This is a genomic window from Pedobacter sp. NJ-S-72 (genome assembly GCF_053890575.1).
On record NZ_CM132681.1, the window covers coordinates 2,633,975 to 2,688,429 of the forward strand.

At 37.1% G+C, this 54,455-nt stretch carries 72 protein-coding genes, 1 tRNA gene and 6 pseudogenes (1 of these 79 cut by a window edge); 9 read left to right on the forward strand and 70 right to left on the reverse strand.

The window, feature by feature from the left end:
* On the reverse strand, positions 1-224 hold the start of the coding sequence (locus tag ACWYN3_RS17590) for a S1C family serine protease (protein WP_456222291.1). The gene continues 871 nt to the left of window position 1, outside the view; the window shows 224 of its 1,095 coding nt (coding positions 1-224); its start codon is at positions 222-224; its stop codon lies off the left edge, out of view.
* 7 nt (positions 225-231) lie between these two features.
* Positions 232-691, reverse strand: a pseudogene (locus ACWYN3_RS17595) (RNA polymerase sigma factor).
* A gap of 581 nt (positions 692-1,272) precedes the next feature.
* On the opposite strand from ACWYN3_RS17595, the pseudogene purB reads away from it, so the two are divergent.
* Both purB and ACWYN3_RS17605 read left to right on the forward strand, forming a co-directional pair.
* Positions 1,273-2,621, forward strand: a pseudogene (gene purB, locus ACWYN3_RS17600) (adenylosuccinate lyase).
* A gap of 116 nt (positions 2,622-2,737) precedes the next feature.
* Positions 2,738-3,289 (forward strand): NifU family protein, encoded by a 552-nt coding sequence (locus ACWYN3_RS17605; RefSeq protein WP_456222292.1) that lies wholly within the window; start codon positions 2,738-2,740, stop codon positions 3,287-3,289.
* Between the two features lie 167 nt (positions 3,290-3,456).
* Here the strand turns inward: ACWYN3_RS17605 and ACWYN3_RS17610 are convergent, their stop codons facing one another.
* The 4 genes and pseudogenes from ACWYN3_RS17610 to ACWYN3_RS17625 form a co-directional block, all read right to left on the reverse strand.
* Positions 3,457-4,155, reverse strand: a complete 699-nt coding sequence (locus ACWYN3_RS17610; protein ID WP_456222293.1) for an inositol monophosphatase family protein — start codon at positions 4,153-4,155, stop codon at positions 3,457-3,459.
* Positions 4,156-4,165: 10 nt separating this feature from the next.
* Positions 4,166-5,317 carry a prolipoprotein diacylglyceryl transferase gene (locus tag ACWYN3_RS17615; RefSeq protein WP_456222294.1) on the reverse strand — a complete coding sequence of 384 codons (1,152 nt, stop codon included), beginning with the start codon at positions 5,315-5,317 and terminating at the stop codon, positions 4,166-4,168.
* A 30-nt stretch (positions 5,318-5,347) separates the two neighbouring features.
* Positions 5,348-6,669 (reverse strand): annotated as a pseudogene (mtaB, locus tag ACWYN3_RS17620) (tRNA (N(6)-L-threonylcarbamoyladenosine(37)-C(2))-methylthiotransferase MtaB).
* 144 nt (positions 6,670-6,813) lie between these two features.
* The gene (locus ACWYN3_RS17625) at positions 6,814-7,386 is read right to left on the reverse strand and encodes a UbiX family flavin prenyltransferase (RefSeq protein WP_456222295.1); all 573 of its coding nucleotides are present in this window, start codon (positions 7,384-7,386) and stop codon (positions 6,814-6,816) included.
* Positions 7,387-7,847: 461 nt separating this feature from the next.
* On the opposite strand from ACWYN3_RS17625, the gene ACWYN3_RS17630 reads away from it, so the two are divergent.
* From ACWYN3_RS17630 to ACWYN3_RS17640, 3 genes are all read left to right on the forward strand, one after another.
* Positions 7,848-7,923 (forward strand) — tRNA-His (locus ACWYN3_RS17630).
* Positions 7,924-8,004: 81 nt separating this feature from the next.
* Positions 8,005-9,030, forward strand: a complete 1,026-nt coding sequence (locus tag ACWYN3_RS17635; RefSeq protein ID WP_456222296.1) for a hypothetical protein — start codon at positions 8,005-8,007, stop codon at positions 9,028-9,030.
* Between the two features lie 62 nt (positions 9,031-9,092).
* Entirely contained in the window at positions 9,093-9,254 is a 162-nt protein-coding gene (locus ACWYN3_RS17640) for a hypothetical protein (RefSeq protein WP_456222297.1), read from the forward strand.
* Positions 9,255-9,263: 9 nt separating this feature from the next.
* On the opposite strand, the gene ACWYN3_RS17645 is transcribed toward ACWYN3_RS17640, so the two are convergent.
* The 38 genes and pseudogenes from ACWYN3_RS17645 to ACWYN3_RS17830 all read right to left on the reverse strand — a co-directional run bounded on the left by ACWYN3_RS17645 (position 9,264) and on the right by ACWYN3_RS17830 (position 34,275).
* Positions 9,264-9,776: a DUF4468 domain-containing protein gene (locus tag ACWYN3_RS17645; protein WP_456222298.1), complete on the reverse strand. Its 513-nt coding sequence runs from the start codon at positions 9,774-9,776 to the stop codon at positions 9,264-9,266.
* Positions 9,777-9,833: 57 nt separating this feature from the next.
* Complete coding sequence (locus ACWYN3_RS17650) at positions 9,834-9,965, reverse strand: hypothetical protein (protein WP_456222299.1); 132 nt, start codon at positions 9,963-9,965, stop codon at positions 9,834-9,836.
* Between the two features lie 31 nt (positions 9,966-9,996).
* A complete protein-coding gene (locus ACWYN3_RS17655) occupies positions 9,997-10,512 on the reverse strand; it encodes a hypothetical protein (RefSeq protein WP_456222300.1) in 516 nt (171 codons plus the stop codon).
* Positions 10,502-10,969, reverse strand: coding sequence for a hypothetical protein (locus ACWYN3_RS17660; protein WP_456222301.1), 468 nt, complete (start codon positions 10,967-10,969; stop codon positions 10,502-10,504). The genes ACWYN3_RS17655 and ACWYN3_RS17660 overlap by 11 nt, the downstream gene beginning before the upstream one ends.
* Before the next feature lie 26 nt (positions 10,970-10,995).
* Positions 10,996-12,924, reverse strand: coding sequence for a hypothetical protein (locus ACWYN3_RS17665; RefSeq protein ID WP_456222302.1), 1,929 nt, complete (start codon positions 12,922-12,924; stop codon positions 10,996-10,998).
* Between the two features lie 52 nt (positions 12,925-12,976).
* Entirely contained in the window at positions 12,977-13,390 is a 414-nt protein-coding gene (locus tag ACWYN3_RS17670; protein WP_456222303.1) for a hypothetical protein, read from the reverse strand.
* An 82-nt stretch (positions 13,391-13,472) separates the two neighbouring features.
* Positions 13,473-14,993, reverse strand: a complete 1,521-nt coding sequence (locus ACWYN3_RS17675) for a hypothetical protein (protein ID WP_456222304.1) — start codon at positions 14,991-14,993, stop codon at positions 13,473-13,475.
* Positions 14,941-15,429 carry a hypothetical protein gene (locus tag ACWYN3_RS17680; protein ID WP_456222305.1) on the reverse strand — a complete coding sequence of 163 codons (489 nt, stop codon included), beginning with the start codon at positions 15,427-15,429 and terminating at the stop codon, positions 14,941-14,943. Before ACWYN3_RS17680 ends, ACWYN3_RS17675 begins: the two co-directional genes overlap by 53 nt.
* A gap of 43 nt (positions 15,430-15,472) precedes the next feature.
* Positions 15,473-17,530, reverse strand: a complete 2,058-nt coding sequence (locus tag ACWYN3_RS17685) for a hypothetical protein (protein ID WP_456222306.1) — start codon at positions 17,528-17,530, stop codon at positions 15,473-15,475.
* 25 nt (positions 17,531-17,555) lie between these two features.
* Complete coding sequence (locus ACWYN3_RS17690; protein ID WP_456222307.1) at positions 17,556-19,502, reverse strand: hypothetical protein; 1,947 nt, start codon at positions 19,500-19,502, stop codon at positions 17,556-17,558.
* A gap of 227 nt (positions 19,503-19,729) precedes the next feature.
* Positions 19,730-20,251 (reverse strand): hypothetical protein, encoded by a 522-nt coding sequence (locus ACWYN3_RS17695; protein WP_456222308.1) that lies wholly within the window; start codon positions 20,249-20,251, stop codon positions 19,730-19,732.
* Positions 20,248-21,039, reverse strand: a complete 792-nt coding sequence (locus ACWYN3_RS17700) for a hypothetical protein (RefSeq protein ID WP_456222309.1) — start codon at positions 21,037-21,039, stop codon at positions 20,248-20,250. The genes ACWYN3_RS17695 and ACWYN3_RS17700 overlap by 4 nt, the downstream gene beginning before the upstream one ends.
* Before the next feature lie 29 nt (positions 21,040-21,068).
* Positions 21,069-21,874: pseudogene (locus ACWYN3_RS17705) on the reverse strand (DNA adenine methylase).
* A gap of 137 nt (positions 21,875-22,011) precedes the next feature.
* Entirely contained in the window at positions 22,012-22,563 is a 552-nt protein-coding gene (locus tag ACWYN3_RS17710) for a hypothetical protein (protein WP_456222310.1), read from the reverse strand.
* Entirely contained in the window at positions 22,544-22,720 is a 177-nt protein-coding gene (locus ACWYN3_RS17715; RefSeq protein ID WP_456222311.1) for a hypothetical protein, read from the reverse strand. Before ACWYN3_RS17715 ends, ACWYN3_RS17710 begins: the two co-directional genes overlap by 20 nt.
* A 17-nt stretch (positions 22,721-22,737) precedes the next feature.
* Positions 22,738-23,316, reverse strand: a complete 579-nt coding sequence (locus ACWYN3_RS17720) for a glycoside hydrolase family 19 protein (protein WP_456222312.1) — start codon at positions 23,314-23,316, stop codon at positions 22,738-22,740.
* 2 nt (positions 23,317-23,318) lie between these two features.
* Positions 23,319-23,534, reverse strand: a complete 216-nt coding sequence (locus ACWYN3_RS17725; protein ID WP_456222313.1) for a hypothetical protein — start codon at positions 23,532-23,534, stop codon at positions 23,319-23,321.
* An 11-nt stretch (positions 23,535-23,545) separates the two neighbouring features.
* A complete protein-coding gene (locus ACWYN3_RS17730) occupies positions 23,546-24,115 on the reverse strand; it encodes a DUF6712 family protein (protein WP_456222314.1) in 570 nt (189 codons plus the stop codon).
* A 58-nt stretch (positions 24,116-24,173) separates the two neighbouring features.
* A complete protein-coding gene (locus ACWYN3_RS17735) occupies positions 24,174-24,509 on the reverse strand; it encodes a hypothetical protein (protein WP_456222315.1) in 336 nt (111 codons plus the stop codon).
* A complete protein-coding gene (locus ACWYN3_RS17740; RefSeq protein WP_456222316.1) occupies positions 24,490-25,005 on the reverse strand; it encodes a hypothetical protein in 516 nt (171 codons plus the stop codon). Before ACWYN3_RS17740 ends, ACWYN3_RS17735 begins: the two co-directional genes overlap by 20 nt.
* Before the next feature lie 2 nt (positions 25,006-25,007).
* Complete coding sequence (locus ACWYN3_RS17745) at positions 25,008-25,874, reverse strand: hypothetical protein (RefSeq protein WP_456222317.1); 867 nt, start codon at positions 25,872-25,874, stop codon at positions 25,008-25,010.
* The gene (locus ACWYN3_RS17750; RefSeq protein WP_456222318.1) at positions 25,852-26,094 is read right to left on the reverse strand and encodes a hypothetical protein; all 243 of its coding nucleotides are present in this window, start codon (positions 26,092-26,094) and stop codon (positions 25,852-25,854) included. Before ACWYN3_RS17750 ends, ACWYN3_RS17745 begins: the two co-directional genes overlap by 23 nt.
* Positions 26,095-26,373: 279 nt before the next feature.
* Positions 26,374-27,042, reverse strand: coding sequence for a hypothetical protein (locus ACWYN3_RS17755; RefSeq protein ID WP_456222319.1), 669 nt, complete (start codon positions 27,040-27,042; stop codon positions 26,374-26,376).
* A complete protein-coding gene (locus ACWYN3_RS17760) occupies positions 27,036-28,031 on the reverse strand; it encodes a hypothetical protein (protein ID WP_456222320.1) in 996 nt (331 codons plus the stop codon). The genes ACWYN3_RS17755 and ACWYN3_RS17760 overlap by 7 nt, the downstream gene beginning before the upstream one ends.
* A complete protein-coding gene (locus ACWYN3_RS17765; RefSeq protein ID WP_456222321.1) occupies positions 28,024-28,419 on the reverse strand; it encodes a hypothetical protein in 396 nt (131 codons plus the stop codon). The genes ACWYN3_RS17760 and ACWYN3_RS17765 overlap by 8 nt, the downstream gene beginning before the upstream one ends.
* A gap of 107 nt (positions 28,420-28,526) precedes the next feature.
* Positions 28,527-28,658: a hypothetical protein gene (locus tag ACWYN3_RS17770; RefSeq protein WP_456222322.1), complete on the reverse strand. Its 132-nt coding sequence runs from the start codon at positions 28,656-28,658 to the stop codon at positions 28,527-28,529.
* Entirely contained in the window at positions 28,648-29,286 is a 639-nt protein-coding gene (locus ACWYN3_RS17775) for a hypothetical protein (RefSeq protein WP_456222323.1), read from the reverse strand. Before ACWYN3_RS17775 ends, ACWYN3_RS17770 begins: the two co-directional genes overlap by 11 nt.
* Positions 29,287-29,524: 238 nt before the next feature.
* Entirely contained in the window at positions 29,525-29,674 is a 150-nt protein-coding gene (locus ACWYN3_RS17780) for a hypothetical protein (protein ID WP_456222324.1), read from the reverse strand.
* A 4-nt stretch (positions 29,675-29,678) separates the two neighbouring features.
* Positions 29,679-30,023 carry a hypothetical protein gene (locus ACWYN3_RS17785; RefSeq protein ID WP_456222325.1) on the reverse strand — a complete coding sequence of 115 codons (345 nt, stop codon included), beginning with the start codon at positions 30,021-30,023 and terminating at the stop codon, positions 29,679-29,681.
* A complete protein-coding gene (locus ACWYN3_RS17790; RefSeq protein ID WP_456222326.1) occupies positions 30,020-30,220 on the reverse strand; it encodes a hypothetical protein in 201 nt (66 codons plus the stop codon). The genes ACWYN3_RS17785 and ACWYN3_RS17790 overlap by 4 nt, the downstream gene beginning before the upstream one ends.
* A gap of 10 nt (positions 30,221-30,230) precedes the next feature.
* The gene (locus ACWYN3_RS17795; RefSeq protein ID WP_456222327.1) at positions 30,231-30,617 is read right to left on the reverse strand and encodes a hypothetical protein; all 387 of its coding nucleotides are present in this window, start codon (positions 30,615-30,617) and stop codon (positions 30,231-30,233) included.
* 3 nt (positions 30,618-30,620) lie between these two features.
* A complete protein-coding gene (locus tag ACWYN3_RS17800; protein WP_456222328.1) occupies positions 30,621-31,031 on the reverse strand; it encodes a hypothetical protein in 411 nt (136 codons plus the stop codon).
* A complete protein-coding gene (locus ACWYN3_RS17805) occupies positions 31,028-31,714 on the reverse strand; it encodes a hypothetical protein (protein WP_456222329.1) in 687 nt (228 codons plus the stop codon). The genes ACWYN3_RS17800 and ACWYN3_RS17805 overlap by 4 nt, the downstream gene beginning before the upstream one ends.
* A gap of 3 nt (positions 31,715-31,717) precedes the next feature.
* A complete protein-coding gene (locus ACWYN3_RS17810) occupies positions 31,718-32,035 on the reverse strand; it encodes a hypothetical protein (protein WP_456222330.1) in 318 nt (105 codons plus the stop codon).
* Positions 32,035-32,535: a S49 family peptidase gene (locus tag ACWYN3_RS17815; RefSeq protein WP_456222331.1), complete on the reverse strand. Its 501-nt coding sequence runs from the start codon at positions 32,533-32,535 to the stop codon at positions 32,035-32,037. The genes ACWYN3_RS17810 and ACWYN3_RS17815 overlap by 1 nt, the downstream gene beginning before the upstream one ends.
* Positions 32,502-32,846, reverse strand: a complete 345-nt coding sequence (locus tag ACWYN3_RS17820) for a hypothetical protein (RefSeq protein ID WP_456222332.1) — start codon at positions 32,844-32,846, stop codon at positions 32,502-32,504. Before ACWYN3_RS17820 ends, ACWYN3_RS17815 begins: the two co-directional genes overlap by 34 nt.
* A gap of 321 nt (positions 32,847-33,167) precedes the next feature.
* Complete coding sequence (locus ACWYN3_RS17825; protein WP_456222333.1) at positions 33,168-33,467, reverse strand: hypothetical protein; 300 nt, start codon at positions 33,465-33,467, stop codon at positions 33,168-33,170.
* A gap of 286 nt (positions 33,468-33,753) precedes the next feature.
* Complete coding sequence (locus ACWYN3_RS17830) at positions 33,754-34,275, reverse strand: hypothetical protein (RefSeq protein ID WP_456222334.1); 522 nt, start codon at positions 34,273-34,275, stop codon at positions 33,754-33,756.
* 565 nt (positions 34,276-34,840) lie between these two features.
* Here ACWYN3_RS17830 and ACWYN3_RS17835 point away from each other — a divergent pair.
* Complete coding sequence (locus ACWYN3_RS17835; RefSeq protein WP_456222335.1) at positions 34,841-35,074, forward strand: DUF6965 family protein; 234 nt, start codon at positions 34,841-34,843, stop codon at positions 35,072-35,074.
* A gap of 414 nt (positions 35,075-35,488) precedes the next feature.
* Here ACWYN3_RS17835 and ACWYN3_RS17840 read toward each other — a convergent pair whose 3' ends face one another.
* From ACWYN3_RS17840 to ACWYN3_RS17930, 19 genes are all read right to left on the reverse strand, one after another.
* Positions 35,489-36,052, reverse strand: a complete 564-nt coding sequence (locus ACWYN3_RS17840) for a hypothetical protein (protein ID WP_456222336.1) — start codon at positions 36,050-36,052, stop codon at positions 35,489-35,491.
* Positions 36,049-36,288 (reverse strand): hypothetical protein, encoded by a 240-nt coding sequence (locus ACWYN3_RS17845; RefSeq protein ID WP_456222337.1) that lies wholly within the window; start codon positions 36,286-36,288, stop codon positions 36,049-36,051. The genes ACWYN3_RS17840 and ACWYN3_RS17845 overlap by 4 nt, the downstream gene beginning before the upstream one ends.
* Positions 36,289-36,712: 424 nt before the next feature.
* Positions 36,713-37,000, reverse strand: coding sequence for a hypothetical protein (locus ACWYN3_RS17850; protein ID WP_456222338.1), 288 nt, complete (start codon positions 36,998-37,000; stop codon positions 36,713-36,715).
* Between the two features lie 268 nt (positions 37,001-37,268).
* Positions 37,269-37,487 (reverse strand): hypothetical protein, encoded by a 219-nt coding sequence (locus tag ACWYN3_RS17855; RefSeq protein WP_456222339.1) that lies wholly within the window; start codon positions 37,485-37,487, stop codon positions 37,269-37,271.
* Positions 37,484-37,870, reverse strand: a complete 387-nt coding sequence (locus ACWYN3_RS17860; RefSeq protein ID WP_456222340.1) for a hypothetical protein — start codon at positions 37,868-37,870, stop codon at positions 37,484-37,486. The genes ACWYN3_RS17855 and ACWYN3_RS17860 overlap by 4 nt, the downstream gene beginning before the upstream one ends.
* Before the next feature lie 15 nt (positions 37,871-37,885).
* Entirely contained in the window at positions 37,886-38,158 is a 273-nt protein-coding gene (locus tag ACWYN3_RS17865; protein ID WP_456222341.1) for a hypothetical protein, read from the reverse strand.
* Entirely contained in the window at positions 38,151-38,477 is a 327-nt protein-coding gene (locus ACWYN3_RS17870) for a hypothetical protein (RefSeq protein ID WP_456222342.1), read from the reverse strand. Before ACWYN3_RS17870 ends, ACWYN3_RS17865 begins: the two co-directional genes overlap by 8 nt.
* A 10-nt stretch (positions 38,478-38,487) precedes the next feature.
* Positions 38,488-38,871 (reverse strand): hypothetical protein, encoded by a 384-nt coding sequence (locus tag ACWYN3_RS17875; RefSeq protein WP_456222343.1) that lies wholly within the window; start codon positions 38,869-38,871, stop codon positions 38,488-38,490.
* Positions 38,872-39,257: 386 nt separating this feature from the next.
* Positions 39,258-39,479, reverse strand: a complete 222-nt coding sequence (locus ACWYN3_RS17880; protein WP_456222344.1) for a hypothetical protein — start codon at positions 39,477-39,479, stop codon at positions 39,258-39,260.
* The gene (locus tag ACWYN3_RS17885) at positions 39,472-39,768 is read right to left on the reverse strand and encodes a hypothetical protein (RefSeq protein ID WP_456222345.1); all 297 of its coding nucleotides are present in this window, start codon (positions 39,766-39,768) and stop codon (positions 39,472-39,474) included. Before ACWYN3_RS17885 ends, ACWYN3_RS17880 begins: the two co-directional genes overlap by 8 nt.
* Complete coding sequence (locus ACWYN3_RS17890) at positions 39,768-39,929, reverse strand: hypothetical protein (RefSeq protein WP_456222346.1); 162 nt, start codon at positions 39,927-39,929, stop codon at positions 39,768-39,770. The genes ACWYN3_RS17885 and ACWYN3_RS17890 overlap by 1 nt, the downstream gene beginning before the upstream one ends.
* Before the next feature lie 63 nt (positions 39,930-39,992).
* Complete coding sequence (locus ACWYN3_RS17895) at positions 39,993-40,172, reverse strand: hypothetical protein (protein ID WP_456222347.1); 180 nt, start codon at positions 40,170-40,172, stop codon at positions 39,993-39,995.
* Positions 40,173-40,175: 3 nt separating this feature from the next.
* Positions 40,176-40,391 (reverse strand): hypothetical protein, encoded by a 216-nt coding sequence (locus tag ACWYN3_RS17900; RefSeq protein ID WP_456222348.1) that lies wholly within the window; start codon positions 40,389-40,391, stop codon positions 40,176-40,178.
* A gap of 40 nt (positions 40,392-40,431) precedes the next feature.
* Complete coding sequence (locus tag ACWYN3_RS17905) at positions 40,432-41,769, reverse strand: hypothetical protein (protein WP_456222349.1); 1,338 nt, start codon at positions 41,767-41,769, stop codon at positions 40,432-40,434.
* Positions 41,732-42,481 (reverse strand): hypothetical protein, encoded by a 750-nt coding sequence (locus ACWYN3_RS17910; protein ID WP_456222350.1) that lies wholly within the window; start codon positions 42,479-42,481, stop codon positions 41,732-41,734. The genes ACWYN3_RS17905 and ACWYN3_RS17910 overlap by 38 nt, the downstream gene beginning before the upstream one ends.
* Before the next feature lie 32 nt (positions 42,482-42,513).
* Positions 42,514-43,389, reverse strand: a complete 876-nt coding sequence (locus ACWYN3_RS17915; protein ID WP_456222351.1) for a hypothetical protein — start codon at positions 43,387-43,389, stop codon at positions 42,514-42,516.
* A 382-nt stretch (positions 43,390-43,771) separates the two neighbouring features.
* Positions 43,772-44,077, reverse strand: a complete 306-nt coding sequence (locus ACWYN3_RS17920) for a hypothetical protein (protein ID WP_456222352.1) — start codon at positions 44,075-44,077, stop codon at positions 43,772-43,774.
* A gap of 128 nt (positions 44,078-44,205) precedes the next feature.
* Positions 44,206-44,547, reverse strand: coding sequence for a Thoeris anti-defense Tad2 family protein (locus tag ACWYN3_RS17925; RefSeq protein ID WP_456222353.1), 342 nt, complete (start codon positions 44,545-44,547; stop codon positions 44,206-44,208).
* 151 nt (positions 44,548-44,698) lie between these two features.
* A complete protein-coding gene (locus ACWYN3_RS17930) occupies positions 44,699-44,884 on the reverse strand; it encodes a hypothetical protein (protein WP_456222354.1) in 186 nt (61 codons plus the stop codon).
* A gap of 335 nt (positions 44,885-45,219) precedes the next feature.
* On the opposite strand from ACWYN3_RS17930, the gene ACWYN3_RS17935 reads away from it, so the two are divergent.
* Positions 45,220-45,624, forward strand: a complete 405-nt coding sequence (locus ACWYN3_RS17935) for a hypothetical protein (protein ID WP_456222355.1) — start codon at positions 45,220-45,222, stop codon at positions 45,622-45,624.
* Between the two features lie 420 nt (positions 45,625-46,044).
* Here ACWYN3_RS17935 and ACWYN3_RS17940 read toward each other — a convergent pair whose 3' ends face one another.
* Positions 46,045-46,296, reverse strand: a complete 252-nt coding sequence (locus ACWYN3_RS17940; protein ID WP_456222356.1) for a hypothetical protein — start codon at positions 46,294-46,296, stop codon at positions 46,045-46,047.
* A 1,010-nt stretch (positions 46,297-47,306) separates the two neighbouring features.
* Positions 47,307-47,522, reverse strand: a complete 216-nt coding sequence (locus ACWYN3_RS17945) for a hypothetical protein (RefSeq protein ID WP_456222357.1) — start codon at positions 47,520-47,522, stop codon at positions 47,307-47,309.
* Positions 47,523-48,598: 1,076 nt separating this feature from the next.
* On the opposite strand from ACWYN3_RS17945, the gene rnhA reads away from it, so the two are divergent.
* Positions 48,599-49,072 (forward strand): ribonuclease HI, encoded by a 474-nt coding sequence (gene rnhA / locus ACWYN3_RS17950; protein ID WP_456222358.1) that lies wholly within the window; start codon positions 48,599-48,601, stop codon positions 49,070-49,072.
* A gap of 78 nt (positions 49,073-49,150) precedes the next feature.
* Here rnhA and fbp read toward each other — a convergent pair.
* The 5 genes and pseudogenes from fbp to gloA2 all read right to left on the reverse strand — a co-directional run bounded on the left by fbp (position 49,151) and on the right by gloA2 (position 51,814).
* Positions 49,151-50,183: pseudogene (gene fbp, locus ACWYN3_RS17955) on the reverse strand (class 1 fructose-bisphosphatase).
* A gap of 23 nt (positions 50,184-50,206) precedes the next feature.
* Entirely contained in the window at positions 50,207-50,698 is a 492-nt protein-coding gene (locus tag ACWYN3_RS17960) for a metallophosphoesterase family protein (RefSeq protein ID WP_456222359.1), read from the reverse strand.
* A gap of 22 nt (positions 50,699-50,720) precedes the next feature.
* A complete protein-coding gene (locus tag ACWYN3_RS17965; protein ID WP_456222360.1) occupies positions 50,721-51,011 on the reverse strand; it encodes a hypothetical protein in 291 nt (96 codons plus the stop codon).
* Positions 51,012-51,076: 65 nt separating this feature from the next.
* Positions 51,077-51,427, reverse strand: a complete 351-nt coding sequence (locus tag ACWYN3_RS17970; RefSeq protein ID WP_456222361.1) for a methyltransferase — start codon at positions 51,425-51,427, stop codon at positions 51,077-51,079.
* Positions 51,428-51,814 (reverse strand): SMU1112c/YaeR family gloxylase I-like metalloprotein, encoded by a 387-nt coding sequence (gloA2, locus tag ACWYN3_RS17975; RefSeq protein WP_456222362.1) that lies wholly within the window; start codon positions 51,812-51,814, stop codon positions 51,428-51,430.
* 432 nt (positions 51,815-52,246) lie between these two features.
* Between gloA2 and ACWYN3_RS17980 the strand changes: the two are divergent.
* A pseudogene (locus tag ACWYN3_RS17980) lies at positions 52,247-54,431 on the forward strand (glutamine synthetase III family protein).
* Positions 54,432-54,455: the final 24 nt, after the last annotated feature.

Genomic DNA, 54,455 nt, shown 5'->3' on the forward strand with positions numbered 1-54,455 from the left:
GAAGCTACATCTATACCTGCATGAGCTTTATCCATTTGCTCTTTCAGAGAAAGGACTTTACCATATTGCTTTATTGCATCCATAAAAACTTTATGTGCAACTACTTTATGATCAATTACAGGATCATTGGCACGCAGTTTATCAAAAGCTTCTGCTTCTGCTGGTGTTAGTTTACCCTGAAGGTAATCTTCAATGATAGCATCTAATTCTATGTCGTTCCTCATACCGCAATTAAGATTGAAAAAATAATTTCTTTAATCTCTGCAGACATTTATATTTCTGAGTTTTGGCATTATCCGTATTGGTATAGCCAAATTTCTCACAGATATCCTGCATGGAGAGATTATTAATATAAAAATCCTGAATAATAGTTTTGCAAGGTTCCCCCAGGTTTTGGAGTGCTGATCCCATCTTCTCAAACTGAAGATCCTTCTCCTCATGGTATTCTACATCTACCTCAACTGACACTATATCTTCAAAATCAAAACATTATTAGTTTTTTTGCTTTTTGCTGTGCAAGCTTTTTTAACCAAATGCGTCTGCAAACTGAGTATATATATGTCTTTAGTTTACTGCTTAGCTCAAAATCTCCGCTCTTAATTTTATTATATAAAATAATAATTGCTTCCTGATAGACGTCTTTTGCATCGTCCTCATCACCGTTATTATTAATAATAAACTGCAAAACCATCGGAAAATACCCGATGTAGAGCTTATTAAGTGCATCTTCTGAGTTATTTAGTATCCCTAAAACTACCTCTCTATCTGTTGGAACTGAATCGCTTAACTTGTTACTCACCAATTAATACATTTATACGTGAATGGTAACCCAATATTAGACAAAAAAATTATTTTAAATCTTTTTTTTAAAATGGTGGGTTACCTTTTAATCTTTATGGTATTAATCTGTAAAATTAATTAATTATTTTAAACAGAATTCAAATGAAAAACTTATTCAAATTTGGCTTTTTAGCTTTAGCAATCTCTTTATCAGTAGTAGCAGCTTGTAACTCAGAAAAAAAAAGCTGGTGCAACTGACACTACAGTAACTGATTCTTCAGTAGTTACTACTGACGTTGATACTACAGTTAAAGATTCAACAGTTAAAGATACTGCAGTTAAAGTTACTACAACTGAAGTTAAACCAGCTGCTGAAGCTAAAAAATAAGCTAGATAAAATCTACAGAAAGGCTTTGGTTCTCCAAAGCCTTTTTTTGTGCCTATAGGTTTGAGTAAAATGCTACCTTTGCATTTGTAAAAATATTCCTATACATGAATTTATCTCCTCTACAAGCTATATCACCAGTTGATGGTCGTTATAGAAATACCACACAAAATTTAGCTAAATATTTCTCGGAATCGGCTTTAATCAAATATAGAGTATACGTTGAAATCGAATATTTCATCGCTTTATGTGAAACAGGTTTAACAGGTTTAAGCCATTTTGATAAAACAAATTACAGCAAACTCCGCAATATATTCGAGCAATTTAGTGATGCAGATGCTCAGGAAATAAAAGATACAGAGAAAATCACTAACCATGATGTTAAAGCTGTTGAATATTTTATCAAAAAACAATTCGATGATCTGGGCCTTGGAGACTTTAAAGAGTTTATTCACTTCGGGCTTACTTCTCAGGATATCAATAATACTGCAATCCCTTATACTTTTAAGCTTGCACTTGAAGAAGAATACTATCCAAATATCCAGTTACTGATTGTTAAACTTCAGGAATTAGCTACTGAATGGAAAGATATTCCTTTATTAGCTCATACTCACGGACAGCCGGCATCCCCTACTAAACTGGGTAAAGAATTTTTAGTTTTTGCTGAACGCCTGGAAATTCAGCTGAACAATCTGAAAAACATTCCACATAGTGCAAAATTTGGTGGTGCTACCGGAAATTTCAATGCACATCATATCGCTTACCCTGGAATTAACTGGGTAGATTTCTCTAACAACTTCGTCAATACAATTTTAACATTAAACCGCGCACAGCATACTACTCAGATTGAACATTATGATCAGTTTGCAGCTCAGTGCGATGCGCTAAAAAGGATTAATACAATTATTATTGACCTTGACAGAGATATCTGGGCATATATTTCTAAAAATTATTTCAAGCAAAAAATCAAAGAAGGCGAAGTTGGTTCTTCAGCCATGCCACATAAAGTTAACCCTATCGATTTTGAAAATGCAGAAGGTAATGCTGGTATAGCTAATGCATTGTTTGAATTTTTTGCTGCAAAACTTCCAATTTCACGTTTGCAAAGAGATTTAACAGATTCTACCGTATTAAGAAACGTAGGCGTACCAATGGCACATACTGTAATCTCTATTTCATCTACTTTAAAAGGGCTGAACAAGCTTTTATTAAACAATGAGGTGATAGCGGCTGATCTTGAAAATAACTGGGCAGTAGTTGCCGAAGCTATTCAGACTGTCTTAAGAAGAGAAGCTTATCCAAATCCTTATGAGGCTTTGAAAGATTTGACCCCCGTACCAATCAGAAAATTACTGCACATACTATGGCAGATTTTATTGATGGTCTTCAAATCAATGAAGATTTAAAACAAGAACTTAAACAAATTACTCCGTTTAATTACACAGGAGTATTTTAAGGAAGTTTAATATTCAAACAAGGTCATAATCTACAATAGTATATAATGACCTAAAACAGACATCGATATCTGTATTTGAATTACGAATTATTTATTTTTGTAAGAAAAAAGAGACAATGACTATTAACGTATATACAGAACAAACGCCTAATCCTGCCACCATGAAGTTTATGGTTAATAAACTTCTGATTAATGGCAGCGAGGATTTCGCTACAAAAGAAAGTGCTGAGCATTCTCCTTTTGCAAAAGAATTATTCAAGTTTAATTTTGTTAATGGTGTATTTTTCGCAAGCAACTTCGTAACCATTACAAAAACTGAAGACGCTGAATGGCCAGATATCGAACCAATATTAAAGGAGTTTGTTAAAGGTGCTGTAGAATCAGAATATAAAATTAAAGAAGCAACAGCTGAAGAAGCTCCTGCTTTTGAAGGATCTGATCTTGAAATAAAAATTCAACAGATATTACATGATTACGTTCGTCCTGCTGTAGAACAGGATGGTGGTGCGATTAGTTATAAATCATTTGAAGAAGGTGTGGTTACTGTTGAACTTCGTGGTTCATGCAGCGGCTGTCCTTCCTCTACAATCACTTTAAAATCTGGTATCCAGAATTTATTGCAGCGTATGGTTCCAGAAGTAAAAGAAGTAGTTTCAAACGCTTTATAAGTAAACCAACTCCGTATAAAAAAGGGGTCTGTGAATTCACAGACCCCTTTTTTATACTCTCTTATACTTAGCTTTCAAAATGTCTCTGAATAGCTTCCAGCATTTCCATATCTACCAAACCATTTGTAGCCAGAATTTGCCTGCGTTCGATAAAATCATCGCCACCGCTAAAGTTCATTACCTTTCCTCCCGCCTGCTGAACGAGATAAGCACCGCCAGCCAGCTACGTCATAAGAATTCAGGTTATATTCAAAAAATGCATCGAATCTGCCACAAGCCACATAAGCCAGATCTACCGCAGCTGATCCAATTCGTCTTAAACCATGTGTTTTCTGCATTAATTCTGCCAGCAACTTCATGTACTGAGCTTGTTTATCAAACTCATAATAAGGAAATCCGGTAGCCAGTAAAGAATCTGCGAGCGTATTTCTTTGTGAAACCCTTATAGGTTTATGATTCAGATAAGCAGGCGCGTCTTTATAAGTATGAAACATCTCCCCCCTGTTAATCTCATAAACGACTCCTAATACAGGTTTATCTTCCTCATATAAAGCAATGCTGATAGAATAAGTTGGCACCCCATGAATAAAGTTTGTCGTCCCATCCAGCGGATCAATAATCCAGTTATATGTCTTTCCTTTAGTATTTATCGTTTGCTCTTCGGTCGTAAAACCCGCATCTGGTATTAATTGATCAAGATTTTCGACTATAATCTCTTCTGCAGTTTTATCTACATAAGAAACCAGGTCATTTAATCCTTTGAATTCAATAGCATCAGCATCAAAACGCATCGATTCCTTCCGTATAAAATTGCCCGCTAACCGGGCAATTGCGATAACTTGTGAACTCAGTAATTCGTAATTCAAATTGTAAAATTTAGCTTGTGTGTGTTTTTTTATTCTTAATTGAGAACGCAACAAGTAACAGGCCGCCAATAAACAAGAGAGAAGAAATCAACTCTGCCTGAGTAAAAGAAATACCAGCAACATGATATTTTGAATTGACACGGATCAGTTCGACAAAAAACCGCTCCAGTCCATTCATCATTAAATAAATTCCGAACATCATTCCCGGAAGCTTAATCTGGTGGCGTATGCGCCAAAGAATAAGAAATAAGATAAAACATACAATTACTTCGTAAATAGGCGTAGGGTATACAGGCAAAGGTAACACGTTACAGAATTTCCCTACACACCCCGGAATAGGTACCCCCTCCATCGCTACATTATTCGGATAAGTATATGCCCATAACCAGTCAGGCAACCAGCTAAAAGGCTTAGGATTCATATTTACAATCCCCCAGTCCCCATCACCAGACAGATGACAGCCAATTCGGCCTACGCTATAAGCCAGCATCATACCAGGTCCGCCGACATCCAGCATATGTAATGGTTTGATTCCGTTTTTCTTTGCTATATATAATACTGCAGCACCACCACAGATCAGTCCACCATAAAAGGTAAGTCCGCTGAAAGATAGTAAACCACCAATAGGGTCTTTAATAAAACTATCCCAATGCTCAAGATTATCAAATATTTTTGCTCCCAGAAAACCCCATACAGCAGCCCATACGATCATATTTCCCATTAATTCATAAGGATGCTCGGTAACTTCTACTTTTTTAGGCTGGGTGAGTTTGAATTTGTTTTTTTCTTTATAGTCCCAGTAAGCAAATAACCCGGCGAAGAATAACCCGCCAAGAATATTTCCTTTCAACGACAATAACACCGTCTGCGCATCACTGACAAACAAACGATAGTTTAATAAAGCATAAACCAGTTTATAACCAATCAGAAATCCAAAGATGCAGTTATATAAAAGCTCTGTAGTCGTTGCTGGTTTACCGATTGTAATTATCCTTTTTACAGGATGTAATAAACCGAGTGCTTCCTTCCTTTTCAGCTCCTGAGTAAAGGCCCAGTAACCAGCAATAAAAGCCAGGGCGACAAATACTCCAAAAGTATTAAAAGGTAATGGAACCTGTATACCAAAAAGATATTCTATAAAATGGGAAACGGTAGGAAACATACGCGTATATTTTTTAACGCGAATATAAGATTAATGTGCTAAAACTTCTTGAATTTCCATAACTTCTACCTCACCATCAGCAGTTAATTCCATTAGTCTGACAGTTTTAATTTCATTGACCATTACAGGATCATATTTAGCCTTTACCTTAACGTAATTCTTGGTAAAACCATGCATGAAACCATTTTTTTTCTGATCATCTTCAAATAAAACCTCTCCAACAGAACCAATCTGTGACTGGTAAAATGCCCTGCGTTTTTTATCAGATAAGATATGAAGCATTTTACTTCTGTCTGCACGGGCACTACCAGCAACTACGCCAGCCATCTCCGCAGCTTCAGTCTGCTCACGTTCTGAATAAGTAAATACATGCAGATAAGAAATATCCAGTTCATTAAGGAACTGATAAGTATCTAAAAAGTCTTCCTTCGTTTCTCCCGGAAAACCTACAATTACATCTACTCCAATACAACAATCAGGGATAAGTGCTTTAATTGTCGCTACACGTTCTGTATACAAATCTCTGCGGTAACGTCTTTTCATCAGTCCCAGGATCTTATCAGAACCAGATTGCAGGGGAATATGGAAATGTGGTACAAATCTTTTTGAAGAAGCTACAAAACTGATAATCTCATTACTTAATAAGTTGGGCTCAATAGAAGAGATCCGGATTCTTTCAATTCCTTCAACTTCATCTAAAGCTTTCACTAAATCAAAAAACTTGTCTTCACGCTGTCCGCTGCGAATTCCAAAGTCACCAAGGTTCACTCCGGTAAGTACAATTTCCTTCACACCACTTTCAGCAATTTGTTTTGCACGGTTGACCACATTTTCAATGGTATCACTTCTGCTGCCACCTCGCGCAAGCGGGATCGTACAATAAGTACATGGATAATCACAACCATCCTGAACTTTCAGGAACGTACGTGTTCTGTCACCTATAGAATAGGCAGCTATAAAATTATGATTTACTTTTTCAATATCTTGCTGATGAATAACAGCTTTTGGTAATTTCGTCAGATCTGAGATATATTCTACGATACGGAATTTCTCAGCCGCACCCAATACCATATCTACACCTTCAATTTCGGCAATTTCAACTGGTTTTAACTGCGCATAGCAACCTACAATTGTAACATATGCATTTGGCGAATACTTAAGAGCCTCCTTCACTACCTTACGCATTTTTTATCCGCATGTTCTGTAACAGAACAGGTATTGATGACATATACATCCGCTCCGTCTGTAAAATCTACTACAGCATAACCTGCATCAGTAAAAAGACGTCCGATAGTTGAAGTTTCCGAAAAGTTTAACTTGCAACCGAGTGTATAAAATGCTACTTTCTTCATTGAAATTTATTGTTATGAGGCAGATAAACACGTATACAACATCATATAATGTTTAGTATATCAGCATTCATCCAGGGTGCAAAGATAACTTTTTAGATTAATGTTTTTATAACCCCAAACATTTGTGCATTGTCAAATTACAGACTATCCTTTGTTTTCATTCCAGCGAAAGCTATCCTGTTCTAATCCTGCAAGGTCTATAACCCTGCTCACGACAGTCTGCGCAACTTCCTCAATAGTTGTTGGGATGCTATAATAAGATGGGCTTGCAGGGCAGATAACCCCTCCTGCTTCAGTAACCGTTTTCATATTATTAATATGTATCAAACTAAAGGGTGTATCTCTGACTACGGCAATCAACTTTCTGCGCTCTTTTAAAATCACATCAGCAGCTCTTGAAATCAGATCATTGGATATGCCATGGGCGATCCTTCCTAAAGTCCCCATAGAACAAGGGATAATAATCATTGTATCGAATCTTGCAGACCCGGAAGCGAAGGGAGCGTTAAAATCCATCTTCTGATAAAAATCAAAAGGATAATTATCATAATCACTATTTCCTAATTCAAAACGCCAGACTTCTTTTGCATTATCAGACATCACGACTCCCACCGTTTCTATCTGATCAGCCAATTGCTGAAGATTGCTTAATAAAAGTTTAGCATATATTGAACCGCTGGCTCCGGTGATTGCGACAATGATTTTTTTCTTCTTCATAAAGTGGTTCAAAGATACGCAACCTATAGAAACAAAAAAGGGCCGAAAATAAATTTCCGGCCCTACATCTACCTATGAAAAACATACCCTCGAAAGGGTAAGCTCAAATGTAAATTCTTTTTCTAACAAAAAGAAAATTTTAACACTTTTTAAGTATTTATGATACAATGATGTCAAAGTGTTCCTCTTACACCATGTTAAGGCCATTTATCTTTTGTGAAGATAGGATAAAAGTCTTTGTTATTTTTAACATCCGATTCAAAAATCCCAATATCGAACACCTTCGTCCTGTCCAAAAAGTCATTTATCCTTCCTCCTGACCTCAAATCGAACATATATTTCAAAAAAATATTAAAAATTAAAATACTGTCTATGAATAGTTTAAAAAATAATTCAGATTTTAGTTCAGAAATATTTGTTAGCGTAATTAAAATTCGTACTTTTGTCAAACTGAAAAACACGGTGGTTTTAGCTCAGTTGGTTAGAGCATCGGTTTGTGGTACCGAGGGTCGTGGGTTCGAGCCCCATATTCCACCCAATCAGTCAAAGGGGCCTTTACAGGCCCCTTTCTTGTTAAAGGGACACATTAGGGACACAATAAAAAACGGATATTCACCTTTGAAACCATACTCAAAACCCGTAATACGCAAGTCCGATCCAAATAAATGGTACATTGACTGGAACCATAAAGTTCCATTAGAATTAAGACAAGAGTTCCCCAAATTGTTTCCAAGGTCAACAAAACGCATAAAAAAATATGGGGATATCAATCTATATGATGGAGAGATACGCGAAAAAAATGCAGAAGACCTTCGCGCCGATTGGGAGTTTTGTTTAAAACATTTCAATTATGATCCATTTGAAGAGATAATCTCAAAACTTAAAGAAGTAGAAAAACTAGAAGCAGAAGCCGATAAACTCGATTCGGTTCAAGAAGAACTTTTGGAAGAAGACAAAAGAAAATTACTACCTATAACCAGGGCCTTTGATTTCTTCCTAGAAAGTAGAGAGGCTCGTACTGGAAACGGCAATACTATGTCGACTTGGCGGGGCACTATAAAATGGTTAACCTCATATTTTACAGAAAAAGAAAGAATCAACGATCCCATCAATTCTGTCAGAAGAATTGAAATAGCTAATGCAGTTAACCAAGCTAAGAAAAACAGGGAGTGGGAAAATACTACATATAACAATGAGGTGTCAAATGCAATGACAGTTTTTAACTGGTTGGCCACTGAAGAATATATGCTTAAAAATCCCGCAAAGGCTACTATTGAAAAAATAAAAGCTAAGGTTTCAAAACATGAATGGTATCGAAGAGAAGAACTTAATTCATTAAGAGTATCATTATTAGAAAATAACTGTTTACCTGTATATAGGGCCATGCAGTTTACATACCATCTGTGCATCCGGAGTAAAATAGAATTAATGAAATTAAAAGTTTCAGATATAGACACCGAATTGATGAGGATACGTTTCAGTGCAGATCTTTCAAAAGACAATGAAGAGTGTTACCGGGACTATTCTCCAGAATTTGGGGCAATTTTAGAAGAGATGAATTGGAATTCTTTGCCTTCTAATTTTTACGTTTTTGGAAGACGAGGCGAGCCTTCAGAGAGTTTAAATGTCACAAAGACTTTTTAGCGAATATGTTCAGACCTGTTAGGGACAAGTTAGGCTTTACTGATAGACATTCGATTTATTCTATGAAGCACACTAGGGTTATCCATGAGATGATGAAAGGAACTGATCCCTATGCTATACAATACATGATCAGACATGATGAATTAGAATCAGTCATGACTTATATGAGAAAATTCGACCTTAAGTTAAAGAAGGTGTATGATATTGAGGACTTGACATTTTAAGCATCAGATTTAAAAATCCGATGCTTTTGTGTCATTTATAGCCATTTTGGTTTTTAATGATAGAATTAAGTTTTCAACTCGTACAAAAGAATTTTCCTTAATGTGTTTAATTCCTTTTTTCATCATACCAACTTTAAAAGGAGAAGGGTCACTTTCTAAAGCCCATGGTTTAAAACTGCCTCCCCCATTAAATACCAGATCGGTAATAGTGTACTTATACTTTCCATCCTTAACCAGGATAACAATATTAGAAGAAGATACTGGGCCTCCTTCAGAAACGTATACAATTAAAGACCCGACAAATTTACCTGCTACTTTATCTTTAACCTGGATAACATCATTGGCTGATTTGAAGGAAGTAGCAAACCATTCCAGTGTTCTATCAAATAGTTGACTCTTGGTACCAGGAGCTTCCACCACTCCAGTATATGTAATCTTTTTTGTTGCGCTATCAATTGGGACTTGTTGAGCTAACCCTATAAATGGAGCTATTAATAGTAAGGAGAGCATAATTTTTTTCATAAGTTTCTGTATTTATCACTAAGCTAAATAAAAAATCGTAACCGTGAAGAAATCCTGTTATGAATTAACTTCGTTTTTAATATTGACCAAGCGATCAGTAAACTGCTCCACCAAACGATAATTAAGATCAACTGGCCTTGATTTTTCTTCAATTGTAGCATCAATTAATTTCTGAAGTAAAGCTTCCATATTATCCGTTTTGGTTGAATCGCTTTCATAGTTAGCCGTTTAAATTTGCGGTTGAATTACTTACTGTACCAGGAGTATACAACGCCCCATTCTTTGCCATATGGATTGCTTTGCTTACTGATGAATTGTCTACTCTTGCGGGGTTGCCAAATGTGTTTTCAAATGCTAATTGTTTAATCATGGCAAGATTTTCTTCAGGGAGATCTTTACGCAAAATGAGTACTGGCTCGTCCCCTTCCATTTCAGCCACTACTTCACCAGTTTGATTATTCGTAATATTCATACCTCCTTGTTCATGACTAGGTCCTTTTGGTGTAATCATTGCGCCCTTTGATAATTGGGGAGGTTTCTGAGTAGCAATAACAGCAATTTGAGCTAATGTTGCAGTAACAATTGCAGGAATAGCAAAAGGTGATAAAATACCAGTTTGGGCCATGACCATAGTAACTGCTAAAGCACCATTCATTGCTGCCTGAACAATTTGTGCTTTTTGATTTGCCTTCCAGGCTTTGAGCTTTTCAGCAGCAACTTGCTTGTCATTTATCATTAATAGCTTTTTTCTGGGACTCACTTAAACTTTTATTGGCAAGTTCAGCTTCTCGTTGTTTATTTATTTCAGATATTTTGCCATCAGTTTCTGCTTGTCGACCATTGGCTAAAATGGTAAACGCTGCACTCGTAATATCAGAAGCAGCTCTAATAGCATAATCAGCAGCTTGTTTTCCATAATCGTCTTCTAAAGCTTTTTTGTCCTTTTGATACTGTGCGTTTATTAAAATTTTCTCATCAGCTGTTAGTTTTTCGTTAGATATTTCAGCATTATGTTTGGCTTCCAACAAATTAAGTTCCGCTTGTAGTTTACCACCGTAATCAACGGCAGTTACAACTTCGGTCTGCGCAGATGTAATAGTTTTTTTGTTAGCTGCATCAAGTTTAATCTGTGCTTCTTTTTCAGTTTGTCTTTTTATAAATTCAGATCTAAGTTTACCTGATGCGTCTAACATATCCATTTCTCGGATGATGCTATCTTCTAAAATTTAGCCTCTCCATTTTTACCCTCAGTCTTTAATTTTTGGACTTCAGTTATTTGTCTGTAAATTAAGTCCTGAGTTTCCTGATCTTCCTTATCAATAGCCTTTAGCTTTTCATCTGTTGCGAACCTCAGTGCAGCCAGATCATGCAGTTCTTTATCTTTGATACCATCAATAGTAACTTGAACAAATTCCTTTTGAATTTTCTCGAGTTTAGCCAAATCATCCTTTTTAAACTTATCAGATAATTCCAGGAGTTTCGCATTCTTTTCTTTCTCCAGTTGAATGATCTGTTCGTCAAAAACCTTTTTTTGTTGAGGAAACTTGATGGAATTTTGTTGTTGTTTAACAATCATTTCGCGGTAGTGCTCGTCAGTTGCAGAAATTTCCTTTCCATAAGCTTCCATTAAGGTTTCTGCCTGACGTGCTAAACTGGCAATTTTCGCGCTTTCAGCCTCGAGTAATATTTTATCTAATTCTTCTTTATCCTTTTTTCGTTTGGCTTCAGCTGCTGCATCGGCAGCTGCTTGCTGTTTTTTCTGCAACTTGCTTTCTCTATTAACTATATTCTGCATTGAAGTTGCATGTTCAGCATCAACTGTTTCAACCCTATTTCTGGCATCCGCAATTGCTTGTTTATCTTTCTTTGACATGGCATCCTGTTCACGAAGGACAAGAGCCAAATTGGTGTCGGCAAATTCTTTGTCTCTTTGGAAAATTTTATCCTTCAAACCTTTGGCCTTTTCGGCCAACCCAATACGAGCTTCTTCAGATAAAGTTTGTTGACGGATTTTCATCGTTAAAACATCAACTTCTTTCTGCTGCTTAATTTTTTCAGTTGACCAGGCACGTTCTGCTACTGTAAGTTTAAATCTGGCCTCGACAACTGCTGCACCTTCCATAGCTGCAGCTTTAAAATTAATTCCAGTTTTTTTAATTTCATCAGCAGCCTTCCCAGTACTAATAACAAGATCTTTGGCTAGTCCAATACCAGCCTTTATACCATTAACCTGATTGACGGCGGCGAACTCTTTCATCCCATCTTTGATATCGTTAAAAGCAGCTTTAAAATTTCCATTTTTCAAATCAGATATTACACTTAAAATTGTTCTTAAAGGAATTAAGAATGAGTTTAAGGCTGATGCTGCCAATTTGATTCCTCCCTGGTTAGGACCAGCAAAAGTATCAAACATGGCTTTACCAATCGGTGCAAGTAATTTCAATATTTGTTGAAACACATCAGAAAGCCCCCCTAATGCAATTTTTATTTTCTTTGATCCTTCATTAGTCTGAGTAAAATAAGTTATTAAGAAACCCAGTGCAACTATCAAGGCACCGACTCCGGTAGAAGCAAAAGCTAGTCTTAATATTTTTGTAGCAGCGGTTGCTGCTTCGGTAGCAACAGTACCCGCAATAACCGCAGTAGTTTTTGCAGTTTCAGCAGCAGCTTCTGTACCTGTACCAGCAGCTAAAGCCAGTTGTGCAGCTTCAGCTATTTTATTAGCTTCAGCAGATGCTAATTGTGCCTCTTTAGCTACATTCAGTGCTGTTGTATAGGATTTAAACGTACTGACGACACCCATTATTTTGGACTGTCCAGTACTAAAATATCCGAAAAAAGTTGAAAGCATACCACCAAAAGGCCCCAATTTCCCTGCAGCATCTCCAATTGCGCCTTTAAAATCTGCACCGAATTTTTTAGCTGTTTCACCTCCAGAGAACATTTCATTACGCAATGATTCCTGGGATTTCTTCAGCTTATCCAACATTGAGATCTTTTCAGCATAACCTTTTGGATCATCATCCTTCTTCATTTTACTAATTTCACTTCGAAGTGCGTTATACGCGCCAGTAACTTCTCTAAGAGAAGTTTTTGCCTGTTGGCCATTAATAACAAGATTAACGACCGCTTGTTCATTGCTTTTCATTGTTAAGCGCTTAAATTGATGTTTTCAGTTAGATTATTCTCCAGGATACCGATTAACTGATCCCCATATATTTTTTTTGATAGAAAGCCTTAAAATTTGCGACTTCTCTATAAAACGTCTTAGTATACCAAGGCTTCTTTTTTCTTCCTAAGCTGCCTACAGTTTTACCGGACGTATTACGATATTTATCAAATTTTCGATTTAAAACACGATCATTTAAACTCACACCTTTTCCCACTCCCATATCATCAAAACGGCCATATTTGAGAAATTTAAAGATGACTGCCTCAACATCTCCGTTGTTTTTCTTAATCTCTTTTATAAACGAATTCATTAATGCACCGGTTACTCCAATATTATATTGTTTTAATGCTTGATGCCATCTATCAATTACTATCAATGCAAAACGATCAATTTTCTGGCTGATATCAATGTTTAGATTTAATGCTGCAGCTGGTTGTTCCATACTTTATATCAGTTTATATAACCCATTGTTCTCCACAAGTCCATAATCATAGGTAACTTGAACATGTCCTCCACCAATCCAGCTATCGCGGTAATAATATAATGCAGCTTGTTGAATGGCAAATAAACTTACTACCTGAGGCATTGAAATAAATGGCCTCTGCCACACCATTGGTAGATTTCATAAGTCTGACACTTAGTCCAGCTACTTCCATTGGAAATTGCTGATCCTTATCATAATAGAAATACAGAACAATGTCAGCATGCCTATCTGTAACTGTTCCCCTCCGTGGCCATCCCATATGCTGTTCATTAAAATTTTCTTGATACATTCTCACCCATATAACTATTGGGTTAACAACTTCTCCAGACGTAAAATCATCACCGTTTCCCATTGGATTCTGACTTGCATTATAGATTGGAAAAACAGTTAAATCTGCTTTTACCAGCTGTTTTTCATCATCTGCCTGGAAAGTAATTTTACTAAATAGCGTTTCCAAATGAACTCCCTCATCAGTAGCAAAACGTATTTTTCTTATAGGAGAAAGTTGATTTAAGATTGAATTTGGTAAAAGAACTCTTAATCGAGTCTCCTCAGATTGCAAGTAGAAATTATACCACTTTTTATGGTGGTACCTGGTTAAAATCCCTTGGTCTCCACCTAACCATAAGGATGGACAAAGTCTTGTAATAGCATCTGGAGCTAGTCCATCACTTGTGGCAAATGGGTATTGATTTCCTTTACTATCAGACTGCATTCCTCTATAACTTAACAACTTCAACTTGAAATCATTACGCCCCCAATCCTGAGGATTATCAGCAGGTGAACCTTCTGAAATTGTGCTATAGGCGTTACCGATTTGGCGCATTTCTGGAATGCGCCAAACTCCATTCCTAGAGTCATCTTTGTTCCCTTCAATGGTCATAAAACAAGTGCCAATTGGAACTTCTATAGTTTTAGGCACCAATGCACCTCCTATAAAAAATGACTTAACATAGGGCTTAAATTTATAGAGATCATCCCCATCATCACTTCCCTGAGTTAATTCATAGCCAGTTTCTGTACTCTTTTTAGTAGTGTATTGCCCTTTCTGAACACAACCATCCAAAGGGACTCTTTGAGTTGATGTTATTATTACGGTATCTGATAAGGTAAAACTTGCAGTTTTTGTGTCACTATTAAAGTAATAGATTAGCCGAAATTCCTCTCTTAGAAACTTAAAAAAGTCATTAAGTTTTATTTTAGGGAGATGCCTAGCTGGAGCCAGTTTAAATCCTTCAGAAGTAAATACATCTTTAATATTGTAAACCCCATTGTTCGGAATTACCAGACTATTTATCCAGGGATCATCGAAGAAATCACCGATCGGTTCGTATCCCAAATAGTTACACACCTTTCTAATTACCCAGGTTAAATAAAGACAAGGTGAATACCATGTTTTCTTGCTTAAATCACCATCATTTGTTGAAAAGCGAAACCCAGTGCTCGTCCAAGGATTAACCACGCGTGGCTGTGTATAGGTATCACCATCCCCACCCAATACAGTTTCATTAGCATATGGAAAAAAAGTATAGGGAGCAGCAGTTGGGTTTAATGAACTCAAAATTGCCTGCTGAGTTCCTTGTAGATTTAAAACCAATATATAACCAATTGTGATCAACAAATGCACCATTATTTGTTTTTACAAAAATCTGAGGAAGTTCCGTTTCCTTTATTAACGTAGCAAACGCACCATTATCAATTTTCAAATTCCCCTTACGCTTTCCATCCAGAAGGTCATAACTTAACGTGCACCTTTTCCATGGAGAACTATTGATATGAGGAATAACCTCGATGTCAATCCGACTATTACGAGAAGCCAATTGTCCACTATAATTCAACAAACGGTCATTATTTGGCGTGTCAGCAAATTCAATACTATAAGAAAAAGACCCTAACAAATCATCACTGTTGTTAAATGCTGTACTGATCATTTCAATCATAGGGTTTTCCCCTTTCGCTAAGTCTAAAAAGTTAGAGCCATATTGGAGTGTAAACATTATTATATCTTTTTAATATTGAATAAGAGATTTATGCTCCTTATTATTTAATTATGTATTGAAAATTAAGACTCAGAAATGATCCTGATGTATTAGCTGCTGTGGGTGTAAAGACGTCCGTATAAGCAAATTCATATGGATAACTAGCATATACAGTCCCAGCCACGCCAGGTGGAGGCGTTATACTAGGAGTAGGACTACCTAATACAGCAACCCCCATGCAATCAGAAATGGTATTCATTCCAGGAGACGGTAATGGTAGTGATACTTTAAATGACGTCGGGGTTAGTGTTACCCACGTAACTATAGCCTGTATAGTAACAGTAACTATATTCCCTACTCTGGAGTACATGCCCTTACTCGAAACTATCGACATACCACCACCCGTTTTAATGCTTATATTAGGAAGGTAGGTCCCGGATGATATTCCTAAATTATCTAATGTGTTTGCAGGCGTCGCATATCCCCATCCACCAGTACCATTATTAACCATGAAATTAAAATTGCCGGCTTTAGGTAGCGAGTCATAATTTTGTCCAGACCACAAAGATGAGTTAGTTGCTGTGGATGCATTACCAGTTGTATTAGCCCCTATCGTTTTGCCTGATGCAAGGTCTAAAGTTAATGCGGCCACGCCATCCAAATCACGAAATGTAGTACTTCTATCAACTCCACCTAAAGACTCAGTTCTTAAAGCCATAGACCTTACAGTCCCGTCAGTTTGTATGGAATTTAGTATAATCGCACCGTTATTTATCGTACCATCCGTGTATGTACCGAATCTAACCTGCGCATTAGTTCCAGAAGGGTTATACTCTAAATTACTGAATTTCTTTAAACCGAAAATAGATTGAGGACTTGACAAGTCCATATAATTAGAAAATTTACCATCTATATATCCTTTATCAGCTAACCAACGAGGATTAGCAGAGTTTACAGAGGAGAAATCATAACGATAAGACAACCCTTTATCATTCAGATTGGCTATTTCAATATCATTTATACCGAAACGGATAGGCACAATTGTGGCTCCATGATCACTTTTAATTATAGCAATATTAGCCTGATCAAAACGAATAACACCCATTTGGCTATTATTTTTAGAATAGCCTAAAATAGTTCCACCTAAATTATACTGATTTCCATAGTAAGAAAAACCTAATGAGTTAGGTGTTCCTGTACCAAAATCAGCTCCTTCAAGATCCATATTTGCTTGATCTGTTATTGCAGCATCACCTCGCATGTCAATATTAGCCCCTGTACCACCACCATAGACATATAATTGTGCTTCTGTTGGGTACGACCCCGGAGCTATATTACCTATACCTACTCTTCCAGGAGTAGTTGTGCTTGGCATAAGTATAGTAAACCCTAATAGGTTATTTGTCGTATTCTTAAAGTCGAAATTTGTAGCACCTGCTCCAAGAAATCCTATTTCTGTAGTCATCGTTGACCCCGTATTCGCAAATCTCAATCCCTGACTAAGTCCTCCAAGAACTATACGCCTATTAGTATTATCCCACTGTAAATTTGAATTATCTACAAGTGTGTTACCAGCAGCTATATATGGTATTCTTCCTACAGTCAAAGTACCTGAATTTACTTTACCCGCTAAAGCTGTAAACGTCCCTCCAGAAGAAACTGCATTCGTGGAGCCACTCGTCGGAACCGGGTCTACAGTTACGCTAATAGGCGGTAATTGGGATAATGGTACTTTACCAGATACATCTAAACTAGCATATCCATTTACACCCCCTTTTTCTGAACGCAATTGATAAGGCAATAAGTTCTGGTCCCCAGTATTCGTACCAGATTGCAAAGCTAATTTAGATTTTTCAGTAGTGGTATAATCTTCTGATGACAACCCTTTCCCTGTGATTTTATCTACCTTAAGATTCAATAGGCTATCTATAGATACCTTATTACTAATTTTAAAATAGGCATTTGGCAAGTATTGTGATCCCTTATATTGATATACACCACCATCGGGAGCCTGATAAAATGTGTTACCGATTATTTTGGATCCAGCAGGAAGAAGCTGCTGAGCTTTGGCGCAAAAAGAAAATAGGATGCAGACAATTATTGAAATGTTTTTTTTCATTTGAATGTGTTTATACTATTATTATTTATCGTTTAATACTTAATATCCCCGTAAAATCTACCCCAATACCAATGTCTAATTGAACCTCCAACAAAATCACTTCGTCCGGATTACTCATATCACAAACTCTCATCGGTGAAATTTGTGGGCGATCAAGTAGGTTATTTCCAAATCTTTCCTTTACCAATAATATTGGACTATTTCCTAGCAGATCGACATAAGTTTTATTATATCCAGCTGGCATATCAGTTTGCCAATTCAGAATTTTAAATACTTGTTGTGTTGGATCATGTGTAAAAGGGACTGATAAACCAATAATCCCATCAGCCAGATCTTTTACAGATTCGTTAAAAACTGATATTTGAACATAACGCTCATCATGTAAATGATTTTTGTCCGCCTTAAGAGTTACCGCGATAGTAAGCGCATCAATTAATCCTTGCTGAGCAGCATGGTCCGCCTTCTCGATCACCAACTGCTGAGAGATTAAGGCATCAACTTCAGCCTTATTATAGGTTTGTATTTTTCTATAATAAAGGTGATCGTAATTAATAGGGTCGGGATTTGATATTATCGGAAGATATGAGCTCAGATCAACCGGTACATCCGGAGCAGCATCAGATAGATCTTCAGTCCAAAGTTGTTCTGAAAATCGGTATGCGACTTCATAAGTAAGGGCAAAAAGCCGATCATCATCTTTAAATTCTTTAATGCTCTTTGAACTAACTGAAATCGGGATAAAAGTTATCCCACGGATCATAAATTTATCCCAGCTTAGAAAGAAGTCCCGGAAGCGCTTAAGCTCTCTTTTAGGAATGAATCCAGTAAGTATAGTTTCCTTTTGATCCAGAGATGTATCATAAGTAAAGGTTTCCCCTTCTTCGAAATTGAAATCAATACTTCTGCTTACCTCAGAGGATGCGCTGCTCAAATCAAATTCACTGCTCCCATTACCATAAGTATAAAAGGTATCATAAGTTCCAAGACTGCTTAATGCTACTACTAAAAACCTATCCGCAAGTTGAAAACGATAATCCAGAATGTAAGTCCTGACTTCGGTGACAGGAATTCCCCCGGCAAGGATATTGACAGATACTTCATATTTAACAATAATTTTGTCAGGATATAATCCAGGAAGATTAAGCTGTGTCGGCCCCACTGGGTAGGTCACCTTATCATACTTAATAAGTCCTCCGACTGAAAATAAATCTTTAGCATCATCCGATCCGTCAGCAAAATATGTCTTTACATGTAAGACCATATTTACGCCAGGAGATGTAAGCCATACCATACTTAACCATTCAGGCTGGGTTAATCTTATTTTTTTTACACTATTCTCCTGTTTTAAAAATCTATGTTGTCCCCCAATCAGGAAGTTTGCAGGGACAGAATAATTCTCAATAAAAGATTTACCAATGCCACCCAATAAAGTCCATTTAAATGAAGTTTTATAAACTTTCCGGATGGTCTGTTTCCCTCCATATGCTTCAGCATATCGAAGATAGTACTGCCTGCAGCTTTTATAATTTACCTTAACCGCCGGAGATATATGATCAGGACGATCAAAATCGTTATGAATTCCAATTAAGGCATTTGTTAAATGAGAACTTAAATTAATTGAAGCTTCGCCTTGATCATCAACATCAAGATATAGATCGCCCAGGATCCGATCAAAACCAGAGCGGGTAACATTTGCCACCCATATCTCTAAAAATATTTTAAAATTCGCTTGTTTTAGCTTTTTAGCCCCTGATTGAATAAGCTGAAGAGTAACAACTGGGCTTATAATTGTCAAATCATAAATTGTATCATTAATCCTGGCTGTGAATAAAATCCTCGGATCACCTGGACCTAATCCCGTATCAATAGAAACAATGTAATCTCTCGATATTAGAAAATTATTGTTAAAATCTTCTACAATCTGATTTATCCAGCTGGTAGGATTAAATTGTCCAAACGAATGCAGTTGCAAACCACTATCATCAGGAACATCTTTTTGAAAATAAAGTTCTGGGTAATCTGACCATATTTTAAATCAAAAACTGTATTTGGAAATGCAAGCTGAGGATGTATATACCAGATGAAGGTTGATGGCTGACCCAGGGTACCGTATAAATTATCTGTTTTGAAGGTAAACCAGATCGGATTTCTGCTGAATGATAGCTCATCTGGCTGCGAAATTAATGTAATAGCCATATTTTATAAATAATCATTTGGGTTATACGCCAAGTTTATCGTTGCTTTAAAATCAAAATAAATGGATTTGCCGTACCAATTACCATCTACACCATCCATGTCATCGTATTTGCCACCACTATCGAAAACAATACCTGCTAACTTTAATGGTCCTGCAGTATCAGTAGCATAAATAAACTTATCCTGGATGTCCTTACGCATCAGGACAATAATTTTAATCAGTGTACTTTTCGCATGATCACGAGCAGCCTTTATTTCAGAGAAAATGTCACTGCTTTTAACCAGGACATGTAATCCATAATACGCATGTATATCACGCGGAGAATCCCAATCGCCAATAGTACCGGATCCGAATTCTGCAAGCAAACAAATGTGTTTTTCCATACTACGTACCGCATTGTCAAATTCATCCAGGTCAACCTTGGAATGTATTCGATAAAAAGCCTTACTGTCAGCCGTATGAGCTATGTCCTTTACTTTGGCCGCTACCTTTTCAAAGTAGTTTTCTAGAAAATTTTCTGTCATTTGAATTTTGCCTCCATTTCCTGAGCCATTTTTGCTTTGCCATCTAAATCAGCGAGCATGATCCATAAATTCATTTTGATTGTCTGTTCATAGGTACCGAACTTATCACCTGCCAGTTGCAGGAATATTGTAGCCCAGCTGGTAACACGTACAATACCTTGTTGCTGGTTATGCGTATCCTGAGCCTGTTTCCAAATATATTGGTGATTCTTAATGATAAGATTTCGGCAACCGGCATAATTGATAGCGACCGCTTGTTTAATAAGATTTTCAAATGTTTTAGTCTCTCTCAGGTAAGAACCTAAATTTTCAGCGTTGAACATTACTCTTTTGCCACTTAACCAATGCTTTTTTCGATATAAAACAGCAAAAAGGGTATTAAGATGCTCCTGATTTTGGTCGGTTAACCAACGTTCGTAGGCATTTTCAGTGACCATAAACTCGTTCCCAGTCAAGTTTGACAGCTTGTTTTCAGGCCCATAAAGTGTCTTACGCCCTACTTTTACGGATTTTAACAACCATTTTGATATGGTGTTTTTCTGGAAAATCCAAGCCGTTGTCTGATGAAGCTCCAGCATTTGGAATTCTTTGAGGAGTTTATACTGTTTGTATGGGATTTTAAACAGACACATGACCAATATGCTAATTGCCATATCAGAAATACCCAATATGCCAGTGATCCTGGCAAAGTGAAGCAGCATTTCTGCACTCAGCTCATCCCACCCTGATGGCCCTGAATATTTCTGGTTATTTAATACAATGTGCTGCATACCCAAAGGTGCATGCATGCAGCTGACATCGTATTAAAGGACAGTCTTTAATTGAAAGAAAAGTTCGCGGTTAGACATTCAATCTTTCTTTTGAGATAGCCACTTTTCTTATTTACAGTTACCTCTTTTTCAACACTCCACATACACCAGCCATGTTCTTTAGCATATCGCTGCAATAATGGAGAGGGATAAGAGCTTAATAAAAATTTACCTTTGATTTTAGATAGTGTTTGCAATAAATTTTCAAAATCAAGCTCCGAATAACCATCATAATGACCGCAATCGCTGTTGAAGTATGGAGGGTCACAATAAAAGAAGCTGCCCGTGGTATCCCTACTTTTGATCACATACAAAGCATCGGTAGCTTCCAGCTGTACGTTTTGAAGTCTTATCGCATATTCTTCAGTAAATCGATCCCTATTATTAATAACCTTTTTTGTCGTACAGTTTTTGCTCAGATCAAAACCAAAGGAACTATCCAACTGAGCACTGAAACTTTGGGAGCTTAACACCCACACTGCCCATGCTCTTTTAATCTCTGAAAACATATCAGGGTGATTGTAAATTACGGATGCTTTACGATGAAGATCCCGGCTATGTAAGGAAATCCGTATTTCCTTTTCAAGTCCCACAAACTCTTGCTGAACCATTTTGTAGAAATTGATTAGCTCTTTGTTGGTATCGTTTAAGACCTCCACAGAGGATTGACTCTTGGCAAAAAAAAAACAGCTGCTCCTCCCAGGAACGGTTCACAATATAGAATGTGATCCGGAATTACTGATATAATTTTTGCTGCTAACTTTTGTTTACCCCCGTAGTAGCTAATCGGTGTTTTTAAATTTATTTTCCCCATAATATTCTTAGTTTTGTAATCTCACAACGTAATTAATGCACGATAATCTAACCTGTTGGCTTACGCCTCCGGCAAGATGCTCGTGCATTACTTTTTTACGTTGTGAGAAACTAAGGAAGGGCTGGAGGCGTTAATTATTATTTTGTTTCTTCGTAATACCCCTGGCCAATTTTCTGCAGGTCGCTTAATTTGATTCCATCCTGAGTAAGATCATTAGATACTAATTGCCATATAGACTGAAGAGTAACACTCTTTGTGTTTTTATCCATTCCCTGGATTACTTTTATACCATCCTTCAAAATTTCGTCAGGTGTTTTCCCCAATTCATCAATAGCCAATTTTAGATTAACCATTATTTTGGGAAGCGCAATCCTCAAAAGTGCAATTGCCTTTTCATCTTTAATGGTTTTTGTCAAGGCGGTGAATACATCAATTTCTGGCCTGTCGACAAAGAGTTTTAAGAAAGTAACTACCTCAAGAGCGATATCCAGCAATTGCTTACTTGAAGGGAGAATGGATTTAATAAAATTGGTGATTTTTGAAACGATGTTTTGTAAGATTACTTTTAAACTCATTGTTTTTGAATTAAGATTGGAAAATTGTGTGAATTGTTTATTGATGGATTTCAGCAGTAAAATAACCAGGATGGCCATGACCAGGTTACCTGCATTATTTAGTACCTGGTACATTACTACTTTTGTCTTTTGTAAAATAACCCAGGGCTGCAATCAATGCTGCTAAACCAAGCTGTCCCCAGTCTATTTTTCCCTGGGTAATGATTGGCTGAATAGCTATAATTACGGCCAGTAGTGCCCCAATAACTGTTGTTTTAAGATCTTTTTCCATGTTTTTATATCGATTTGTTAACTGAGCGCTTTTAAAAATTTGTTATAGTAACCAGCTATAACCAGAGCCTGATCAGATCCATTGATTATTCTTCTGGCTCCAATTGGATCAGATACTTTGGTATTGAAATACATTTCAAGACACTTACCGGTAAAGTCTCCAAAGCTGCTGGCTCCCCTTGTCATTCCCTCAATCATAATCCTGGCAGCAATGTCTGGATCCAATGCAAGCTCAGGTCTATTTAGTAAATCAATGTTCAAAAGTCTTCCCATGAGCTGGTAATTTTCAAACCAGGTTAGCTGGACATACCCTCTGCCATAATATATTTTATCAGGAAAGGTGTATGGAATTCGCGAACGTTTTAATTTCTTTCCGTAATCATATCCTTTACCTTTTGCATTTTCATTAATTGGCAGCATTGTTTTACCTGTCTCATGAAAGACGGTAGCCAGCATGTAAGCGGTGAACCTTTGCTCACTCAACTTTTCCTTATTGATTTCATCCAGAATAAATATCATCCCCTTAACCTGGCTAATGGTTAATTTTCCACCGAACAAGCTCAATCGAACTGTATCAAAAAATTTCTTCGTATCCATTTCTATTTGATTAAGTACCTTGTTATTCTTTTATAAATTCTGGCAATCCAAACGACAACGGTAATTAAGGTTACAATAGTCCCGCCCCAAATCCCGACTGCAGCTACGAACTTCAAAATGTATTCGTCCATCATAAACCGCTGTAAACTGTAGAGCACTCCGCTGCCTAGTCCTGAGACAGCCCCCACTTTGGGGTTGTTAATTAGATATTTGATCATATTAAATATTTTTACATCAGATAAATCCCGCTATCCTCAGCATTGTAATTAACTGAAATAACAGAAGGAGGAATAAACCCAGGTAATGAACCTGCGTTCTTAATTAAAAAATCACGTAGGTCTACCAACCGGCGCTCACCCTTTTCCTGATGATCATCACAGAGGTATTGTGTCCTGGCTGCATCGGCAGGCTCCTGCTGATCATATTCCTTGGTATCAACAAATTTGTTTATAAATAAACCCCTGCTATTTAACTTCACTGGAAGCTCCTTGCACGCCTGAGCAATGGTTAGCGGAGCAATTGCTTTTTTGATTAGCGGTAAAGCTTTTTTTTCCGTCAGGCTCAAATCATCGTCAAAAAATTTCTCTTTGAATACCTCATAATACTCCTGTCCCATGACATGTGGAAGTACGCTATCTTGAACGGTCAGCATAATTTCCATTAGGCTCAGGAAGGTCATCCTTGAATTATTAATATTCCTCTGGAGAGAAAAATCTGCGGTTTTTATAAAACCCCGGAGCAGGTTTTGCCTTAAACCTGATTCTGCATAGGCAGGAAACAAACTTAAATTAGCTTCCATTAAACTAATCGCTTTATCCAGGTAGTTGAATCCGGTTTCTTCACAATGGTTACGCAGGTCACGTAATTTTTTTATCGCTGATTATTACTCCATCTGCTGACTTGGCAACAAATAAAGCCTTATCGGTCAAACGGAAAATAGCGGTCTGACTCCATCTTAAAACCGATAGGTAGGCTACTGACCTGATCAGTGTTTGCAGCACCTGTAAAGATTTCCCAGTCAGACCGGTTAAATTACCCTGAAAATAAAGCAGCGTATCTTCTCCAATTGTTTCGGTAATTATATCAGTTTCTACATCTTCAACGAAACTTTTAATGGAGGGCCAATTGAAATTTGAATCCAGTGCGCTAAAGTTTGCCTTTAACTCTTCTATGTTATTGATTAGGTGTGCCATCTGTATTTTTTGGTGCAGGGTTAGTGGTTTGATGATGAGATACATCCAGGGTATCAATCACGAATTCTTCTATCGCAAAGCGGAAGCCTGGCATGCGCTTGGTCCAGCCGTTGTACTCCGCGATAAAATTTAAAGGGCTGACAATCTTATCTTTTCGCGGTTTCAGGCGTTTATTTAGAATATTAAAATGGATCCTTGCGTCTGATCCAGATCCACCTCCCATATCTCCTGAGGAGATAGGTCCGATTAACGGAGCTGGAATTCCAAAAGATCGAATGTATTGCCCAGATGCTTCCTTAGAGTCTTCTATATACTTTCCATCCTGGAGCTTGTCATCTAATGAAGTAATCGAGATCCCAGGGATTTCTGTTTTGTTAATCGGATCCCATGAGAAAGTGGTGATAAATGACTTTCCTGCATTTTTTGACCCGGTAAGGAAATCGTTCATTTCCTTTCTAACCTCACTCTTAATCGCTTTGCGCTCTTCAGCAGTCAATTCTAACCAGGTCGTTGATTTCTCCTTTGCTTTTTCATATCCCAGAAAGCCTGAGGTATTTTAATGAGGTACTTAATGGTCATTTGCAATTGCATCAATGCCTTTTTCAGGATAGGTATCTCCGTACCGATATCAAACCATCCAGAACTGAATAGGGAATGCCATCCTGTAAGTTGATAGACTAGTTTACCAGGGGCGGGATAATTGATAGGATAAATAACTTTATACTCTTTTGACTTTCTCAGGTTATCAACCTTTAGTAAATCGGTAGGATTGATTGCAGAAACTTCAGTAGTCCACTCATCATCATAAGAACCAACTGGCCAGTTCGCGTTGATGTATACTTTATCATTGTAACCGGTTTTTGGGTTCTGGATTCCAAATCGGCAGAAGGCTGCTTCCTGATGGGTGATCTGTACTATTTTATCCCCCTTCTTATTCTTGATCATTTCCTCAAATCCATGATTGAACCAGACGAAATCAATAATTGACTGCAACAAGTAATCATTGATATTGTTATACTGCATCCAGGATTCAACCTCAGGATCATAACCACGTACCCAGGTATGTTTACCCGCTTCATCTTTCTGGTAAACCTCGTAATAAAGGCCACCACCATAAATAACCGTACACAGGAAATCAATTAAGGATAATAATTCCGGAGATCCATTAACCATGGCAATTACCCTTTGAGGGTAGTTATTGCCATTTCCCCAGTAGATGATTGGAATGCTACCAAACTGGCGAAGAAGCGGAACTGTAGGCTTAGCAGCTGGCGTTCCATCACTGGTCATCAAAAGGATTCCTGACTCAGTATAAAACTCTGCCTGGTCGGAAACCTGTACACTAGAGGCTAACCTGTTTTCCATTGATAGCTGTAATTAAAAGTGGGTGAATTCCTCTGATCTCATTGGTTAAAAAGCCTTTGATATTCCGGACGTTATTCCTGTTCTGGTAGACCTTTTTATCACCTCCTTTAGGATTACAGACCACAGCCTTTTCATAGGTTAAACGCTCCCCGCCACGCCTTCGCTCTTTTATCCCATGTGACTGCGGAGATAGAAAAAGGAATAGGATTTCCTTTTTCATCTACCTGGTACATTATCTTCAAAGCAGCATCAAGAGAAATGATATTATTCATACTACGAAAGTGGTTCCTGCTGGCATTGTAATAAAGGACAACCATAGGCAAAACAGCACTCCCGATTCATTTTCACTTAAGCACTTAATTATTAAATAATTAAGTGCTGCCTTTTTCAAAAAAAACATGTTTTTCTGCTAAAGTCACCCCGTGACACGCTGTCGGAAACGGCAACTCTTGAAGCTTTTTTTCATGATATCTGATAGGAGCCCCACCCTGGGAGGATATTAGGTCATGTAATCGGGCTCATAGTCCCCATGACCTAGACGCATCTGGAACACACCAATGTAAAGGGTGTCATGTGCATCGCTATGGTGGGTTGCCTCTTCTGGCTTGACGGACTCCTTCTGCTCGGGGCGCTTATCCTTTTGATGACCCTTGGTATTTTCGTGGGTACCGGCCTGCTCAATGGAGGTGACAAGGTTCGTGCAATTGGTCCTATTGATCCGAACGGGTTTAGTACCAGGATCATCTTCTGCATACACCCGGCCAAAGAGCTTGTACCTGGCATGGTGCCTTGATGCCTGCCCGATATAGTTATCATGCACACGCCATCCCAGGGCTGTAAGTTCTTGCTTAAGTTCTTCGGCATAACTGATCTCACGACTGGCATCCTCGTGGATTGCCGTATGATCATAGTGGTGCGTGACAACCTTGGTAGGATAACCCTCATAATACTCATCAAACTTCTTTGCCAGGTGTTTGATACGGAAAGGGTGTAACACCTCCAGTGAGTTCAGTACCTTAAACACGTGCTGGAATTCCTGGCCTATCTCCATACATACGATCTTAGCCCCCCAATCACAGGCGATGTCCAGGGGTTGCCGTATATTTAGGTCTGCGTCTTTCTTCCAGGGTGCCGGCATTTTCTTGATATCCTGGAAGAGATCTACCATATATAGTTGATATCATCATAGGTATGTATTGTAGCATTGAAGTTGCCATAAAAAGCGAAGTCAGCACCTGTCTCTCGTAGATTAAGGATGGAGCTATTGAACTGTTTGGGAGTTAATACCCGCTTCATCTGGCGAATAAACTTCTCTGTGACTACGTCAATGTTATCCAGAGTTGAGCCCTCAACAAAATATACGGCCTCACGTCTTAACTCAAACAGGATGTTATCTAATCTTTTAATCTCTTTACGAAATCGTTGATCAAGAGCAGCTGTCAACTGATCTTTGGCGAATAGCTCACGCATATCTTTAATGAGCCCGGTACGTTTAAAGTCGTAAGTTACGATCAGATCTACCTGCTGAGGATCCATCAATTTCTCATACTCAAATATCCATGCGCTTTCAGGATTAGTAGGCATATCTGTGCAAAACAGATAACCATGATGATAATGGAGCTTCGCAAAATCAGTGTCTTCGTTTCCACGATTAGTAGGAACTATCCGAGAATTAAACTGATCAATGTTGGTGAATTTAGACTCATCGTTAATAATGAAGTCATTGGACTGGGCATTACCTGAATCTTTACGATCTAAACCAATAAGCCGGAAAACATGTCCGTTACGCCAAAAAACCGAATACATAGGTTCTGATGCATTTTCGTATGGTTTGATGTGCTTAATACTCTTTGGGATTGATTTACCAATCCAGAAGTCAATCTCCTCATAGAAACCAAGCTTTTCAAGGGCCTTCACTAAAGAGGGGATTAAATCACCTTTAATTTTCATGTAAGTTGGTCCTACAAAAGCCGTAGAGCCCCTTGGCATGCCTTTAACATTTCGTATTGCTACTGGGGCAATAATGCCATGCGTCTTACCTCCACCACGCCCGATAATGGCTACTGTAATATTGGCGTTAACGATCCAGGCACGTTGTTGTGGATAATTGAAGTGAGTAATACGAGTTGCCGCTTCTTCATTAAACAGGTCAAACATATTCAGCGTCCTCCGCGTCGTCAGCTAATTTTTGAGCAATTTGTTTCTTTTTTCTCCAGCGTTCAATAACTTCATCAGGATTATCAACTCTTTTAAGTCCTATTGCTTCCGGATTATATTCGATGATGAACTGAAAAGCTTCTAATTTGTCGTATGGGATCTCTTCTATAACAGCATCAAAATGACCACGCAACTTAGCAGCCAATTCCATGAGCTTAGCATACGCTTTAAAATCATTGAACTTAGCTGCCTTCTCTGCGTTCTCCTCGATTTGGTCAATATAAACTGACCTGGAGTATTCCTTGTCATCATGTGAGGCTTTAAATAGATCTTTGGCGTTGCGGATATCACGTTCAGCTGTATCCCAGGAACAATCATATTTAGACATCACGACATTCCGTAACTTGCGATGATTGGTTATGATATCTAGTTCTCCTTCTCCATATCTCCTGGACCTAATCCAATCATCTATTTGTCTCCAACGTTCGACCTGAACTAATTCTGGATGGTAAGATCAGCCATACGGTTATTGATCATGGCAAAACGAACCCGGTCAACGGCCCCGATATTATTATCAGGATCATAAGCGGGTAACTTTCTTAAAGCAGCACGTTTATCACTGGCCATTATTTCTCAATTTTTTAAGATCCTCAATTTTTTTATCAAAATGGGAAACACGGCCCTGGTAATAGATTCGTTTAGCATCTGGCAAAGGCTTTTTTAACATTTTCTTTGCCTTTGAACGACTTGTCATCAGGTTCTTGATGTCCTGTTCAAGATTAAAAGGTTTGGGCATATTCTCCTGGAGTTCATCGAACCATACACCATTTAGTTTATAATAGTGCAGCTGATCCCAAAGATCCTGGCGTTTAAGATCTTTAACCATGATTGAATTAGCACATTCATATAGCCTTTCACCTTCAGGTAGTACACTGAGCTGACCATGCAGGTGACAGATCTCTTTCCATAATTGGACGATTATCGCATCAATACGCATCTTCTTCTCCAGATTGCGATCGGGTTTATAATGCGTTGGTATGGTTAAACTTTGGGCTGGAGAAATTACTGCAGGCTGATTTTCGACTTCATTTCTAGCCTTGAGTATCTCAGAATGTAATTTCGGGGTATTGTAAACATCAGGTCCTGAACTAAGGAGCTGAATAAGGAAATTTGAGCAGCGGTATTGCTGGAGCAACTTTACTCCTGTATGATAATCCTGGTCACCGTTTAACCAGATATTGAGTTCTTTTTGCATACCCTAAAATTGAAGAGTTGCCATATCGCATAAAAGGACAGCCAGCCTATTTTTAAGGTAAATATTAAAAATGTTCACTGGTTATTCAATTTTTTAAATCGAGTTCAATAAAAAAAGCCGCTCATTTCTGAAGCGGCTTTTAACCCTAACCCAAAACTAAATTAAACTGAACTATCTTCGACTGCAGGTTTCAATACTAAATAAGGAAACCCATTTGCATACAGTGCGTCAGCTTCTTTTATACTGATCTATCCAGGTGAACCTTATGACCTTTATAGTGATACACACCAGCACTATGATTGGTCAATAAATCATATTTTGTGGCAATAGCCTCAGGTAAATTGCGGTCATTAGTTACCGTGATATCTAAATTTCTGGTTCTGGCCATGATATTATACTCCTGGGGTAAAGTTCAGACCTGAAGTATAGATAACAGCCTGGCCATATGCTTCCACTTCGATTGTATATCCCCGGTAACCTTCATTATTACCGGTATCATATTTCACCTTTGATTTAGCAGGGAACCTCACTGAACCATATTGACGTACAATTCCGTCGCTCTCCTGGATAAAGAAAAGTGCATTTGCATTATTCAGTATCCTGGCCATACCATCAGCTTCAGCCTTTGAGCCTGGGAATGAAATGGTGAACTTCGATTTGAAGCCCATACTGTCATGCTCTCCAATAGCTTCATAACCCCCAGTACCCTTATTTTGCGTACCGTATAGTTGTTTCATACTCTTAGTCGCCTTAAAAAGACATGAGGAGTATCAATACTGGAAATATTAGTGATGGTTGCCCCGACTTCTCCCAAATCTTTAGGACGCTGGACAGTGGTAAAATCGCTAAGCAATGCAAAACCATGCATTGTCGCTAAACCAGATGGATTTTCAGCCCCATCTGTATGTAAAAGATCTACGATATCTACTAACATAACCTAAAATTTAAAGTTTACTAATAGCATTCTGTCCTTGGATTTTTAAGATTGACTTAGCAATCTCGGGACTATCTGCAATTTCTTCCCTGGAATAAGGATGTGCACCATGGTTAACCACGTATTTCACTTCATCTACAGTAACCATTAAAGCATCTGTTTTTGATTCCTTCACGTTCAGGGCTTCTTCAAGCTGATTTTTCAGCTCTTCAACAGTTTGGTTGAACTGATCAAAATTATCCTGCATTTCCTTGTCAGCTAGTATTTCTAACCCTTCAAAATCAACTTTAAAGGATTCTAAGCTGGTTTTTAGTGCTGGGTCATTCTCTGCAGCAGCAATCAGAGCAACCAGTGCAAGCCCTAGGCTTGCAAAGGTTAAAGTGTTAGTGTTTTCCATTTTTTATACCTGATCTGACACGCGCATTGCTTCTGGATCTTGAATTGCAGCCCCTATTGTTCCAGATAGAGCAGCATCTATTGTGTAGATATGCTCTTCAGTACCAATATTATTCAAGTCGCTAATCTCATCTGTTGCTAAAATCATATTGATTTTGGGAGTATTGATTAACCTACGAGAGCCATGTAACCATGTTGCTGGTAGGATTAGATTCTTTTTATTTGTACCCGCCAGATATGTTAATCCATTATCTGTCTCTGTAAATTTGCTCACCTTATCTTGAAAATCATCTGTCAAAAACTCAAAATCAGTATATGAACAATATGTGATTGATCCCTTTGACTTAATTGCATCAGTTTGAGCGCGAAATACCTTTTTGAATTGTGCAAATGCTCCCGTTGTAGAATTTATCACCCCGGTAGTAACTGGACTGGATCTAGTCCAGCAGCAGCAGCACCTATTACAATTTCATCGGAAATCAATTTTCCATAACCAACCATAATAGCTTCTGCATTTCTATCAATCCATAGTTCTGGATTAGTTAAAGGAGATTGACCAGGGGTAGTTAAAGATTTTGATTCATAATAATCGATTCCCCCATCAAATCCAACGAAGCTGACCTTAATTCCAGGAGAATATGCAGTTGACGGATTATAACTAGAAAAAGCGCCTGTTCCGACTCCAAAATATACCGACCGATTATTCATAGATTCGGCTAAATCATCCGTTACTGTATTCCACAAAAATCCTGCGAATGGAATTACTTTATTGTTCGGATTCTCACCTGATCCACGCATTGCGGCCATAAATGACTCACGATATTGAGAAGGAGTAATCTCCAGGTCGCGTTGCCAGGGAAAAGCTTCTATTACTCGAGGCTTATAACCGATATCTCCTTTTTTAGGTCTGAATACACCTGTCCCCTGTTTAGGACTGCCGGATATTACCAGCTTAGTCGCATTTGTTTTATTTTTAACACCGGTCCATAGTGTTAAATCTTTAGCAGCATCAAAACCATTATATAATCTAGTAAATAGCGATTGCTGGTAAGTACCTGCATAGGCTGCTAAGGCCGATAAATCTGGATTCTTTGCCATGTCTTAATTTTTATTTGTTTTTTTTCTGTACTCATCAAGTTCAGCATCGACAGACGTTGAAAAAGCGCTCATGTCATTATCCAAGGCTTCACCACCTTCAGGTTCTCCTTTAGAAGCAGGATTGGTAGGTAATGCACCAGGCAATGCTCCGTATGCTTCAGCGCGGGTGTGTTCTGTATCACGGGCAGTGATTAAAGCTGTTACAGCATCAGCTAAAGTTTCTTTTTTACCCTCACCTAAAGCGGTATTGGCTAAAGTTAAAACACTGCTTACTACATCAGCAGTAAGATTTGCTTCGGTTACATGATCTGTAGAGATCATCACCAGGTTTTTATTCCCTTCGATACCAATTCTGCATTAACAGCGGAAATCTGCTGTGCAGTAATGGTACCGGCTGATTGCTCCTTTAGTGCATTTAGCACCGGAAAGTCAGATCCGAAAATTCCCATATTATTTTGATTATTATTTAGTGACGTTGTTGAATTTTGATTTTGGTTTTGCGTAGCAAGTATGCTGGCACGTTTAACGACATCTTCAAAAGAAGATATCCCATCGATAAGACCGATAGTCAATGCCTGTTCAGCAAAAAACATATTTCCGGAGTTCCACTCCTGGGAGGTTAACTTTCCTTTTCTATTATTGCCTACACGGGAAATAAAAGTCTCACAAATGAACTTCAGGTTATCTTCTATGGCAGTAGTATCCCCATCTAAGGCATCACGGTATTCTTTATTCTTATCAGTGGATTGTGGTGCATAAACAACGATTTGGTTTATGCCATTATCTTTCATCGCTTTTCTGGCATCAATGATTGATGCCATAGCTCCATAGACCCTACACGGCAAGTAGGATGACTACAATAAATTTCTGAGGCTCCTGAAAGAATCCAGAACATGGCACTTGCTGCTATACCATCATCCACGAAGCCAAGTAATGGCTTTTTACTTTTAAAGTAGTCAACAGCATCAGCGAAGGTTTGCGTTCCTTCTACCTGTCCACCAGGACTATCAGAAACCATAATACAGGCAGCAATAGAAGGATCATCTGCATAGGCGCGTAGCCTGGCTGAATAATCTTTTGAACCATAACTACAGGCACCACCATAATGCATGATTGGCCCATTTACAGACATCACGGCAATTTTTCCAGTAAAAGAATCAATTGATACCGGGGCCGGCTCATCTTGCTGGTCCAGATCAGGATCAATAATAACATCATCATCTGGCTCATCATCAGCAAAGACATGCGTACCGTTTAAAATCGATTGTACCAGGGGAAAGTTTCCCTGGAGGTAGGCGCTGTCAATTCCCCAAAAACTCTACTACTATTGCAGCAGATACTATCTTAAAACCATTTTTGTTTTTTGCCACTTAGGATAAGTTTAATTTGTATTACTCTTGTCAGTAATCAGTGATACAAGTTTATAGCTAAAAAAAACGCACAAAAGGACACCCTAAGGCATTAAGAATAATGCCCTGGTCAACGTATCACCATAAAAAGTGAGTAGAGTCCCTGGTCTCCCGATAACAGTATCAGCGGTGTTGGATTTTGTTTTATACAGTAGCGGCTCTGTAGGGGTGCCTACTATTTTTCTGGTACCATTGGTCAGGGTGATCCGGAGCAAAAAACGTTTTCTACTTAAATCAAGGATCCCCTGTTCAATGTCGCTTTCATCGCCTGGAATAAATCCTTGCACCTGTTGGGTAAGACTTTCGCCCTGATCAGAGTTAACCAGATCCTGCTGATGTCCCATCGTATCCTCACTGCAATAAATAGATTGCCAGAGGTAACTGTCTTTTAAGGTGATGCCAGCTTCGGAAATCGTTCCGTACCTGGCACAAATGTTAAAATCCCATAAAATGGAATATATTCGATCAGCCTGAGGGAGCCAATATTTTCGTTTTTAAACCTTGGAATAGCCATAGTTCAAAATTGAGTATGGTTTGCGTTGTAATAAAGGACAGCTAAAATCCACCCTGAATGATAACCTCACGGGACACTTTCATCAAAAATATTTTAAAGCATTGAATAACAATTAGTTATGTCTTCTTTAATTTCCGATACACATTTTTGCGGATAGTTTCAAAGGGAAGATCATCCTCATTGATGTCAAATTTTAATAAATGATCATAAACAATCTCTTTTAGTTCAAAGAATTGAACAATGCTTGGATTAGGGATCTTCTTAAATTTCACCGATCCCCTGGACTGTATTTTCATATGAATATTGTCATACTTCTTCATTCCTTGCTTGGATTGGATATTTTGATAATAGGAAACAATACCATCAACCAGCTCTTCATAAATAAACTCATTGAAATCATTGATATTCTCCTGACTGAGGTACACACCTTTGCGGTGTGCATGAAAGATAGGGATCTCAATGGTGATTGCTGCCTGCATCTCTGTATAAGCCTCTGGGATACGTGGCTGTTTTTGAAGCAGGGCATAAAAATACTTGCCTATCCGGTCGGTTTTGCTAAACTTCCAGATGACACACTTATATTTTGAATGGATAAATTTTTTGACGAATGGCCTAACCGGAATAGTGAGCGTATACATGTTGCGCGTTAATTAATTTTTAAGCGCAGTTTAATTAAAGAAGGATATTAGGGGCTGATGTAAAAATAGTAATTTTCTTAGTAATTATGATCATTTCTTTAGCAAAACATAAGGGAAGGCCCGGGCTTTTTTTTCTCCCAAAAACTGGCCTTGATAAACTGGCCGAAATGTTTGAAACTTTGTAATTAGGTAATAATGTATTGAAAATCAGTTTTTTACATCTAACACAAACGTAAGGGAAAATCTTAACAAATTTTGGAAGAGTTTGAAACGGAAAAACTATTACAAATATTTTGTAATAACTTTTTTTTTTTTATTACTAAAAAGTAAATTAATTATGTAATAGTATAAGTTTCTGATTTACTTGATTTTACGGGGGTAAAATATGGTATTCCTAATTCTTGTTAAGGTATTACAAAAATTTCGATAAAATAATGACCGAGGGATTGAAAGGGAGAAGACCCCAGTTCTAGCTGATTGGCCCTCATGGATAAAGAAGTTATGTTTGGAGGATAAAGTAAAGGGATATCGCATTTAATTACTAAATATATTAGTAATTTTGTTTATGACAATTGCCGAATTTGAAATATTCTTCAACTCTAAAACACTACCAGAAAAGCTCATTTTAAGGTATGGTGTATGCACTAATGTAGCAGGTGCTGCTGACGGATTAATCAGTACAATTAGAGCGAGTACGAATCCAGAATTAATAAAAATCAATATGCTTCACCTGGGAGAATTAAAAAACGCTATTGATAATTTTAATCCAGGGGATTACATTACATCAATGATCCATTAAGCTATTGTATTAAGGATCGCCCGGAAATAAAGGATTGTCTGCACATACCGCATGAAGAATATGTTATGTTAAGGGAACAACTTAAAAACAGGCTTTTAAGTTTCTTTAACCAAGTAACCTATTGTGATGCTGGTATAGGTACAGCTTACGTCCGTTTTTTGGGCGTTATTTTTAGCATATGTAAAGATTGGCCATATGACGAATACAGAGCAATGAACGTCTTTTATGTACCTGAATGGTTAAGCTATTTGAGAGAAGGAAACTTAGATTATCATTTCGCGGAACGACTTAAGATAATTACCTATCAATATCAGCATACTATAAAAAAATAAAGCCCAGAGTTATTAATCTCTGAGCCTTCATTGGTGTGAATTGAAAAATATTTTCAGATTGAATCTGCACCGCCTAATACTTTCACATTTGGCTTTTAGCTCGTTTTATATATCCATCAACATATCCAGTAACGCAATGAATCATGCCCTGTAATATGTTCTCATCAGGAATAACTTCATTATGTTTGGAGACAATATTCTGGCTGAAAGCACGAATGATGTGACCAGTACTATCGCGTAAGCTATCGTCCTCTTTGTCGAAGTCAACTATTATTCCGGGGTACTTAGCAGATTCTTTAACAAGATTCTCATATAGGTTGCTAAAAGAAACTTCAGTACCCAAATTTGCTGTGTCAAACCCAAGCCCGGCATAAGCAGAGTATCTAAGTAAAGAAAATGCAGAACCAAGAGTTCCACCTAATAAGGGACCGGTGGATCCAAGTGCAAAAGAGGAATCTAAAAACTTTCTCCCAGATTTCTTTCTGGAATCATAATAATTTTTGCGCTCTCCAAAATGAGCTTTATTATAAGATCGGATGTTATAAATTAGATTATTGAAGTTACTAACGGCATGAGGAAAAAGGCTTTGTACACGCCCTAAATTCATCATATGCTCGTGCTTTGACTGTGGGTTAGAAACCATCAATTTACCAAAAGACTCAGTTTTTTTTTATCTGTTCTAATAATCTCCCCTTCACGTATACGCCCTTGGCCACCTTCTGCAGTAACGGTATCAATGAAACGGCATTGGTGTACCTGAACACTTATTGTCCGGCCTTCTTCGATAAATTTTATCCATATCCCATTGAATTGGAGTGAATTGGTATTTGCTCCGTTTGCTGACAACATGATGTTGTACGACTTGATATGCCATGTTTTCATAATTTAGTGCTTAATTTTATTAAAAGCAGAATTAATAGATAAAACACAATTAGGACTATTATTCCAGTTCTAGCATCTTTTATCTTTTTCTCTTTATAGTCACGACAAATTGAAACAAGAAATAAGGATGTAATCAGTAATACTGTTAAGCATATACCCAGAATTCTATCTTTGGTTAGGTAATAAGTAAAGAAGATTATGGCAAGACCGACGATAAATAATGGTCTCAATATCTTATCCGATTTGTATATTTTCCTCTTATTTTCTGACTGACTGAAGCATCTTTTCTCGTTTTTATTAGTTAAATGTAAGGAATTATAATAAATTTTAATCGAACTGCATTTTTTTAGCCTCGGAACCCTATATAACAAACTAAGCTGCAATCAAAATATACCAGGTTTACTAAAATTACATTAAACATGTTCTAATGTGGCCCCAACAAGGAAACGAAACTTTCATCTTCCACCTTTTTGGCCTTCGTGATAATAATTTTATCATATCTAGTAAAATCGTAATTACTTCGATTTTTGATTATCTCAGGAATAATATATACAACATGTCCTGAGCTTAACCATTTAATTGTACCAACGTTGTTGAATTTTACAATTCCTCCTCCATCCTTGCATTCTATATTGTAACCAAATTGATCCACTGAAATAAGCGAGAATGATTTCTTACCTAAACGCGCCCTACCAAGAACTTTTAATATCATACTTATGATTGTCCCGCCCTAAGAGACTGACACCAGAAATGCCCGCCTGTATCTCAGGGCGGGCAAAATCTGTTTTTGATCATGTTTGTTATAATAAAATTGAGGATTATAAAACCATATTTTTTACGGGTTTCCGTAAGTGGTAAAATATATTTTTTGATTACACGAGGGGCATGTTGGCCATGCCCTGGCATCGAACTCTTTACCACAACCAGTGCAGCTGTACCATACCTCATGGTTAAATATCTTATTTTTCATGATCTATTGTTTAGGTAGTTATAGTTCTATTATCTTCCTGGACAATTGTAAAATCCCCAAACTCAATTAAACCAGAACGCACATCATCTTCACCATCAATGGATTTTACTACTTCTGGAGAAATCAATGCTTCACCGTCTTCAGTAAATGTTATTATCTCCATCTCTTTACCTACAGCTTGTAAGTACCAGGCACGCGGATTTGTGCATTTATTAATTTTTATTTTCATTCCTTTTCTTTTAAATACCCTAATTCAGTTGCTTTTTTCTGAATGGCTTTCATATCCTCAGCAGGATACCCCCAATAAGGACAATAAAGTCCACCATATCCGTTATTGTGATTTGCATCATCATCACCTTTGATATAATCACAAAAGTCTCTCACAAGTGCTAGAAGTGTGCCCCCATGCTGCCAGTCTTTTGGCCTACCAGATACAGACAAACAGGATTCAATCGCCCCATACCATACCTTCTCATGCTTGTAGAAGATCTTTCCATTGCGAATAAACAATTCAGCGATATTGCCATCGTTATGAAAGAATCTACGGCTACGGGATGAAATTTCTTTTATGATCAGGTTAACGATGATCACTCTTTCTTCTTTAGTTTTCATTGTCTTGTTTCTCCTTTAATTATTATTAATTGGCAACCCACACACTTCAACTTTCATAGCCGGGTGCTTAATAAGCATCCGGATGAAGTCTTCAAACATTTCTCTCTTATAACCAGACACTTCGATAACGCAATAGTTCATACAGTTGCCTAAGTATTCATTGGTTCCTTGGAACAATTCCAATTCGATATCCATTAGTTCTTTAAATTGGCTTAATAGCTGATCACTTACTGTCATTACTATTTTTGCCGATTCACCATTTTTATGATGGAATGTAAACTTATTCATTTGTCACCTCCATCTCTTTAGTTTTGGTGTATCCCTGCCAATGCGTAACACTGTTCATTTTTTCTAGCCCTAGAAAGAAACAATTATGTTTAAATTCAGCGACATGCTCTCCGGTATGATTCGATACCATCACAAATGATCTATTTTCCGGAAGCATTTCTGATACCGGTATCCATCTTGGTTTGAACTGATCAGCATATATTTCTGAGATATTCAGTAAGGTGATGTCGGTTATAGATCTATTTTCTCTAAAATCCTTCCAGCTATCATACCCGGCAGACTTAGCTTCCTGCTCTTTGCATTCCTGTAGTGTTTTCATTGTTGTTTGTTTAAGATTTATGATTTAAACAATACTTATTGATCAGCATTGGATCTTTGTTGATTATGTGTTTTTTTTTAAACCTGATCATCTCATCCTCGGAGTGATATATATTGGTGAAAACATCAGCAGCAGTCTTTTCTGCTTTGGAGATATCTACTTCTGCAAATCTTGTAAGGTTAAATGTATCCTTATTAAATGCATCCTGTGGAAATTCGAAAGGGACTACTACTACTTTTTTCCCCTGATTAGACCACTCTATTTTTTTTATGTTATTGAAATACAATGTACCACTACCATCTACACACTTTATATTGTATCCAAATTTATCATCAGATATTAATATCAATGATTCAGACCCATCCTTATTTATTCCCAAGATTTTTAATTCCATTTTATGACTTTTTTCGTTGCAAAATTCATTGATGATGATCACTGTGTTTTACGCTTTCCCGTAATTAAAAGTTATGCTGCTAATTTTCACCTAGCTCATTATCCTTTATTTTTAAAAAAGTAGCATTGAATGGAGAGGTATCTCCCAAGCCAATAAATAAGCTGATATCACCTTTAGAATTTTTCTCTCACAGAATTTTAATTTTACCGGAATGCATCTTTTATAACTATGATTCAGAAATCTAATTACATCTAACATTAACAACTGTAAATTTTCCATCTCCGATTGATCAAAGGGAAATCTATCAAAGCTTTGTAGGTATTCATAAACCTCAGTTTCAAGTTTGTTTTTTGGGTTATTACACCCTTTATAGTGCTATAAATACATCATGATTGTACCTCCTCAATTTGATCTTTCCCATTACTGGTTAAAAATGTCATCAGTTTTTCTTCTGCATCTTTTTTTTTTGTCTTACCACTCATATTAACTTCCCAGAACTTCTTATTGCGGTCCATTGAGAAGTATGTCGATGCAGTAGCTCCAAATCTCTCCGAACCATTTACACATACCGTAGTAATGGTTATTGGTTTATAATAAATTTTACCCATTCGACACCTCCATTCCTAAAGCATTATTTATCGCAGCCTCAGCTTTAGCTATGACTTGTAGCCAAGCTTTGAATTCCTGTACTTTCATAAGTTCTACACATTCATTCAAGACCTCCAGCAGATCAGGAGCAGCTGCGATTAGGTGAGCCTCGTCAATACCCTGACTTATCTCACATATTTCTGTGTAAAATCCAGGATTGTAATCATGCTTTTCAACAATCCTGATAACGTCAGCTTGTTCGTCTTCTATCACCCTCCAAGGGCCAGGAGTACCTTTAAATTCTTCCATTAGGCTTGTTTTTGAAGTTTTACAATAAATTTTACACCGGCTTTAAAATCATCCTGAATTGACTTTTTAGCATCAGGATTTGACTTGAATTGTTCACCCAATACTTTTTTCGCATGGGCGCTTGCAGCATCATTGATCTGCTTTTGAGAAATTTTGTTCATTTTTGATTTTTGTTTACGTTATATAATTGCATCAGCCCTGGCCACTAACCAGGGCTTTTGTGTTTATTCAGAAATATCTTCTGCTGCCTTTTCGTCCTGGGCATCTTCCAGATCATCAACTTTAGACTGGCAACGGTAGGCTAGCATTTTATAAGTCTCCCACAACTGATCATCGTCCAGGTCACTAACCAGCTGGGTGACATAATCCATTATGGATTCTATTTTCTTTTCAAGATTTGACATAACTTAATTTAGTTTAGGTTTTACATATGGTTTTAATTTTCCCTCCAGGATCAAATTAGCTACCCGACTAAAAGCGTGTTCTTTAGCCTCATTGATCCCTGCTTCTATTAACCAAACCTTTTGGTTTAAAGGATCCTTCAGGAGTACCGCCAGTACCATCCAGATCCTTCCATCTTCATCATAGTACCAGGTGTATTCATTTAAGTATTTTTTTTCCATTTCGTTACGGTATTACACTTTTTACATGGTTTAAACCAGATTATAGGGGGGTGCTTTTTTCTTTACCAGGTACTTCTCCGTTTAATGGGTGTGCAGGATCTGATTGGATGTACATAAACTCAGAGGACTTCATTTTCCCTGTTAGAATCCAACCATCTTTTCTCAGTTCACGTTCTTCCACACGGTGTATGATCCGGCCATCCTTAGTGTTCCTTAATTCCAAAGGATTAAGTTCATAACCATGATAATGGCAGAATGCTTTTACGGCAGAGGTAAACTTCTGCGTTGTCCAGTTCAAGCTTTTATTTTTCTTATTGAATTCTTCAAATGCTTCTTCTTTGGCCAGTAGTCTGTCAATATTAGAGCTACCCTCACTGAAGTATACGGACGCCCATGCTTCAAAGTTGAGACCCATTGTAGTTTGAAGGTTACGTTTGGACACGTTATCCATTGGTGGGTGTATGACATCGTTTGTACTCAAATAAAACTCCAGGCATCTGGCCATCGTATTATAAAAGAGATTCCACTCACTTCGGTCGAATTCACTGAATAACGCTTTACCTAAATCACTCTTTGGCTCCCTGTGCTCCTTATATTCAGAGAATTCACCCTTCACATGGTAATAGTCACCACAAACGAGATACAAAACTCTTCTACGGGTTGAGGGGCTCTGATCTAAAAGGGTGAAATTGGTCGTAAAGGCAACTTTTGGCACTTCTTTGTAAGGAATTGTATAACCTTGTGCATTTTTAGGATTCACTGGCTGATCAGAAGTAATCAATGGATAGAAGAAGCGAAACTTCATATACTTATCCATATCATCCATATACACATATTGATGATGTTTTGTCAATCCTCCAAAAATGTGTGGGTTTTCGGTAACCTTTGGACTGGTACCAGGAATTGTGAAAGTGTTTTTCCATATCTTTTGCATGGCCACTTCCAAAATAATAGACTTTCCAGACCCACCATGAGACCCTCCATCATCATTGATCTTGTTATCCATTCCCACAACTGACATGTTTCTGGACGGATCCTTGTGCCGGTGAAGTAGATGACCGATCGCAAAGATCTTATTGATCAAGTGCTGAACCTGCTCTTGTTTTTCAGGTTTACTTAAATTTGGACCGGCAATATCCACGTGATGTTCCTTTCTATAAGCTTCAGCTTCAGCATCTTGCTGCTCGGAAACAGTCAGCAAAGAGTCTTCCAGTTCTGTTTTCCAATGAACCCGGCTTGTCTGGATCAGTAATTGAAAAAATAAGCACTTTTGATTATGAATATCAATATGGTATTCCCCCTGATCATCTTTAGTAATGGTAAAAGGTTTATCCAGGATCTTAATTGTATGATCCATCACATTTTTTTTCCCAAACATAATTTTTAAGTGCCCCAGCAGTATGGTGTTTTAGTCCGGTGCCAGAAACCTCCAGGCATCCATTGTTAAAAAAAAGTAGTTGTTTTTTATCATCGTGGTCTGTGAAATCAAGTTCTGTTTCCGGAAGATTCGATAACGAAGCCTCACTTAACCTGGTTGTACGATAAATTGTATTTCTCAATTCCTTTTGAAACTGTCTATTCTTCAGGAATTCGTGAATGAAGTTTTTTACCTTATTGGGTTTAGTCTCACGGACAATATTACCATCCAGCTGCACATAGATATATTCCTGTTTTTCCCCTTCTACGAGTAACCTAAAAAAACCATTTTTTGAAAGAAAGTTATAAGCCTGGACATCATCAAAAACATACTTAGATCCAACACGGCTCCTCTCGGCACCACGTCCTTCATAAATTGGCTCCATTTCCCAAAACCGGTATGGCCATGAATTTTTTAGCAGCTCTTTAAATGCGTAATAACTATAGTGGTTAAAATAATCTCTTAAATCCTTACAGGGATTATAACGCCTGTCCATTTTTCCTTTTAACTCCTCCGGTAAATCAACAGTCCTGATATCCAGGTATTGCATGGCAATCTCATGTGCAGATGCTTTGCCAGTATCATCAATATCCTGCAACTGATAAATATCGTCTGTGATTTTTGCAATAGCTGCATAATGCCAGGGTTGCAGCTTTGCGGTTTCAGAATTCATCCACCCAACCCAGTATCCAAGAACTGCAGCATTTAAAGCATCCGATCCTCCAGAACACAGGATAAATTCACTAAGCTTCGATAATTTTCTGATTCAGCTTTCTCTTCCTCATCCATTTGATCATAGTTCGCATCCCCATCAGTGGAATTTTTCAACCTTACTGCAAATTCCTTTTCTGCCTGAGCCAGACCATGAATGAAGTCCTTTGGCTTTTCAGCACCACCGATGTACATGAACCTGCGTCCCTTATCATGGTGAAATGGCTGGTATAGCTTTTTAAAATTACCCTCATCGATTAAGAACATAGGATATTTATCTGTAGCAGAATAAATCAGTGTCTCCCTATTTTTTATCCAGGTATAATGTTTTACCGAAAAAAAATTATACCGCTTACAGGTTGAAGCTATGCTGTTATAAGCTTCTTTCTTTTTTTCTTCCCCGCCAGACCAACCCAATTCCTTGAGTACATTTTTACTGAAAATACTTTCTATCTCAAAATCGGTGAATGATGTCTTTAGTTCAAAAGTCCCAAAGCCTTCATTTTCTTCGGGAGTAGCTGCTCTTTTACTGAATTCAGCTTTTAAGGTTACCTGGGCAATCTCGGCTCCAGTGATCCCGAAGTAAAGTGCCAGTTCATTCAATGCCTCTACCCAGCTAATACCGTTTTCATGTGAGTACCATTGGATTCCATTCCATGACGCACGTGTTCCTTTAATACCACCGAAATCTGTTAGGATCCAATTACCATCTTCTTTTTTAATCAGGTTTGCCGATGGTGTTTTATCATCACTCCTTAGTTTAAATTTCTTTGAAGTACCTACATATTCACTGATGTGTGGGTATAACAACGTTAAAATATTTAGTCCCCCATCGGTTGCTGTAAGTATGTCTTGTGCTTCTATACGCATTATTTATAGTTGTTGGCGTTATTTTTTTTTTTTATTTATTGATACGATATCTTAATCATAGACTCAGATTTTCTGGCATTTTTGTATGCCTGATCTGAAAACTTTCTTAGCACCAGAACTAAAGCAATGGCAATAATGAAGATGACCAACCCTTTTAGCAGAAAAATCCATAGTGGCATAGATGACCGGTCGGTCTTTTGTTTTGTTTTTTCCAATTCGTATCATAATTCTGAATTTAAACTCCTGACCTGAGCCAGGAGTTTTGGTGTGTTGTGTGAAGAACTCACTTCAATTGAATAGGGAGGAAGTACCCTTTTTTTCCCAGCAACGGTGACCGGGATAGCCTAACCTTCATAAACTGCTACCGTTGAATATTTTTGAATTAATCAGAGTTTTTATCCCAATTAGTGCAGAAATCAAGAATGGGAATGATAGCTTCAGTATAATATTTAAAGCATTTACTGCTCGCTACCGGAGCTACCTTTTCGAAATTGGAACGCTTGTTTTTAATGAAATCGCAGATATATGTTAATCCTCTGTTTTCCATCCCCGTCATCCAGTAAATAATCTGATTGATTTCCACTTCTAAACTCGGATTAGCATGCTTGCGCTGCTTTAACCAGGATATCAACTTCTCAGTGATATACATCCTGTTTCGGAAATACATCCTGCGTTTGGCCTCTTGCATACTCTGGACTGGACAATAAAATATGGCTTGTTACCAAAATCTTCATTCGGATCAGACAGCCTGACGAAAAATAGATTTTCATTTTGAGGTATAATATCTGCAATGATCATAAAACACATTTTCAATTGTTAAATAATAAACCAATCCTCAGCAAGCACATCCACTGGGGAAGGATACCAGCCATTCTCAATGTTATTATCGGCGTCTTTCATACACAGGTAAGCACTGAATTTGAACAGACAGAACTCCTCATATGGCACTGTTTCAGCTTTTTTAATGAACCAATTTTTTACGGAATCCGGAATTGAAAAAATATTAAGTAAAACCCCGTATGGGAGCTGATCCTCTGGACGCATAAAGACAAATTTGTCGCTACCATTCCAGTATTCCCTTGCAATAATTTTACCTTCTTTTGCAGCTTGATAAGCAACATCAAATGTTACTTTTTCAATAATTAATGTGCCTATCATAAATGAATACATTTAATTAGTGCATAAATGAGCACTGATAGAATAATTAAGACGAATAGTATAATTGATACCTTAGCCTTTATTTTTAGAGGTCTATACTTAGGGTTTGCTACTATCATTGGATTATTTTTTGTTGTTAAGAACTGAATTTTTATTTTTTATGATTAATCAACCTGAGTCGTACACTTTTTAATCTGTCAATCAAAATTTCTTCGGCCTTTTTCACGTCTTCAATTTTTTGATTTTTCATCATCAGCAGACGTCGTTCATATCTTTCCTCCTTTGCAGTACTTTTTACTACAGGTTCCGAAGAAGAAACATGGACAATACGCATCATCTGCTTAAGCTTCTTTTACTTTATTTAAAAGCTTTATACCCCTTGCCTCAATTCGACCGATAGCTGCCTTAATGATTTCATCTGGATAATCATCTTTCATTGTAGTCAGCTCACGATTGACTTTTGATCTTAATAATCCAACCTGCGTAGCAATTCCTTGAATTTCGCCATGCTCTAGATTACTGTATATCTCTGCTAATAATTGTGGTGTGATACTTTCATTACTTTAATAAATAGTTTATATTCGTTTTATTAATTCGTTGAACAAATATAAAGTTCTTTATATTTTTGTGCAAGCAAAATATAAGTTTTTTTTTTTATATCATAAATTACAAATGACTGATTTACAGAGGATTAAAATTGCAACACAAATGCTTATTTCTTTAGAGTTAGCTAAGAATAAAGAAGAAGTAGGCAAATTATTGGGATACAAGTCTGCATCGAGCTTTTCTCAGGTGCTTAATGGGAAAGTTCCGATCCCCGGAAAATTTATAAAAAACATTAAAGCTCAACATGCAGACATAGCAAAACTCTGGGATGAGGATGAGCCTTTAAATACTTCAATTCCATTAGAAGAAATCGTATCCGATTCAGAATTAGTAAAGAATTTAAAAGAAACAATAGCCGAATTAAAAGACGACAAAAAAAGCCTTCAGGTTGATAAGACAATATTGCAGGAAACAATCAGCAATCTTTTAATGGAAAAGAGAGGCTTCAGAGAGACTATGACGCACTATTAGGTAACGATGACAATAGCAAAGGTAAATCTAAAGCCCGTACCGCTTAAAAGTGCTTCTAAACAAGAAATATAGCGCATTAAACCAAATAAAATTAAATAAATTAATCACTATGAAAATAAAGTCGGACTAAATTGCTATTAATAATAATTTAAAGCGTAGATAGATAACGTTTTAAGTTAAGAGAGTGTTCATTTCGAGGGACACAATAGGGACACATTTAACAAACTATGCATATGGTAAACACATTAATTACTGAGATAATGGCTGTTTTAACAGAAAGAAATGAGGAAAATATGGGTAAGTTTCAACCCCATATTCCACCCCATTGTTTAAAAGCAGTAAAACATCGAAAGCAGCCCTACAAGGCTGCTTTCTTTAGTTAAAATCAAAATGCAGAACAAGTAGAACTCCATCAACTCATTATAGATTTTTTAGTAACTCCACATTCGAGAATTCTATGGAATAATGGGGACACAAACTGATTCCGAACACTATCGGCACAAAAAGTCTTATCGTTAATGCTTGTCCTGTCAGAGTTGGAATTACCAACTTAAAATCGATAAGAGTGAAATTTTCATTGATGTTAATACCCAAAAGCCCACCTTCAATTTGAGCCATACTCATTGTATCCAGTTGTTCAACACCCAGATTACATAATTCTAATTTTTTCATCCTATTAATTATTAAAGTGAATTCCCTACTCATTAAAGGCTTTTCGGGTTACGCCTTTCAATCGGTTAACTAATTTACGAGCACACACACACACATAAATCATTCATATTGTTCATATTAACTCAAAAAAGAACACCTGCAATTTGAACAATACACAGCCTCTTTTCCTGAACGCCAACACCAACTAAATCAACCGGAAGAAAACAGAGAACCGCAATAAAACATTCATTCCATAAAGAATCTGGAAGAACTCACTACAGTTGTAAAAGCAAAAGTTAACTTTGCAGTCCTCGCATTAACGGAGATAGGCTACAAATTAATTAACTTACGAAAGAAGCAGCTTACTTTCTTTATTTAAAAGAATTACTAGCTGTTACTAACGACAATCACCATCAGTAATTTTCACTATTGATAATGAATTGGGATTAATAAAAAGACCATAATTGAATTTAAAAAGCCGGCAAGAAAACCACACAGACTGATACTACACGCTTTAAAAAAAACATAAACCGGGTTCAGACGCAGAAGGATAGGCTCCAGAAAGACTATGATACCCTATTAGGCAAACCTGATGAGAGTAGTAGAATTCTAGAGCTCGGTCAACCTAAAAGTGCCTATAAACAATAATTACAGAGAAATTGACAAAACAAACATAAGTTAATAATTAAAAAAAAAAACTTATAATTAGCTTATCAAAACGATCTAAAATACTGGCTATTATCACGTTTAAAATTTTTGCTCATCCAATTTGAGGGACACAATAGGGACACATCAACATATTTCAAAATATAAAACAGACTTAAATTGCATTAACCATGGCAGCGAGAAAGAGGTTTACAGAAGTAAATATGGGCATACCTCAACCCCATATTCCACCCCATTGTTTAAAAGCAGTAAAACATCGAAAGCAGCCCTACAAGGCTGCTTTCTTTAGTTAAAATCAAAATGCAGAACAAGTAGAACTCCATCAACTCATTATAGATTTTTTAGTAACTCCACATTCGAGAATTCTATGGAAATAATGGGGACAAACTGATTCCGAACACTATCGGCACAAAAAGTCTTATCGTTAATGCTTGTCCTGTCAGAGTTGGAATTACCAACTTAAAATCGATAAGAGTGAAATTTTCATTGATGTTAATACCCAAAAGCCCACCTTCAATTTGAGCCATACTCATTGTATCCAGTTGTTCAACACCCAGATTACATAATTCTAATTTTTTCATCCTATTAATTATTAAAGTGAATTCCCTACTCATTAAAGGCTTTTCGGGTTACGCCTTTCAATCGGTTAACTACTAATTTACGAGCACACACACACACATAAATCATTCATATTGTTCATATTAACTCAAAAAAGAACACCTGCAATTTGAACAATACACAGCCTCTTTTCCTGAACGCCAACACCAACTAAATCAACCGGAAGAAAACAGAGAACCGCAATAAAACATTCATTCCATAAAGAATCTGGAAGAACTCACTACAGTTGTAAAAGCAAAAGTTAACTTTGCAGTCCTCGCATTAACGGAGATAGGCTACAAATTAATTAACTTACGAAAGAAGCAGCTTACTTTCTTTATTTAAAAGAATTACTAGCTGTTACTAACGACAATCACCATCAGTAATTTTCACTATTGATAATGAATTGGGATTAATAAAAAGACCATAATTGAATTTAAAAAGCCGGCAAGAAAACCACACAGACTGATACTACACGCTTTAAAAAAAACATAAACCGGGTTCAGACGCAGAAGGATAGGCTCCAGAAAGACTATGATACCCTATTAGGCAAACCTGATGAGAGTAGTAGAATTCTAGAGCTCGGTCAACCTAAAAGTGCCTATAAACAATAATTACAGAGAAATTGACAAAACAAACATAAGTTAATAATTAAAAAAAACTTATAATTAGCTTATCAAAACGATCTAAAATACTGGCTATTATCACGTTTAAAATTTTTGCTCATCCAATTTGAGGGACACAATAGGGACACATCAACATATTTCAAAATATAAAGCAGACTTAAATTGCATTAACCATGGCAGCGAGAAAGAGGTTTACAGAAGTAAATATGGGCATACCTCAACCCCATATTCCACCCCATTATAAAATCAGTAAAAGCAGTCTTTCGAGACTGCTTTTTTTGTTTACATACAATTTAGATTTAACACAAAACTACGCTTCTAATACACGAACAGTGCACCCTTTGCCCCATTTCCATTTTGTTTCGTAATTTAGCCTTCCTTACTATAACCACATTTATAGTAAAATAAAAATAATATTAAATTTAAAACAGCTAATGATTGAGATTTACACTGACGGCGCAGCGAGCGGTAACCCAGGTCCAGGAGGTTACGGAGTAATATTAAGATCAGGTAGTCATTACAAAGAATTAAGCGGAGGTTTCCGTATGACCACCAACAACAGGATGGAACTTCTTGCTGTTATTGAAGGCCTGCAAACCATCAAAAAACCAGGAGCACAGGTTACCATTTACTCAGATTCCAAATACGTAGTAGATTCGGTAGAAAAGAAATGGGTATTTGGCTGGGTCAAAAAAGGATTCAAAGATAAAAAAAACAAAGACCTGTGGATTCGCTACTTAGCCGTACACAAATTACATGACATCAAATTCATCTGGATCAAAGGACACAATGATCATCCTGAAAACGAAAGATGTGATGTACTCGCTGTAGCTGCCTCCAAAGACAGAGCCGCACAACAGATCGATGTCGAATTTGAAGCAGAAAAAAACAGAGCTACCTTATTATAAAAATAACAAAGCATTATAAAACAACAAAGCGGGATAAACTAAGTTCATCCCGCTTTTATATGATATATGAATTAAAATCTAAGCAATTTTAGTTTCAGCTTCCGGCACAGCATAAGTCACCATCATCTCTTCTGCCATCTTTACCATCTTTTCTGAACCGATAAAAATAGAAGATCTTTGATGCAACTCAACCGGCTCGATTTCTAAAATACGTCTGAAACCATCAGAAGCCGTACCACCAGCCTGCTCTACAATAAATGCCATTGGATTACATTCATATAATAACCTCAATTTTCCATTTGGAGAACTAGCCGTAGTCGGATAGATATAAATACCACCTTTAATCAGGTTACGGTGAATATCAGCAACCATAGAACCAATATACCTTGAAGTATAAGGTCTGTTAGAAGCCTCATCATGCACCTGCGCATATTTAATATATTTCTTTACACCTTCAGGGAAATGAACATAATTCCCTTCATTGATCGAGTAAATACTACCATCCTTAGGAACCTTCATTTGGATGAGATAAACAAAACTCACCAATAGACGGATCTAAAGTAAAACCATTTACTCCTTTACCAGTAGTATAAACCAACATAGTCGAAGAACCATAAATCACATAACCGGCCGCTACCTGCTCAGTACCTTTTTGAAGTACATCTGCCAGCGTAGCCATACCTTCCACAGATTTTCTGCGATAAATAGAAAAGATAGTTCCTACAGCCACATTAACATCAATGTTTGAAGAGCCATCTAAAGGATCAATACATACTATGTATTTTGCATTTTTAGATACCGGAGAATCAATAGGGACAAAGTCATCTTCTTCCTCTGTAGCAACGATACAGCACTCCCCACCACTTGTTAAAGCAGATATGAATTGTGTATTCGCAAAAACATCCAGTTTTTTCTGCCCCTCTCCCTGAATGTTTACAGTTCCGGCATCTCCCAGGATATCTACTAATCCTGCTTTATTTACCTCCCGGTTAACAATTTTTGCGGCGATTCCAATATCTCTCAATAATAATCTTGAAAGCTCTCCTTTTGCGTAAGAGAAATCAGCCTGTTTCTCAATAATAAACTGTCCTAATGTTTTTATACCCGACATATATACTTAGTGTACTTTATACGTTACCTATTACCTATTTCTATGGCCTCTAAGGTATGGATTTTTTCTTCCGAAATACAAAAACGAATTAAAGTTTTAACTTTATGCCAGCCAGATTTACCTGCTGCACCCGGGTTTATATGCAAACAACCGATTTTGGGGTCAAACATCACTTTTAGAATATGTGAGTGACCAGTAATAAATAACTTCGGGGGGTTAGTGTAAATTTCACCCTTTATATTTGAAGCATATTTCCCTGGATATCCACCAATATGCGTCATCCATATATCAACATTTTCACAGTTAAAACGCAGATGCTCTGGGAACTCCGTTCTAATCTCTTTATCATCAATATTTCCGTACACTCCTTTGAGTGGTTTGAACGCTTTTAATTTTTCCGCAACATCAGGTCCAAAATCACCTGCATGCCAAACCTCATCACAGTCGTCAAAATGCTTAAACACAGCATCATCCAAATAACCATGTGTATCTGAAATTAATCCAATCTTCTTCATTTAGACTTCGTTTAAATTTTATTTAAAATGCCAGTAAAAAATCGCTAAGCAGATATTTATACTGATCCGTGTATAAATTCTGGCCCTCATATATATATAGATGTTCCTGCAAAGGTGGCTGATCATCAAAACCTAAACAAATAATCTGCCTGAAAGGAGCTTTAGTATGATCGGAATAAACATGAATAATCTTTGATGGAAAAAGCTTTTGAAGTACCGCATTAACAACAACCTGCTCAGCTTGTTTTACCGGAAGAATAAGCCAGAGCAAGCCATCTTTAGTCAACATACTGGCAGTCTTTTTCAATAACATATCAAAAAAATCTTCATCAGCATGCCTGGCAATCTCTTTTCTTTTTTCCGGATTCTTTAAATCATTTACAAAATAAGGAGGATTGGAAAAATCATCATCTCATATTTCAAATCTGAATTAAAGTCTTCAAAAGACGAGTGATCCACCATAGTCCTATCGGAAAACGGAGAATTCAAACAATTCTTTGAAGCTGATCTTGCAGCAGACTCGTCAATTTCTACAGCATTTACATTAGCCATATTGAAACGCTGTGCCAGCATCAGAGCTATCACCCCTGTTCCGGTGCCAATATCCAGAATATTTACAGGCGATGGATGATTTACGATGGCACCTAAAATAACACCATCAGTATTTATTTTCATCGCACAACCATTCTGATCTACCTCAAACTGTTTAAACTTAAATATACTCCCCATCTAGTACTGATATATTTCCAGAGGTAAACCATCAGGATCAGAGAAAAAGGTAAATTGCTTTCCAGTATATTCATCAATTCTCAAATCTTCCGTTTTTACCCCCTTCGCATTCAGCTCTGCAGCTACAGCAGCAACATCATCAACCTCAAAAGCCAAATGTCTTAAACCAGCAGCAGCTTCCGGCCTGGATGGCCTTTCAGGAGGATTTTCAAAAGAAAATAATTCGATCTGGTAATGGCCGTTTACCGACAAATCCAGCTTATAAGACTCCCGTTCGGCTCTATACACCTCCTGAACAACCTCTAACCCTAATATATTAACATAGAAATTTTTACTTACTATATAATCTGTGCAAATAATCGCAACATGGTGAATTCTTTTTAACATAGGGTGTTTTGTATTTTAATGCCGCTCAAAGGTAAAAAAAAACAATAACCATTTTTATATCACGCTCATTTATGATAAAACCGTTTAAAATTCAGCTGATAATTTATGAACAACCCATTTTATCAGTAAAACTATAGGCAGATTTTAGGTTTTAATAAGATATTTAACCTAATTTCATGATAATGTTCACCTATATGATGATAAAAATGATTAAATTCCAAAAATAAGATTCAATAATTAAACAAAAAGCATAAACAAAAAAAATGGCCTTAAACCTTTAAAAGAGGGATTAAAGTGATAAAAGCTCCATAAAGAGAATAAAAACAACCAGAAAAACACCAATTAACATATTGATATTTGATTTTTTACACACAATTATTCAATAATAATAATTATAAAAATTATATTTTTGATCAAATTTTAAAGAAACTAATGAAAAGCTTAAGGACAAACGCATTAAAAGAAGCACAAACCAGAGTTTCACCAGAAGTTAAGGCTCCATCAGCCAAAATTTCTGAGTTTTTTGGCTCAAACGTGTTCGATAAAAAGAAAATGAAAGATTTCTTATCAAAAGAAGTCTACGAAAAACTAATCTCAGCTATTGATCAGGGTGAATTAATTAATCAGGATGATGCCAATCAGATCGCTACAGCGATGAAACATTGGGCAATGTCTAAAGGAGTTACTCACTATACCCACTGGTTTCAACCATTAACAGGCTCTACAGCTGAAAAACATGACTCTTTTTTCGAACCTACGATTGATGGTCCGGTAGAAAAATTTGCAGGGAGTGCATTAGTAACAACAAGAACCAGATGCGTCAAGTTTCCCTAATGGTGGTATCAGAAATACTTTTGAAGCCAGAGGTTATACCGCATGGGATCCTTCTTCTCCGGCTTTCATTATGGAAAGTAAAGCAGGGAAAACATTATGTATTCCAACTGTATTTGTAGCTTATACTGGTGAAGCATTAGATTATAAAGCTCCTTTATTAAAAGCATTAAACGCATTAGACAAAGCAGCAGTTGACGTTTGTCAGTATTTCGATAAAGGAATTGACAAAGTAACAGCCTCTTTAGGTATCGAGCAGGAATATTTCCTGGTTGACCTGGCCTTATTTAATGCACGTCCTGATTTAGCTTTAACCGGCCGTACTTTATTCGGTCATATGTCTGCTAAAGGACAACAATTAGATGATCATTATTTCGGATCAATCCCTGAGCGTGTATTCACTTTCATGGTAGATTTCGAGAATGAAGCCTTTAAATTAGGTATCCCTTTAAAAACACGTCACAACGAGGTTGCACCATTACAATTTGAATGTGCGCCACTATACGAAGAAATTAACCTTGCGATCGATCACAATCAATTATTGATGGATCTGATGGAAAAAGTTGCACGCCGTCATAATTTCAAAGTGTTATTACATGAGAAACCATATGCAGGTATCAACGGTTCAGGTAAACATAATAACTGGTCTTTAATTACAAATACTGGTAAAAACTTATTAGCTCCAGGGAAAACACCTAAAAACAACCTGATGTTCCTTGCTTTCTTTGTAAATACAATTAAAGCAGTACACGAACATGCAGATTTATTAAGAGCAAGTATTGCTTCAGTAAGTAATGATCACCGTTTAGGCGCTAACGAAGCACCACCGGCAATCATTTCTATCTTCCTGGGTCAGCAGTTAAACGAAGTGTTAGATGAAATCGAGCACTCCCGCATCAGCAAAAAAATCAAAGAAGATAATGCATTGTGGTTAGGTATTCCTAAAATCCCACAAATTCTATTAGATAATACTGACCGTAACCGTACTTCACCTTTCGCCTTTACAGGTAATAAATTTGAATTACGTGCTGTAGGTTCTTCAGCAAACTCATCAGCACCGATGACTGTGCTGAATTCAATCATGGCAGATCAACTGGTTAAGTTTAAAGTTGAAGTTGATAAACTGATCAAAAAAGGAGAGAAAAAAGACATCGCTCTTTTAACAATTATCAAAAAATATATCAAAGAATCAAAAGATATCCGTTTCGAAGGAAATGGTTATAGCCAGGAGTGGGAAGATGAAGCAGCAAGACGTGGTTTAGCTAACATTAAAACTACACCATTAGCTTTAGACGCTTATATTTCTGAAAAATCAACTGAATTATTTGAGAGAGCTAATATCTTTACTAAACGTGAATTACATGCTCGTCATGATATCCTTTTAGAAAGCTATTACAAAAAACTACAGATTGAAGCCAGGGTTATGGGTGAAGTAGCGGATACACTGATTATTCCTGCTTGTATCGCTTATCAAAACACTTTACTGGAGAACGCAAAAAGTATCAAAGAACTAGGTTTACCTAAAGAAGCATTAGTTACTCCATTAAATATTATCAACAAGTTATCTGATCACTTATCTATCGTAAAAACTTCAATTGATGCAATGTTAGAAGCACGTAAAGTAGCTAATACCATTGAAGATTCAAGAGATAAAGCTATCGCTTATGATGAGAAAGTTAAATCTTATTTTGATACTATCCGTTATAATGTTGACAAATTAGAGCAGATTGTAGATGACAGCGTTTGGCCATTACCAAAATTCAGAGAATTGTTATTTTTAAAATAGAATTCCATTAATTTATTGAAATAA

What these genes read in the sequence shown, in the direction of transcription:
- ACWYN3_RS17605 (WP_456222292.1), top strand. Translation starts at nt 2,738, where the DNA reads ATGACTATTAACGTATATACAGAACAAACGCCTAATCCTGCCACCATG.
- ACWYN3_RS17615 (WP_456222294.1), bottom strand. Translation starts at nt 5,317, where the DNA reads ATGTTTCCTACCGTTTCCCATTTTATAGAATATCTTTTTGGTATACAG.
- ACWYN3_RS17625 (WP_456222295.1), bottom strand. Translation starts at nt 7,386, where the DNA reads ATGAAGAAGAAAAAAATCATTGTCGCAATCACCGGAGCCAGCGGTTCA.
- ACWYN3_RS17640 (WP_456222297.1), top strand. Translation starts at nt 9,093, where the DNA reads ATGAAGCACACTAGGGTTATCCATGAGATGATGAAAGGAACTGATCCC.
- ACWYN3_RS17645 (WP_456222298.1), bottom strand. Translation starts at nt 9,776, where the DNA reads ATGAAAAAAATTATGCTCTCCTTACTATTAATAGCTCCATTTATAGGG.
- ACWYN3_RS17650 (WP_456222299.1), bottom strand. Translation starts at nt 9,965, where the DNA reads ATGGAAGCTTTACTTCAGAAATTAATTGATGCTACAATTGAAGAAAAA.
- ACWYN3_RS17655 (WP_456222300.1), bottom strand. Translation starts at nt 10,512, where the DNA reads ATGATAAATGACAAGCAAGTTGCTGCTGAAAAGCTCAAAGCCTGGAAG.
- ACWYN3_RS17660 (WP_456222301.1), bottom strand. Translation starts at nt 10,969, where the DNA reads ATGTTAGACGCATCAGGTAAACTTAGATCTGAATTTATAAAAAGACAA.
- ACWYN3_RS17665 (WP_456222302.1), bottom strand. Translation starts at nt 12,924, where the DNA reads ATGAAAAGCAATGAACAAGCGGTCGTTAATCTTGTTATTAATGGCCAA.
- ACWYN3_RS17670 (WP_456222303.1), bottom strand. Translation starts at nt 13,390, where the DNA reads ATGGAACAACCAGCTGCAGCATTAAATCTAAACATTGATATCAGCCAG.
- ACWYN3_RS17680 (WP_456222305.1), bottom strand. Translation starts at nt 15,429, where the DNA reads ATGTTTACACTCCAATATGGCTCTAACTTTTTAGACTTAGCGAAAGGG.
- ACWYN3_RS17685 (WP_456222306.1), bottom strand. Translation starts at nt 17,530, where the DNA reads ATGAAAAAAAACATTTCAATAATTGTCTGCATCCTATTTTCTTTTTGC.
- ACWYN3_RS17695 (WP_456222308.1), bottom strand. Translation starts at nt 20,251, where the DNA reads ATGACAGAAAATTTTCTAGAAAACTACTTTGAAAAGGTAGCGGCCAAA.
- ACWYN3_RS17700 (WP_456222309.1), bottom strand. Translation starts at nt 21,039, where the DNA reads ATGCATGCACCTTTGGGTATGCAGCACATTGTATTAAATAACCAGAAA.
- ACWYN3_RS17710 (WP_456222310.1), bottom strand. Translation starts at nt 22,563, where the DNA reads ATGTACCAGGTACTAAATAATGCAGGTAACCTGGTCATGGCCATCCTG.
- ACWYN3_RS17715 (WP_456222311.1), bottom strand. Translation starts at nt 22,720, where the DNA reads ATGGAAAAAGATCTTAAAACAACAGTTATTGGGGCACTACTGGCCGTA.
- ACWYN3_RS17720 (WP_456222312.1), bottom strand. Translation starts at nt 23,316, where the DNA reads ATGGATACGAAGAAATTTTTTGATACAGTTCGATTGAGCTTGTTCGGT.
- ACWYN3_RS17725 (WP_456222313.1), bottom strand. Translation starts at nt 23,534, where the DNA reads ATGATCAAATATCTAATTAACAACCCCAAAGTGGGGGCTGTCTCAGGA.
- ACWYN3_RS17730 (WP_456222314.1), bottom strand. Translation starts at nt 24,115, where the DNA reads ATGGAAGCTAATTTAAGTTTGTTTCCTGCCTATGCAGAATCAGGTTTA.
- ACWYN3_RS17735 (WP_456222315.1), bottom strand. Translation starts at nt 24,509, where the DNA reads ATGGCACACCTAATCAATAACATAGAAGAGTTAAAGGCAAACTTTAGC.
- ACWYN3_RS17745 (WP_456222317.1), bottom strand. Translation starts at nt 25,874, where the DNA reads ATGGAAAACAGGTTAGCCTCTAGTGTACAGGTTTCCGACCAGGCAGAG.
- ACWYN3_RS17750 (WP_456222318.1), bottom strand. Translation starts at nt 26,094, where the DNA reads ATGAAAAAGGAAATCCTATTCCTTTTTCTATCTCCGCAGTCACATGGG.
- ACWYN3_RS17755 (WP_456222319.1), bottom strand. Translation starts at nt 27,042, where the DNA reads ATGGTAGATCTCTTCCAGGATATCAAGAAAATGCCGGCACCCTGGAAG.
- ACWYN3_RS17760 (WP_456222320.1), bottom strand. Translation starts at nt 28,031, where the DNA reads ATGTTTGACCTGTTTAATGAAGAAGCGGCAACTCGTATTACTCACTTC.
- ACWYN3_RS17765 (WP_456222321.1), bottom strand. Translation starts at nt 28,419, where the DNA reads ATGTCTAAATATGATTGTTCCTGGGATACAGCTGAACGTGATATCCGC.
- ACWYN3_RS17770 (WP_456222322.1), bottom strand. Translation starts at nt 28,658, where the DNA reads ATGGCCAGTGATAAACGTGCTGCTTTAAGAAAGTTACCCGCTTATGAT.
- ACWYN3_RS17775 (WP_456222323.1), bottom strand. Translation starts at nt 29,286, where the DNA reads ATGCAAAAAGAACTCAATATCTGGTTAAACGGTGACCAGGATTATCAT.
- ACWYN3_RS17780 (WP_456222324.1), bottom strand. Translation starts at nt 29,674, where the DNA reads ATGGCCAGAACCAGAAATTTAGATATCACGGTAACTAATGACCGCAAT.
- ACWYN3_RS17785 (WP_456222325.1), bottom strand. Translation starts at nt 30,023, where the DNA reads ATGAAACAACTATACGGTACGCAAAATAAGGGTACTGGGGGTTATGAA.
- ACWYN3_RS17790 (WP_456222326.1), bottom strand. Translation starts at nt 30,220, where the DNA reads ATGTTAGTAGATATCGTAGATCTTTTACATACAGATGGGGCTGAAAAT.
- ACWYN3_RS17795 (WP_456222327.1), bottom strand. Translation starts at nt 30,617, where the DNA reads ATGGAAAACACTAACACTTTAACCTTTGCAAGCCTAGGGCTTGCACTG.
- ACWYN3_RS17805 (WP_456222329.1), bottom strand. Translation starts at nt 31,714, where the DNA reads ATGGCAAAGAATCCAGATTTATCGGCCTTAGCAGCCTATGCAGGTACT.
- ACWYN3_RS17810 (WP_456222330.1), bottom strand. Translation starts at nt 32,035, where the DNA reads ATGATCTCTACAGATCATGTAACCGAAGCAAATCTTACTGCTGATGTA.
- ACWYN3_RS17815 (WP_456222331.1), bottom strand. Translation starts at nt 32,535, where the DNA reads ATGGCATCAATCATTGATGCCAGAAAAGCGATGAAAGATAATGGCATA.
- ACWYN3_RS17820 (WP_456222332.1), bottom strand. Translation starts at nt 32,846, where the DNA reads ATGTCTGTAAATGGGCCAATCATGCATTATGGTGGTGCCTGTAGTTAT.
- ACWYN3_RS17825 (WP_456222333.1), bottom strand. Translation starts at nt 33,467, where the DNA reads ATGGGACATCAGCAGGATCTGGTTAACTCTGATCAGGGCGAAAGTCTT.
- ACWYN3_RS17830 (WP_456222334.1), bottom strand. Translation starts at nt 34,275, where the DNA reads ATGTATACGCTCACTATTCCGGTTAGGCCATTCGTCAAAAAATTTATC.
- ACWYN3_RS17835 (WP_456222335.1), top strand. Translation starts at nt 34,841, where the DNA reads ATGACAATTGCCGAATTTGAAATATTCTTCAACTCTAAAACACTACCA.
- ACWYN3_RS17845 (WP_456222337.1), bottom strand. Translation starts at nt 36,288, where the DNA reads ATGAAAACATGGCATATCAAGTCGTACAACATCATGTTGTCAGCAAAC.
- ACWYN3_RS17850 (WP_456222338.1), bottom strand. Translation starts at nt 37,000, where the DNA reads ATGATATTAAAAGTTCTTGGTAGGGCGCGTTTAGGTAAGAAATCATTC.
- ACWYN3_RS17855 (WP_456222339.1), bottom strand. Translation starts at nt 37,487, where the DNA reads ATGAAAATAAAAATTAATAAATGCACAAATCCGCGTGCCTGGTACTTA.
- ACWYN3_RS17860 (WP_456222340.1), bottom strand. Translation starts at nt 37,870, where the DNA reads ATGAAAACTAAAGAAGAAAGAGTGATCATCGTTAACCTGATCATAAAA.
- ACWYN3_RS17865 (WP_456222341.1), bottom strand. Translation starts at nt 38,158, where the DNA reads ATGAATAAGTTTACATTCCATCATAAAAATGGTGAATCGGCAAAAATA.
- ACWYN3_RS17870 (WP_456222342.1), bottom strand. Translation starts at nt 38,477, where the DNA reads ATGAAAACACTACAGGAATGCAAAGAGCAGGAAGCTAAGTCTGCCGGG.
- ACWYN3_RS17875 (WP_456222343.1), bottom strand. Translation starts at nt 38,871, where the DNA reads ATGGAATTAAAAATCTTGGGAATAAATAAGGATGGGTCTGAATCATTG.
- ACWYN3_RS17880 (WP_456222344.1), bottom strand. Translation starts at nt 39,479, where the DNA reads ATGGGTAAAATTTATTATAAACCAATAACCATTACTACGGTATGTGTA.
- ACWYN3_RS17885 (WP_456222345.1), bottom strand. Translation starts at nt 39,768, where the DNA reads ATGGAAGAATTTAAAGGTACTCCTGGCCCTTGGAGGGTGATAGAAGAC.
- ACWYN3_RS17890 (WP_456222346.1), bottom strand. Translation starts at nt 39,929, where the DNA reads ATGAACAAAATTTCTCAAAAGCAGATCAATGATGCTGCAAGCGCCCAT.
- ACWYN3_RS17895 (WP_456222347.1), bottom strand. Translation starts at nt 40,172, where the DNA reads ATGTCAAATCTTGAAAAGAAAATAGAATCCATAATGGATTATGTCACC.
- ACWYN3_RS17900 (WP_456222348.1), bottom strand. Translation starts at nt 40,391, where the DNA reads ATGGAAAAAAAATACTTAAATGAATACACCTGGTACTATGATGAAGAT.
- ACWYN3_RS17905 (WP_456222349.1), bottom strand. Translation starts at nt 41,769, where the DNA reads ATGTTTGGGAAAAAAAATGTGATGGATCATACAATTAAGATCCTGGAT.
- ACWYN3_RS17910 (WP_456222350.1), bottom strand. Translation starts at nt 42,481, where the DNA reads ATGAATTCTGAAACCGCAAAGCTGCAACCCTGGCATTATGCAGCTATT.
- ACWYN3_RS17915 (WP_456222351.1), bottom strand. Translation starts at nt 43,389, where the DNA reads ATGCGTATAGAAGCACAAGACATACTTACAGCAACCGATGGGGGACTA.
- ACWYN3_RS17920 (WP_456222352.1), bottom strand. Translation starts at nt 44,077, where the DNA reads ATGCAAGAGGCCAAACGCAGGATGTATTTCCGAAACAGGATGTATATC.
- ACWYN3_RS17925 (WP_456222353.1), bottom strand. Translation starts at nt 44,547, where the DNA reads ATGATAGGCACATTAATTATTGAAAAAGTAACATTTGATGTTGCTTAT.
- ACWYN3_RS17930 (WP_456222354.1), bottom strand. Translation starts at nt 44,884, where the DNA reads ATGATGCGTATTGTCCATGTTTCTTCTTCGGAACCTGTAGTAAAAAGT.
- ACWYN3_RS17935 (WP_456222355.1), top strand. Translation starts at nt 45,220, where the DNA reads ATGACTGATTTACAGAGGATTAAAATTGCAACACAAATGCTTATTTCT.
- ACWYN3_RS17940 (WP_456222356.1), bottom strand. Translation starts at nt 46,296, where the DNA reads ATGAAAAAATTAGAATTATGTAATCTGGGTGTTGAACAACTGGATACA.
- ACWYN3_RS17945 (WP_456222357.1), bottom strand. Translation starts at nt 47,522, where the DNA reads ATGAAAAAATTAGAATTATGTAATCTGGGTGTTGAACAACTGGATACA.
- rnhA (WP_456222358.1), top strand. Translation starts at nt 48,599, where the DNA reads ATGATTGAGATTTACACTGACGGCGCAGCGAGCGGTAACCCAGGTCCA.
- ACWYN3_RS17960 (WP_456222359.1), bottom strand. Translation starts at nt 50,698, where the DNA reads ATGAAGAAGATTGGATTAATTTCAGATACACATGGTTATTTGGATGAT.
- ACWYN3_RS17965 (WP_456222360.1), bottom strand. Translation starts at nt 51,011, where the DNA reads ATGTTATTGAAAAAGACTGCCAGTATGTTGACTAAAGATGGCTTGCTC.
- ACWYN3_RS17970 (WP_456222361.1), bottom strand. Translation starts at nt 51,427, where the DNA reads ATGGGGAGTATATTTAAGTTTAAACAGTTTGAGGTAGATCAGAATGGT.
- gloA2 (WP_456222362.1), bottom strand. Translation starts at nt 51,814, where the DNA reads ATGTTAAAAAGAATTCACCATGTTGCGATTATTTGCACAGATTATATA.